52 protein-coding genes (2 of these 52 only partly in view) are annotated in these 57,671 nt (G+C 44.0%); 27 read left to right on the top strand and 25 right to left on the bottom strand.

Translation table 11 applies throughout. The features are described from left to right. Both CWD77_RS12400 and CWD77_RS12395 read left to right on the top strand, forming a co-directional pair. Window positions 1–408 carry the 3' portion of an aminotransferase class V-fold PLP-dependent enzyme gene (locus CWD77_RS12400; RefSeq protein WP_101073876.1) on the top strand. Its footprint begins 735 nt before the window's first position, so only the last 408 of its 1,143 coding nucleotides appear in the window; its start codon lies beyond the left edge, outside the window; it ends in the stop codon at window positions 406–408. 111 nt (window positions 409–519) lie between these two features. Beyond that, a complete protein-coding gene (locus tag CWD77_RS12395; RefSeq protein ID WP_101073875.1) occupies window positions 520–882 on the top strand; it encodes a four helix bundle protein in 363 nt (120 codons plus the stop codon). A gap of 336 nt (window positions 883–1,218) precedes the next feature. Here CWD77_RS12395 and CWD77_RS12390 read toward each other — a convergent pair whose 3' ends face one another. Next, window positions 1,219–1,638, bottom strand: coding sequence for a fasciclin domain-containing protein (locus CWD77_RS12390; protein ID WP_101073874.1), 420 nt, complete (start codon window positions 1,636–1,638; stop codon window positions 1,219–1,221). Window positions 1,639–1,929: 291 nt separating this feature from the next. Between CWD77_RS12390 and CWD77_RS12385 the strand changes: the two genes are divergently transcribed. After that, window positions 1,930–3,546, top strand: a complete 1,617-nt coding sequence (locus CWD77_RS12385; RefSeq protein WP_101073873.1) for a peptide chain release factor 3 — start codon at window positions 1,930–1,932, stop codon at window positions 3,544–3,546. A 198-nt stretch (window positions 3,547–3,744) separates the two neighbouring features. Here CWD77_RS12385 and CWD77_RS12380 read toward each other — a convergent pair whose 3' ends face one another. Then, entirely contained in the window at window positions 3,745–4,239 is a 495-nt protein-coding gene (locus tag CWD77_RS12380) for a TspO/MBR family protein (RefSeq protein ID WP_206018011.1), read from the bottom strand. Between the two features lie 130 nt (window positions 4,240–4,369). On the opposite strand from CWD77_RS12380, the gene CWD77_RS12375 reads away from it, so the two are divergent. After that, the gene (locus tag CWD77_RS12375; protein WP_165779149.1) at window positions 4,370–6,097 is read left to right on the top strand and encodes a T9SS type A sorting domain-containing protein; all 1,728 of its coding nucleotides are present in this window, start codon (window positions 4,370–4,372) and stop codon (window positions 6,095–6,097) included. 110 nt (window positions 6,098–6,207) lie between these two features. On the opposite strand, the gene CWD77_RS12370 is transcribed toward CWD77_RS12375, so the two are convergent. Continuing rightward, window positions 6,208–6,813, bottom strand: coding sequence for a TlpA family protein disulfide reductase (locus CWD77_RS12370; protein ID WP_101073871.1), 606 nt, complete (start codon window positions 6,811–6,813; stop codon window positions 6,208–6,210). Window positions 6,814–6,900: 87 nt separating this feature from the next. Further along, window positions 6,901–8,040, bottom strand: coding sequence for an Mrp/NBP35 family ATP-binding protein (locus CWD77_RS12365; RefSeq protein WP_101073870.1), 1,140 nt, complete (start codon window positions 8,038–8,040; stop codon window positions 6,901–6,903). A 198-nt stretch (window positions 8,041–8,238) separates the two neighbouring features. Between CWD77_RS12365 and gcvT the strand changes: the two genes are divergently transcribed. The 11 genes from gcvT (at window position 8,239) to CWD77_RS12310 (ending at window position 19,705) form a co-directional block, all read left to right on the top strand. Next, the gene (gcvT, locus tag CWD77_RS12360) at window positions 8,239–9,336 is read left to right on the top strand and encodes a glycine cleavage system aminomethyltransferase GcvT (RefSeq protein WP_101073869.1); all 1,098 of its coding nucleotides are present in this window, start codon (window positions 8,239–8,241) and stop codon (window positions 9,334–9,336) included. Window positions 9,337–9,341: 5 nt separating this feature from the next. After that, entirely contained in the window at window positions 9,342–10,070 is a 729-nt protein-coding gene (locus CWD77_RS12355; RefSeq protein WP_101073868.1) for a 2-phosphosulfolactate phosphatase, read from the top strand. Between the two features lies 1 nt (window position 10,071). Further along, entirely contained in the window at window positions 10,072–12,555 is a 2,484-nt protein-coding gene (locus CWD77_RS15860) for a DNA translocase FtsK 4TM domain-containing protein (RefSeq protein WP_101073867.1), read from the top strand. A 117-nt stretch (window positions 12,556–12,672) separates the two neighbouring features. After that, window positions 12,673–13,299, top strand: a complete 627-nt coding sequence (locus CWD77_RS12345) for a LolA family protein (RefSeq protein WP_101073866.1) — start codon at window positions 12,673–12,675, stop codon at window positions 13,297–13,299. Next, window positions 13,296–14,306 carry a lysylphosphatidylglycerol synthase transmembrane domain-containing protein gene (locus tag CWD77_RS12340; RefSeq protein ID WP_101073865.1) on the top strand — a complete coding sequence of 337 codons (1,011 nt, stop codon included), beginning with the start codon at window positions 13,296–13,298 and terminating at the stop codon, window positions 14,304–14,306. The genes CWD77_RS12345 and CWD77_RS12340 overlap by 4 nt, the downstream gene beginning before the upstream one ends. Before the next feature lie 85 nt (window positions 14,307–14,391). Continuing rightward, window positions 14,392–16,140, top strand: coding sequence for a TonB-dependent receptor (locus CWD77_RS12335; RefSeq protein WP_101073864.1), 1,749 nt, complete (start codon window positions 14,392–14,394; stop codon window positions 16,138–16,140). A gap of 2 nt (window positions 16,141–16,142) precedes the next feature. Continuing rightward, window positions 16,143–16,352 carry an HU family DNA-binding protein gene (locus CWD77_RS12330; protein ID WP_101073863.1) on the top strand — a complete coding sequence of 70 codons (210 nt, stop codon included), beginning with the start codon at window positions 16,143–16,145 and terminating at the stop codon, window positions 16,350–16,352. Beyond that, window positions 16,342–17,733: an SPOR domain-containing protein gene (locus CWD77_RS12325; protein ID WP_101073862.1), complete on the top strand. Its 1,392-nt coding sequence runs from the start codon at window positions 16,342–16,344 to the stop codon at window positions 17,731–17,733. The genes CWD77_RS12330 and CWD77_RS12325 overlap by 11 nt, the downstream gene beginning before the upstream one ends. 8 nt (window positions 17,734–17,741) lie before the next feature. After that, complete coding sequence (locus CWD77_RS12320) at window positions 17,742–18,461, top strand: MotA/TolQ/ExbB proton channel family protein (RefSeq protein WP_101073861.1); 720 nt, start codon at window positions 17,742–17,744, stop codon at window positions 18,459–18,461. Between the two features lie 3 nt (window positions 18,462–18,464). After that, entirely contained in the window at window positions 18,465–18,869 is a 405-nt protein-coding gene (locus tag CWD77_RS12315; RefSeq protein ID WP_101073860.1) for an ExbD/TolR family protein, read from the top strand. A gap of 5 nt (window positions 18,870–18,874) precedes the next feature. Beyond that, window positions 18,875–19,705 carry an energy transducer TonB family protein gene (locus tag CWD77_RS12310; protein WP_101073859.1) on the top strand — a complete coding sequence of 277 codons (831 nt, stop codon included), beginning with the start codon at window positions 18,875–18,877 and terminating at the stop codon, window positions 19,703–19,705. Window positions 19,706–19,710: 5 nt separating this feature from the next. Here CWD77_RS12310 and CWD77_RS12305 read toward each other — a convergent pair whose 3' ends face one another. From CWD77_RS12305 to CWD77_RS12285, 5 genes are all read right to left on the bottom strand, one after another. Next, entirely contained in the window at window positions 19,711–20,340 is a 630-nt protein-coding gene (locus CWD77_RS12305; RefSeq protein WP_276307524.1) for a class I SAM-dependent methyltransferase, read from the bottom strand. Between the two features lie 225 nt (window positions 20,341–20,565). Continuing rightward, on the bottom strand, window positions 20,566–21,015 hold the full coding sequence (locus tag CWD77_RS12300; RefSeq protein ID WP_101073857.1) for a copper chaperone PCu(A)C: 450 nt from the start codon (window positions 21,013–21,015) through the stop codon (window positions 20,566–20,568). Window positions 21,016–21,025: 10 nt separating this feature from the next. Continuing rightward, entirely contained in the window at window positions 21,026–21,613 is a 588-nt protein-coding gene (locus CWD77_RS12295) for an SCO family protein (RefSeq protein WP_165779148.1), read from the bottom strand. Between the two features lie 43 nt (window positions 21,614–21,656). After that, a complete protein-coding gene (locus CWD77_RS12290; RefSeq protein WP_101073855.1) occupies window positions 21,657–22,076 on the bottom strand; it encodes an endonuclease domain-containing protein in 420 nt (139 codons plus the stop codon). Window positions 22,077–22,247: 171 nt separating this feature from the next. Beyond that, on the bottom strand, window positions 22,248–23,522 hold the full coding sequence (locus CWD77_RS12285; protein ID WP_101073854.1) for a M14 family metallopeptidase: 1,275 nt from the start codon (window positions 23,520–23,522) through the stop codon (window positions 22,248–22,250). A gap of 174 nt (window positions 23,523–23,696) precedes the next feature. Here CWD77_RS12285 and CWD77_RS12280 point away from each other — a divergent pair, with 174 nt between their 5' ends. From CWD77_RS12280 to katG, 7 genes are all read left to right on the top strand, one after another. Further along, on the top strand, window positions 23,697–25,559 hold the full coding sequence (locus CWD77_RS12280) for an autotransporter assembly complex protein TamA (protein ID WP_133120233.1): 1,863 nt from the start codon (window positions 23,697–23,699) through the stop codon (window positions 25,557–25,559). Continuing rightward, window positions 25,559–30,037: a translocation/assembly module TamB domain-containing protein gene (locus CWD77_RS12275; RefSeq protein WP_101073852.1), complete on the top strand. Its 4,479-nt coding sequence runs from the start codon at window positions 25,559–25,561 to the stop codon at window positions 30,035–30,037. The genes CWD77_RS12280 and CWD77_RS12275 overlap by 1 nt, the downstream gene beginning before the upstream one ends. Window positions 30,038–30,225: 188 nt before the next feature. Continuing rightward, window positions 30,226–31,164 carry a matrixin family metalloprotease gene (locus CWD77_RS12270; protein ID WP_101073851.1) on the top strand — a complete coding sequence of 313 codons (939 nt, stop codon included), beginning with the start codon at window positions 30,226–30,228 and terminating at the stop codon, window positions 31,162–31,164. Window positions 31,165–31,270: 106 nt separating this feature from the next. Next, a complete protein-coding gene (locus CWD77_RS12265) occupies window positions 31,271–31,753 on the top strand; it encodes a DUF4199 domain-containing protein (RefSeq protein WP_101073850.1) in 483 nt (160 codons plus the stop codon). A 98-nt stretch (window positions 31,754–31,851) separates the two neighbouring features. After that, window positions 31,852–34,467: a M14 family metallopeptidase gene (locus CWD77_RS12260; RefSeq protein ID WP_101073849.1), complete on the top strand. Its 2,616-nt coding sequence runs from the start codon at window positions 31,852–31,854 to the stop codon at window positions 34,465–34,467. Between the two features lie 450 nt (window positions 34,468–34,917). Further along, window positions 34,918–35,274 carry a four helix bundle protein gene (locus CWD77_RS12255; RefSeq protein ID WP_101073916.1) on the top strand — a complete coding sequence of 119 codons (357 nt, stop codon included), beginning with the start codon at window positions 34,918–34,920 and terminating at the stop codon, window positions 35,272–35,274. Window positions 35,275–35,525: 251 nt separating this feature from the next. Further along, a complete protein-coding gene (gene katG / locus CWD77_RS12250; protein WP_101073848.1) occupies window positions 35,526–37,760 on the top strand; it encodes a catalase/peroxidase HPI in 2,235 nt (744 codons plus the stop codon). 362 nt (window positions 37,761–38,122) lie between these two features. On the opposite strand, the gene CWD77_RS12245 is transcribed toward katG, so the two are convergent. Continuing rightward, on the bottom strand, window positions 38,123–38,680 hold the full coding sequence (locus CWD77_RS12245; protein ID WP_101073847.1) for a lysozyme inhibitor LprI family protein: 558 nt from the start codon (window positions 38,678–38,680) through the stop codon (window positions 38,123–38,125). A gap of 167 nt (window positions 38,681–38,847) precedes the next feature. Here CWD77_RS12245 and CWD77_RS12240 point away from each other — a divergent pair, with 167 nt between their 5' ends. Both CWD77_RS12240 and trxA read left to right on the top strand, forming a co-directional pair. Next, window positions 38,848–39,855: an alcohol dehydrogenase gene (locus CWD77_RS12240; protein ID WP_101073846.1), complete on the top strand. Its 1,008-nt coding sequence runs from the start codon at window positions 38,848–38,850 to the stop codon at window positions 39,853–39,855. Between the two features lie 495 nt (window positions 39,856–40,350). After that, window positions 40,351–40,719, top strand: a complete 369-nt coding sequence (gene trxA, locus CWD77_RS12230) for a thioredoxin (RefSeq protein WP_101073844.1) — start codon at window positions 40,351–40,353, stop codon at window positions 40,717–40,719. Window positions 40,720–40,858: 139 nt separating this feature from the next. Here trxA and CWD77_RS12225 read toward each other — a convergent pair whose 3' ends face one another. The 11 genes from CWD77_RS12225 to CWD77_RS12160 all read right to left on the bottom strand — a co-directional run bounded on the left by CWD77_RS12225 (window position 40,859) and on the right by CWD77_RS12160 (window position 48,867). Beyond that, a complete protein-coding gene (locus CWD77_RS12225; RefSeq protein ID WP_101073843.1) occupies window positions 40,859–41,395 on the bottom strand; it encodes a GNAT family N-acetyltransferase in 537 nt (178 codons plus the stop codon). Between the two features lie 211 nt (window positions 41,396–41,606). After that, window positions 41,607–42,059: an acyl-CoA thioesterase gene (locus CWD77_RS12220; RefSeq protein ID WP_101073842.1), complete on the bottom strand. Its 453-nt coding sequence runs from the start codon at window positions 42,057–42,059 to the stop codon at window positions 41,607–41,609. A gap of 295 nt (window positions 42,060–42,354) precedes the next feature. Then, entirely contained in the window at window positions 42,355–42,633 is a 279-nt protein-coding gene (locus CWD77_RS12210) for a helix-turn-helix domain-containing protein (protein ID WP_101073841.1), read from the bottom strand. Between the two features lie 8 nt (window positions 42,634–42,641). Further along, window positions 42,642–42,986, bottom strand: a complete 345-nt coding sequence (locus tag CWD77_RS12205; protein WP_101073840.1) for a type II toxin-antitoxin system RelE/ParE family toxin — start codon at window positions 42,984–42,986, stop codon at window positions 42,642–42,644. Between the two features lie 523 nt (window positions 42,987–43,509). Next, window positions 43,510–44,034, bottom strand: coding sequence for a hypothetical protein (locus CWD77_RS12195; protein ID WP_101073838.1), 525 nt, complete (start codon window positions 44,032–44,034; stop codon window positions 43,510–43,512). Window positions 44,035–44,081: 47 nt separating this feature from the next. Then, on the bottom strand, window positions 44,082–44,372 hold the full coding sequence (locus CWD77_RS12190) for a DUF2089 family protein (protein ID WP_206018010.1): 291 nt from the start codon (window positions 44,370–44,372) through the stop codon (window positions 44,082–44,084). A gap of 306 nt (window positions 44,373–44,678) precedes the next feature. Beyond that, window positions 44,679–45,137 (bottom strand): GNAT family N-acetyltransferase, encoded by a 459-nt coding sequence (locus CWD77_RS12185; RefSeq protein ID WP_101073837.1) that lies wholly within the window; start codon window positions 45,135–45,137, stop codon window positions 44,679–44,681. Between the two features lie 18 nt (window positions 45,138–45,155). Further along, window positions 45,156–46,046 carry a patatin-like phospholipase family protein gene (locus CWD77_RS12180; protein ID WP_101073836.1) on the bottom strand — a complete coding sequence of 297 codons (891 nt, stop codon included), beginning with the start codon at window positions 46,044–46,046 and terminating at the stop codon, window positions 45,156–45,158. A gap of 52 nt (window positions 46,047–46,098) precedes the next feature. Beyond that, window positions 46,099–47,334 (bottom strand): P1 family peptidase, encoded by a 1,236-nt coding sequence (locus tag CWD77_RS12175; protein WP_101073835.1) that lies wholly within the window; start codon window positions 47,332–47,334, stop codon window positions 46,099–46,101. Window positions 47,335–47,579: 245 nt separating this feature from the next. Beyond that, window positions 47,580–48,479, bottom strand: coding sequence for an MBL fold metallo-hydrolase (locus CWD77_RS12165; protein WP_101073833.1), 900 nt, complete (start codon window positions 48,477–48,479; stop codon window positions 47,580–47,582). 10 nt (window positions 48,480–48,489) lie between these two features. Then, window positions 48,490–48,867 carry a co-chaperone GroES gene (locus CWD77_RS12160; RefSeq protein WP_101073832.1) on the bottom strand — a complete coding sequence of 126 codons (378 nt, stop codon included), beginning with the start codon at window positions 48,865–48,867 and terminating at the stop codon, window positions 48,490–48,492. 250 nt (window positions 48,868–49,117) lie between these two features. Between CWD77_RS12160 and ggt the strand changes: the two genes are divergently transcribed. From ggt to CWD77_RS12145, 3 genes are all read left to right on the top strand, one after another. After that, window positions 49,118–50,821, top strand: a complete 1,704-nt coding sequence (gene ggt, locus CWD77_RS12155; protein ID WP_101073914.1) for a gamma-glutamyltransferase — start codon at window positions 49,118–49,120, stop codon at window positions 50,819–50,821. Next, window positions 50,821–51,300 carry an SgcJ/EcaC family oxidoreductase gene (locus CWD77_RS12150; RefSeq protein WP_101073831.1) on the top strand — a complete coding sequence of 160 codons (480 nt, stop codon included), beginning with the start codon at window positions 50,821–50,823 and terminating at the stop codon, window positions 51,298–51,300. The genes ggt and CWD77_RS12150 overlap by 1 nt, the downstream gene beginning before the upstream one ends. 185 nt (window positions 51,301–51,485) lie before the next feature. Next, window positions 51,486–51,827, top strand: coding sequence for an STAS domain-containing protein (locus CWD77_RS12145; protein WP_101073830.1), 342 nt, complete (start codon window positions 51,486–51,488; stop codon window positions 51,825–51,827). A gap of 1 nt (window position 51,828) precedes the next feature. On the opposite strand, the gene CWD77_RS12140 is transcribed toward CWD77_RS12145, so the two are convergent. From CWD77_RS12140 to CWD77_RS12130, 4 genes are all read right to left on the bottom strand, one after another. Then, complete coding sequence (locus CWD77_RS12140; RefSeq protein ID WP_101073829.1) at window positions 51,829–53,004, bottom strand: PP2C family protein-serine/threonine phosphatase; 1,176 nt, start codon at window positions 53,002–53,004, stop codon at window positions 51,829–51,831. Window positions 53,005–53,158: 154 nt separating this feature from the next. Further along, window positions 53,159–56,821, bottom strand: a complete 3,663-nt coding sequence (locus CWD77_RS12135) for a GAF domain-containing protein (protein ID WP_101073828.1) — start codon at window positions 56,819–56,821, stop codon at window positions 53,159–53,161. A gap of 79 nt (window positions 56,822–56,900) precedes the next feature. Further along, window positions 56,901–57,005 (bottom strand): sensor histidine kinase, encoded by a 105-nt coding sequence (locus CWD77_RS15825; protein ID WP_108722898.1) that lies wholly within the window; start codon window positions 57,003–57,005, stop codon window positions 56,901–56,903. Window positions 57,006–57,317: 312 nt separating this feature from the next. Next, a protein-coding gene (locus CWD77_RS12130) for a hypothetical protein (protein ID WP_133120232.1) crosses the window boundary here: on the bottom strand, window positions 57,318–57,671 show its 3' portion. 63 nt of this gene lie beyond the right edge of the window; the window shows 354 of its 417 coding nt (coding positions 64–417); the start codon falls outside the window, past its right edge — the gene reads right to left on this strand; the stop codon is at window positions 57,318–57,320.

The following is a 57,671-nucleotide window of genomic DNA, read 5'->3' as shown; positions in this document are numbered from 1 at the left end:
AGCCGTGATTTTGCCGGACTCGTGGACTACGAAGAAGAGTACGAATCAGGCGCACGACGGTTTGATGTGGGGCAGCGAAGTAATTTCATCAACATGCCGATGATGGTAAAAGCACTGGAGCAGATTTTGGAGTGGAATCCGGCCGAGATTCAAAACTACTGCCGGGAAATTTCGCGTGACTCCATCCTAAAACTAAAAGAGCACGGTTTCCGGTTTGAAGAAGAGGCGTACCGGGCGTCTCACCTTTTTGGAATCTATCTGCCTGATTCTGCTTCCAAAGAAGAGATTCGAGAAAAACTGGCCAGGCAAAACATTCACGTCTCCGTCCGCGGTTCGGCGATAAGAGTTTCGCCCAATGTTTACAACACAAGAGAGGATTTGGAGAAGTTGGTTGAGGCTTTAGCCTGAGTCTCAGGCTACAGGTTGCAAGTCTCATGCTTCAAGCTGCAGGAGAAAATTTGTAAGGATTTCATAAATCCTGTTTCTAACAGTTACAATGTTAATAAAAAAACAGGAGATATGAGTTATAAGAAACTGTTGGTTTGGCAAGAGGCAAGAAAGCTATCCATTGATATTCATCAGATGTCTTTAAATTTGCCAAGATTTGAACTGTATGAATCCGGTAGTCAAATCAGACGTTCATCTAAATCTATTCGTTCGAATATCGTAGAAGGGTATGGGAGACGAAAATATCAAAATGACTACTTGCGATTTCTTACATATGCCCATGCATCTGTGGATGAAACCAGAGATCATTTGGAAACATTGTTTGAAACAGGATCGCTTAAGGATGAAAAGATCTTCAGTGATTTGTGCAAGAGAGTTGATATGATTGGAAAAATGCTCTACAAATTGATCAAAAGAATAGAGAGGGATATTTAAAATTCTAAAAAGGATCTTCTCGACTACATCCCGATAGACAGCAATCGGGAATGCGCTATTGGTGACAGATTTGGTGAAATGTGTGTTTCTTGGCTTGAATCGACATTTTTGGCCTGTGCGAACACACCCCTAAATCCCCTCTCAAGAGGGGACTTTTGGACTGTCACCTCTTCAATAGTGTTGCCCTCTTTTTTAGGCAAAAATAGGAGCTCGAAGTGACGTAAATATTAAATTCCCCGCTGAAGCCTGAAGCCTGAAGCCTGCAAATAAAAAAAGCCGTGCTCCCCATCCGGGAACACGACTCCTTCCGTAAAGTGTTATTTACGGTTGATTTTGTTAGTTCATGATTACGGTATCCGTGATATGAACAAGACCGTTAGTGGCCGGAATATCGCCTTCTGATATCTCAATATTCAGTGCGGGTTCAGCTTCTTCAGCCGGTACTTCACCTTGGAACAGGTGACCAATCACAACGTTCTGTGCTCTTTCAGGATCTTCTCTCAGTTCATCCAATTCGGAGCCCATCTCTTCAAACGCTGCATCCGTAGGTGCAACTACTGTGAATGGACCTTGTTGTGCAATCACATTATTCAACTCTGTTATTTCCAACAGCTCTGAAAGGATTGTGTGATCATCGCTCTCATTAATTACATCCACTACATTACCGCTTTGCGCAACGGAAAGATTAATGCCTGCAATTAAAATGAGTGAGAAAAGTGCTGTAAAAATTGCGGAAGTTTTCTTGAAAGTAGTCATAATAATTCATCGATTTTTGATTTCGAGTTCAATGGAGTATACAGGATTTACCCCGGAAGTGTTCCTTCAAAATCATTGAATAAATGCTTAGAAGGTCGATTTCGGCTTGTTTTTAACACAGTTTTAAATTTTAACCCCCTTCAGTTTGGCTCAGATGGGATTCTCAGAATCTGTTTAAACGTTGTATAAAATGTAAACGGTAGGATATTTGATCGAACTGTTGTCAAAAAAGTGATCAAAACGTGTGAATTCGTTATATTGCAAGTCTTTCTAAAAATTGAAGTATAGACCATGTCACAGGCTGCAACCAAGATCAAAGAAAATATCATCGAGCGGGAAGCCGCACGCAGGAGAACGTTTGCCATTATCTCTCACCCGGATGCCGGTAAAACCACTCTGACCGAGAAACTGCTTCTCTATGGAGGCGCTCTTCACGAGGCGGGGTCTATTCGTGCCCGGAAAGCAACCCGTCATGCCGCATCCGATTGGATGTCGATCGAGCAGGACAGAGGAATTTCGGTTACATCATCTGTGCTCCGGTTTGAAAAAGATGACATCAAATATAATTTGTTAGATACCCCGGGTCACAAAGACTTTTCTGAAGATACACTGCGTACCCTTGTTGCTGCCGACAGCGGACTGATGGTGATTGATGTGGCCAAGGGAGTTGAGGAGCAGACCGAAAAACTGTTTGAAGTCTGCAAAATGAGACGTGTGCCGGTGATCACCTTTGTGAATAAGTGCGACCGTCCCGGTATGGAACCGCTGGAAGTACTCAGTAATGTAGAAAATAAACTCGGCATTGAAGCGATTCCCGCCAGCTGGCCGGTTGGGTACGGGCAAAAATTTCAGGGAATTTATGATCTGATCGGAAAGGAGCTCCATCTGTACCGAAAGTCAGAACATGGAGCCAAGAAAGCAGAAATGGAAATCTTCTCACTGGATGAGGGATTGGATGAAACCAATCTGTCGGAGGCTGAAAAGGAGCAGCTACAGGAAGAAGTGATGCTGATTGAGGATATGTTTGCCGATATGGATCAGGATAAGTTTAAAGTAGGTGAGGCATCTCCGGTATTTTTTGGATCTGCCCTGAACAACTTCGGTCTTGATGTGTTCTTAAAGTATTTCTCCGATTTGGCACCGTCTCCGCAAATCTATTCCGATGCGGATGGAAATGAACGGGAGCTGGATGAACCGTTTAGCGGATTTATTTTCAAGTTGCAGGCCAATATGAACCCCGATCACCGGGATTGCGCAGCGTTTATCAGAATTACATCCGGAAAGTTTGAGCGCGGACTGAATGTGATTCATGAGGGCACCGGTAAAAAAGTAAAAATGTCTACTCCCCACACGTTAATGGGAGATGAGAGAAATATTCTGGAAGAGGCCTACCCCGGAGATATTGTATCATTGTTCAGCCCCGGATTTTTCAGAATCGGGTCTACGCTTTACGAAAAGGAACCGGTACGTTTTAACGTAATTCCTCTCTTTACTCCGGAGCACTTTATGAAGGTATCCACCAAGGATCCATTCAAACGGAAGCAGCTTCGCGAGGGACTGAAACAGCTATCGGAAGAGGGTGTGGTTCACGTCTTTGAAGTGCCGAACGGTGTTGGGAATGAGCTTTTGTTAGGAACCGTGGGTGTGCTTCAGTTTGAAGTGGTTCAGCACAGAATGCAGGGAGAGTACGGCGTGGAGCTTTATATGCAGCCGGTGAATTATCACGCCGCGCGTTGGTTGCCTCAGGAGGCAGATGATATCATTAAAAAACTGGAGAGCAGCTACTCTACGCATGTCACGAAGGATATGGAAGAGAATCCGATTGTTCTGTTTGAAAGTGCATACGCCTTGTCACAAGCCGAAGAGAAAGTAGGTGGCGAAAATCTGTTTAAGTACAAGCAGGATTGATACAGGGTACAGTCTTATCCCCCTTTGAAGGGGGCATGGGGGATGAATGACGGGTTCTGGCTACAGGTCGCAAGAGCCAAAAGCTTATTTGTTTAGAAAATTAACTTCTCGACTTCATCCCGAATAAAGGCATTCGGGATTTCGCTCGAAGTGACGTCAATAGTAAATTCCCCATTGAAGCCTGAAGCCTGAAGCCATTCAATTCAACACCCAAATCGCAACAGTGAGTGCGGTAGCGAAGCTAACCCATAAAATGTAGGGAACCATCAGCCATCCGGCGGCTCTATTTTTTTGAAAGAACAGGTAGGTGGTAATGAAAATAGCTCCCAAAAGTATGATGATTTCAATGAGTGCCCACCCGAGAGCCTGGAAGTTGAAAAATAGTTGAGACCACAACCCGTTCAGTGCAAGTTGAATAAGGAATACAATAATTGCCGGTTTTGCGTGTTTAATACCGTAATCTTTCCAGATTAACCAGGCTGCAATTCCCATCATCGTGTAGAGGGCAGACCATACCGGTCCGAAAAGCCACGCCGGTGGATTCCAGGTTGGTTTGTTTAGCGCATTATACCATTCCGGTGAAGCGATTCCCGGAGAAACCTGAGCCCCGGTCCAAGCTACCAGGTAGCAAAGGATCAACCAAAATAGCAGTCCCATAATTTGAACGGGCAGAGTGAGTTTTGCAGTTCTCATAAATTTATTGGGTTAAAAAGTTCTTTAAATTAAAGCTATACTCTTTAATTTGTTGAAAAATTGATTGCGTAAGATTGGTATGTTTTGCTTAAACTTAGGCTCCATTCACAATTATGAAAAGCTGTACTCTATGAATCTACGTTACATAAAAACCGATTTGGTTGGTAAACCATTCAAGTCTTTACTGCTGCTTGTAGCTCTCTCGTTATCTACTGTATTTTCAGTAAATGCTCAAGAGACTATTTCCAAGTCTGATCAATTTATTTTGCAACCGGCACCGGAAATGGGAGAGATTTGCAAACTGCCTCCAACTGATATTAATCGAAACTATTTCAAAAAAGCTGAAGATAATTTCAGAAAAGCGAACAACGAAGTAAGGTCCGCCAATTTTGAAATTACTTATGTAAACAGTTGTGATAACGGAACTGAATGGCCTGCCGAGGCACAAACCGCTTTTGAATACGCCATGGGAGTTTGGGAAACGTATCTTCAGTCAGAAATACCGATTCGCATTGAGGCCAGCTGGACTCCACGTGATGAAAATGTACTTGGGAGTGCCGGACCCACATTGGTAGCAAGACCTCAAAATGGCGAACCGGAAACGTTTTATTCCATCGCACAGGCAAGTGCGATGTCGGGCGTGGATCAGCTGGAAGGTAATAGTTTTGGTGAGGATCATGATATTGTGATCAACATGAACTGTAACTTTAGCGATTGGTACTTTGGAACGGATGCGAACACACCAACCGGAATGATCGATTTTGTTACCGTTGTGCTTCACGAGATAGGTCACGGCATTGGTTTTATCGGGACAATGGGAGTTGATGAAGATTCTCAAACAGGAAGTCATGGACTTGGAGATAATAACTGGCCATTTATCTATGATCGGTATACTCAGGATGGACAGGGGGTTGAATTGTTAAATACATCAACCTATCCAAATCCATCTGTTGAACTCTATCAAGCATTGACCGGTCAGCGTGATGGTGTATTTTTTAATGGTCAGGATGCTACCGGAGTATTTAGTGCACAACCGGTGCCGCTTTATTCACCGCCTGAATGGAATGGAGGATCGTCTTACTCACATTTGGATCAAGACACTTTTTCTCAGCAACAATATCTTGAAAGTGCACTGATGCGTCCGCGTATTGACAGGCAATTTGCGGTTCATTCTCCGGGACCTGTTTTTTGTGGTATGTTGAGTGACTGGGGCTGGCCTCTGGGCAGTAACTGTCTGGAACTGGTTGGAGCTGAATCTGAAATAGTTGTAGATAATGAATCTATTCAGGAAGGATTAGATTTTGGAGTTACGAATGTAGGAAACCGGGTTGAGCGAACTATCGAAATTGCGAATGCGGCTTCTGCAGAGGATCCATTATCGTACAGCATTACTGTAGATAACGACAATTATGTAGTATCTCCTGCAGGTCTCGCGAGGGGAAGTATAGAGCCGGGGCAAAATGTGGAAGTAATCATCCGTTACATTCCAAGAAATGATCGCATTCATGAAGGTTTTGCCCGGATTTCGCACAATGCCAACAATGCTTCCAGTCCGCTTACGGTAAGCCTAAAAGGTGAAGCTCTTCGCGAAAATGAAATTGCCAGACTTGAGGATAACTATCCGAATCCATTCAACCCAACAACAACCATTCCATATGTACTTCCGGAGGCATCTGAAGTACGGCTGGATGTCTATAATGTTAGCGGCCAATTGGTACAAACGCTGGTCAACGAACAACAACCTGAAGGGCGCTATGAGCTTCAGTTTGAAGCTGGCAGCCTGGCGAGCGGTATGTACTTCTACAGACTGATCGTAAATGATTTTGTAAACACAAAGCGTTTACTGCTGATCAAATAATTATCGTCTGCAAAATTCTGGTTTGAATATTCCCCTCCTTATGCAAGGAGGGGATAAAGGGGTGGTTGGATCAGATATCAAGCCGATTTAAAGAATTATCAGACTTTTTTTCAAATCTCAGCAAGATCCCGCAAAAACTGCTCAAACTCAGAAGTGTCATATTTTGCGAGACCTTGTTTCTCCATCATGAGTTTACCATCACCTGAAATCACGTAAGTAGTGGGAATGACGCTGCTTTCGTACGTTCCGGGTACTTTTGTCCGGTAGTGGTAAATGGGCATATCGAAACCCCTTTTCTCCATAAACTGTTTGGCTTTTTCAAAATCCTCATCCATGGAGACCAGCACGAATTTTACGTTATCCGACTCATCGAATTGCTGGTAAAGTTTGTTGATTGATGGCATCTCGGCAATGCAGGGCGGGCACCAGGTTGCCCAGATGTTCATAAAAACCACTTCACCGTCAAAATTGGCGAGCGAGATAACTTGCCCCTCTTCATCAGCCATATAAAAATCCCGGTTGGCCTCCGGGAATGTATCTGTTACCGAGGGTATCGATGGTTTGATCAGTCCGGTGGCTAGCAGTCCTTTCTGCAGTGTGCCAATAATCGATGTGTGAAGTCCGGTGAGGTAGAGAAATGCAATTACGCCAATGATAACACCCCACTCAATCAAGGACTTTTTCCTTTTTTTTGCTTTTTCTTTCTGGTCTGTCATTTGAGTCAATATTTTTTGACGGTATAACTAAAAAGCCGGCAGCATATTGCTCCGGCTTTTTGCAAACGGTTTTGAATGTGATTTAGGTCAGGGGCGAATCTTAATATCAACCTTGCTTCCCGATTCACCGCTTTGATTTTGTATTGAAATGGTTTGTTGCACACGATTGGCAATCTCCTTCAAGCCAATTGCGGCTGGGGATGCAGGGTCGGAAGCTACAACCGGAGTACCGGAATCACTAGTTTCACGGATCTGTTCTCTGAGCGGTACTTCACCTAAAAATGGAACTTCGAGCTTCTTAGCCAAGTTTCTGGCACCGTGCTTTCCAAAAATATAGTACTTCTTCTCGGGCATATCGTCAGGAACGAAGTAGGCCATATTTTCTACGATACCTAAAACGGGTACATTCACCTTGCTGAACATGGCAACGCCTTTTCGAGCGTCATCCAATGCCACGGTTTGTGGGGTGGATACAATCACGGCTCCGGTCAGAGGTACGGTTTGTACAATGGTTAACTGAATATCACCGGTTCCGGGTGGGAGGTCTAAAATCAGATAATCGAGCTCACCCCATTCAACTTCCTGCATAAACTGTTTAACAGCACTCGTTACCATCGGCCCGCGCCAGATCATTGCCTGATCCGTATCAACCAAAAAGCCCATGGAAACGAGATGTACACCGTGTTTCTCAATTGGAATCAGTTTTTTCTGGGTCGTGATATTCGGTCTCTCCTTCACATCAAACATGGTTGGAACGCTGGGCCCGTAAATATCGGTATCGAGCAGTCCTACCCGCGCTCCGGTTTGAGCCAATGCAACGGCAAGGTTCGCAGCTACCGTAGATTTACCCACTCCGCCTTTACCGGATGCAACGGCAATCACATTTTTTACGCCGGGTAATACAGGCTCCTGTTTGGGTTGTTGTTGCTGCTGAGCTTGTTGAGGGGCGTCATCTCCGTCCAGCTCTCGCTGTCGTGAAATATTAATACCAACTGTGATGTCGAGAATAGCCTCTTTATCAGCAAATTTATGAACCGCCTTGGTACACTCTTTTTTCAGATAATCGGCAAGGCTGTCGTCCTTTTTGGGCAGTTCCAGCGTAAAGGCGACATACTTATCCTGAATAATCAGATCCTGAATCAGATCCAGCGAGATCAGATCTTTCTCGTATTCGGGATGAATGACCTGCGACAGGGCACTTTTAATTTGTTCTTTGTGAATAGACATAAATGTTTTGCGTGCTTGAAATTGTTACCTTTCAAAAATAATCAGAATAACAGCGAAATTAAACGGTTAACTTACTCGCTGCTACAGTTCGGTTAATATACTATGGATTCATTAATTGATTGTGAATTCTAAGATTCAGTACATACCGGGCAACGATTTTAATGGAACTGAAAAACGAGAAAAAGCTTAAACAGATTTATGTCTAAACGAACACCATTCTATCAGGAACACGAAAAACTGGGTGCTAAGATTATCGATTTTGGCGGGTTTGATATGCCGGTGCAGTACGAGGGAATCAAGCAGGAGCATATGGCCGTGCGTGAAAATGCCGGTCTGTTTGATGTATCTCATATGGGTGAATTTTTTGTTCGAGGACCCGAAGCTCTGAACCTGATTCAAAAAGTGACAATCAATGATGCCTCAAAGCTTGTGCCCGGAAAAGCGCAGTATACGGCAATGTGCTACGAGGATGGAGGAATTGTGGACGATCTGCTGGTTTATAAGCTTTCGGATGATGAGTATATGCTAGTGGTAAATGCATCAAACATTGAGAAAGACTGGGATTGGATTACCGGCCAGAACAGTATGAATGCAGAAATTGAGAATCGATCAGATGATTATGCACTGCTTGCACTGCAAGGACCAAAGGCGACAGAGATTCTTCAAAAACTAACGGAAACCGATGTCTCCGCGATCAAGTTCTACACTTTCGAAACCGGAGCCGTTGCAGACCAGCCGGGAGTGATCATTTCTGCAACCGGTTATACAGGAGAAAAGGGTTTTGAACTCTATATCGATACAAAAAAGGCCGATGCCGGAAAAATCTGGTCAGAAATCATGAAAGCCGGAAAAGAGTTCGGGTTGGAACCCGCCGGGTTGGGCGCGCGCGATACATTACGCCTTGAGATGGGTTTTGCACTATATGGAAATGATATCACCAAAGATACAAATCCGCTTGAAGCCGGCCTGGGCTGGTTAACCAAACTGGATAAAGGAGATTTTGTTGGTAAAGAAGCCTTGATCGAAATAAAGGAGAAAGGCAAAAATCGGAAACTGACCGGGTTTGTTATTGACGAGGGCAGAAATGTGCCTCGATCCGGATATAAAATTCTCGATTCGGATGGAAATGAAATCGGTTTTGTAACAAGCGGAACACAATCCATCTCTTTGAATAAAGGTATAGGGATGGGGTATATTGATATCGATCATGCCAAAGAGGGTGAACAGGTCAATATTCAAATTCGCAAAAAAGAAGTAAGTGCAACAGTATCAAAACCCCCATTTTACAAGAAATAATAAGAATGAGCAGCATTAATAATATAGACGTCTTTTTTTCAGCTCAATCCTTTCAGGAAAATGAACTGCGTAATAAATCAGTAGTTGTCATAGATGTGCTTCGGGCTACTTCAACCATTGTAACAGCTTTGATGAATGGCGCAAAAGGCGTGATTCCCGTTGAAGATATGGGGGAAGCCAGCCGCATTTCGCAAAGTGTGGATTCAGATAACTATCTGTTATGCGGAGAAAAAGATGGCACTAAAATAGACGGCTACGATCTGGGCAACTCCCCGCTGGAGTATTCACGGGATACCGTAGAAGGGAAAACACTGATTTTTAATACCACAAACGGGACCAAGGCCATTAAAAAATCCCTGGGATCGGCAACGATTTATATTGCATCGTTTTTGAACCTGAGTTCTATTGTGAACGCCCTGAGCGTAGAAAAAAATGAAATCGTGCTTCTGTGCGCCGGCTGGAAAGGACGTCTTGCACTCGAAGATATGTTGCTTGCCGGAAATATTATCCACAATTTAAGCGGTGGTTCACTGTCGGACATGGCAAACGACGGAGCCAAGGTGGCATTTGGCCTTTATGAAAAATATGGTAATGATATATCATCGGTTATTTTTCAATCGAACCACGCTCAGCGATTAAAGCAAATTGTAGGTACAGACGATTTGGAGTATTGTGCTCAAACAGACATCTGTAACCTGTTACCTGTTTTGCACGAAGGAATCATCTCAATCTGATATGGCGAAAAAGAAACAGAATAATTTTTTCAGCAATTTGAACTATTCCCGCAAGATGGAAGTGGCGGGAATTCTCATTATGGCGGTTGCAGGATTGCTGCTTCTGAGTATTGCATCGTACAACCCGACAGATTATGCCGTGGTGAAATCGTTGAATTCGAGCTCCATTTTTCAAATCGATCAAGGTCCGGCTCTGCGAATCAGTAACTGGCTCGGTATGCTCGGTGCTTATATCTCCTATACCTTAGTTCATACGCTGTTTGGGTATACAAGTATCATCATTCCAATTATCATTGCTTCGCTGGGCTGGTTTGTATTTCGGCAGAATGATTTGGGTGAGCTTGGCTGGCCGGCCGCTTACGGTCTATGGGTAATGGTTTTAGCATCAACCATTTTCGGATGGTTTTATAACAGATTCGAGGCGTACTCGATGTCGTGGAGCGGAAACTCCGGAATTTATGTGGCCGGAATCCTTGAAAATATTCTGGGTCTTGGGTCCATTATTCTTCTTCTTGTGCTGATGTTTGTTTCTCTGCTTATTCTGGCTGATCGTGATCTTCAAAAAACGTTTGAAGTGATACAGAGCTGGAAATCGGACTGGAAAAGTAAAAGGGAGCAGAAACGTAAAGAGAAAAATCGTAAAAAAGAGGAGAAGAAACGCGAGAAGGAAGAGAGAGCGGTGATTCAACAGCGTCAGAAAGCAGATGCTGCAATGAAAAAAGAGGAAAAGCAGAAACAGTCTGAGAAAAACGGAGAGCCTGCCTCTATTGATGACATCGTGGAGCGATCACAAAAAGAGGACGAAGAGCGAGAAGCCCGTCGTAAAAAAGAGAGTGCCGAACTGGAGAAAAAACCACCACGCGCAATTCTTGAAAAGAAGCCTGAGGAAACCGTCGATGAAGAGGATGATGATGTGGAAATCTCGGTATATGTGGGTGAAGGTGATGAAGAGGCGAGCGATAAAGAGCTGGACCGGCTGAATAAATCAAAAGCGAAAGAAGTACCGGTCATCAAATACAAGTTTCCCGGAATTGATCTATTAACCTCACCACCAAATGAAGGTAATGAGGTGGATCTGGAAGAGATTAAAGAGAACAAGCGTATCATTCTGGATAAGCTGAAGCGGCATAAGATTGAAATTTTAGGTATTAATGCGATTGTGGGTCCAACCGTTACGCTCTATGAGCTTGAACCTGCACCGGATGTTAAAATCAGCAAGATTGAAAGTTATGCGAATGACCTGAAAATGGCGACTGCGGCACATGGACTGCGAATTATTGCACCTATTCCGGGACGTTCTGCAGTGGGTATCGAAGTTCCGAACAGTTCGCGTGAAACGGTATTCATTAAATCGGTGATAAATACGAAGAAATTTGTGGAAACCGATTATGAGCTTCCCGTGGCTTTCGGTAAAACGATTGAGAATGAAGTGTTCATGATCGACCTGACCCGAATGCCTCACCTGCTCATTGCCGGTGCTACGGGATCCGGTAAATCGGTTGGGATCAATACGATCATTACTTGTCTGCTCTATAAGTGTCATCCGGATGATCTGAAGTTTGTAATGATCGACCCGAAGAAAATTGAACTTTCACTCTATCGCAACATTCAAAACCACTATCTGGCTGTTTTGCCCGGTTCTGATGAGCCTATTGTTACAGATACAACCCGGGCGATGGAAACACTGGAAAGTGTTACCAAAGAGATGGATGAGCGGTACGATCTGTTGAAAATGGCAATGGTACGCGATATTAAATCGTACAATGAGAAATATGACACCGGTGAACTGGACGATGAGCTGGGGCACCGTCATCTGCCATATATTGTGGTTGTGATTGATGAACTGGCCGATCTTATGATGACGGCAGGAAAACAGATAGAGGAGCCGATTGCGCGACTTGCGCAGCTTGCACGGGCAATCGGTATTCATTTGGTAGTGGCTACACAGCGGCCTTCTGTAAACGTGATTACCGGTACCATTAAAGCCAACTTTCCGGCGCGGATTGCATACCAGGTAGCTTCGAAAGTTGACTCCCGTACCATTCTGGATACAGGTGGCGCCGATCAGCTAATCGGGCGTGGAGATATGCTCTTCTCGAACGGAGGCGGCATGACCCGTATTCAGAACGCGTATGTGGATACGGATGAAGTAGAGCGGATTACCTCATTTATCGGTTCCCAGAAAGGATTTAAGAAGCCATTTCAGTTGCCGGTTATTGAAGAGGAAAATGAAGGAATTCCAGATCCCTTGGACGATATCGACGACTATTTTAAAGAGGCGGCCAAGATTGTGGTTCTCCATCAACAGGGGTCTGTATCTTTACTTCAGCGAAAGTTGAAGATTGGCTATAATCGTGCCGGACGTATCATCGATCAGCTCTATAATGCAGGAGTTGTTGGGCCGTATCAAGGCAGTACAGCCCGGGATGTTAAGATCGAAGATGAAGAGGATCTTGAAGAAATTTTTGAAGAACTGGGAGTTTGATCTCCCCCTAAGATAATCTATTGAGTACTTTTGCGTTGATCGGGAACTGTAGAGCTATTGAGCAGTTAACAGGGTAGAGTTCTCGCTTAGACGCAACCCTTTTTTGATGAGGCTATTATGAAACAACAAATAATCATTTTATCGGCTTTTGTACTGAGTCTGTTTTTAACCGCAGATCTTTTTGGGCAAACCCCGGAGTTTGACAGGCTCAAAGAAAACTTTGAAGAGAACCGGATATTTGAAGCAGGTTTCACCCATCTGTATAAAGATGCTTTTACAGACGAGGAGCAGTTTTCGGAAGGGAAAATCTGGATTGGGAAAGAAAAGTACCGGATTGAGGGCGATACTCAAACAATGGTTGTAGATGGTGAAGTGTCTACGGTGTACGATCAATCCAGAAACCGGGTCATCATCAGTGATTATATTGAAGAAGAAGACGATTTTGCTCCATCCAGAATGCTTCAGGGCGTTGATGATTCATTTGACGTGGAAGAGAACACCATGCAGAATGGAGAAACAGAAATCACATTAACATCAGAGGATGCATTCACAGTTTTTAAAACGGTTACCATTTATCTGAATGCTGATGGAAGTCCCGTTCAAATTGTTGCTATCGATCAGGTAGATAATGAACTGTCAACACAATTTGAAGACGGCTTTTTTACAACTGCAGAAAACAATCTTTTCAGAGTAGAAGTACCGGCAGAAGCGGAACTTATTGACCTGCGCTACGATAGCGAATGAAAAAAAGACGATTCATTAACATACTCATCTCTGTAGTTGTAGCTGCACTGTTTATACAGCTTGCTGTTCGGAATGTTGACATGTCTGAGCTTTGGCAGCAGATGAAAATGGCAACCTTCTATTGGTTGCCTTTTTTCGTTCTGGCGCTTTTGGCGAGTCACATAATGAGGGCGGAGCGCTGGAGACTGCTTCTTGAAAATGAAAATGAGCGTATTCCGCGTTCCACACTTTTTGCCGGCGTTATGCTCGGTTATGTGCTCAATAATGTGGTTCCACGGCTGGGTGAAATTTCAAGACCTGTTTATGTTGCCAGAAAGCAGGGAATGAGTTCAAGTAATTTAATTGGTACGATTGTAGTTGAAAGGCTTTTTGATCTGGCCACCATGATGCTTCTGGTTCTGTTTGTTTCATTTTATTTGATCCGCGATGCAGGACTCTTAGAGCAGCTTTTTGGTACAGATGCCTGGCCATGGTACGCCTATTTAGCGATACCCCTCTTTTTCGTTCTGGCTGTTGCAGGGATTTGGTTGATCTATAAAATTTTAAATTACAGTGACGAAAAAGAGCCCTTTAACAGTGCGCTGCTCAATAAGATATTGGATAAAGCCCGTTCGTTTACAGAGGGAATGATTTCCATCCGTCATGTAAAAAACTGGCCGATGTTTTTGCTGTTAACAGCCGGCATATGGATCGGTTATGTTTTTATGACCTATTTGCCATTTTATATGATGAGTTTTCAGTCGGTTTACGGCTTAACAATGAGTGATGCGGTTGTGCTGACGATGGTTTCGTCGATTGGTGTAAGTATTCCAACACCTGCCGGAATAGGATCATATCATCTTTTGATTCAGCAGAGCATGTGGTTATTATACAATATTCCATTGGTTTCGGCTTTAACATACGCCACCATTGCTCACGCCGTTACAGTACTTTTAGTATTTATTATCGGGCCGATATCGCTTTGGTGGGATAAATACGCAACACTAAAAGCGGGAAACCCGAATTAAAATGCAGTTATTTAAAATTAACTGCGATTTTTTACATAAAAAGAAGTTAGTTTCTACCTGTTAAATGATGAATAGTTCTGAATTTATGAATCGACTTTTATTCTCTGCAGTTCTCATCGGCTTTACCCTTTGTATGGGTATAAATGTATCCGCTCAAGATGCACAACAACAGTCTGAAGCACAGCAAACATTATTACCGGAAATTGACCCTCAGGATATTGAAATACGAAGCCAGTTTCAGGCAAGGTTTCCCGGGTTGAGACGACAGCCTATTCTGGGTTTCAATCCGCGACCGAGAGTGTTTCAGATTGATCCAAACCGAACTCCTTTCTTCGAAGATGAAGAGACAGTAGTGGCTAATCTCCCGATCGGCGTTTTAGATCGTCCCGAGCCTCCCCGATACACTCCGCTTGGGTATTCAGATCCTCAGAATGGTTTTGCAAGAATTGGGGTTGGAAGTTATCTGTCACCGGAAGCAGATATTTATGCCGTTGGCAGGATAAACGATAAAAATCGGATATCCGCCAGCCTAAATCATCTCTCAACAGATGGACATCTTGAAGATTTTACGGATTCATTCCGGAATACCGAACTTGGATTACGAAGCGTACATCTGGTATCTGAAAAAACAACCGTTCAGACAAAACTGGGAGTCAAGTCGAAGTTTAATCACTACCCGGGGATGATATTGCAGGATGGAACACCCGGAGATGATAATACGCGCATTGAAGCGTATGGGGCATATGGTGGCTTTGATGTGAATGTTGCTCAAACATCACTCAGCGGTGTACGGGTTGCCCTGGATGGATTCTCTAACCAGTTTGATTTAACCTCCGATCGACCACAGCTTGAAGGGGATGCTATTGAGTGGGGGATAAACGGTCTTGCAGAATATTCAAGGCTTGGGAGTAACATAGAAGAAGTACACCGGCTCAGGTTAGCCACATCAGCCGGAGGATTCGATCCTCTGAGTTTGGAGTCAGGCAGTTGGTCGGTAACCAAGGCAACCGCACACTACGAACGTCTTTTTAATTACAATACCGAGGTTAAAGCCGGGGCCGGTTTTTCCGGTGTAACCGATGCTGTAAATGATTTCTCACTCTATCCGGTAGCTAACTTAACGGTAACGCATAATTTGTTTGCAGGACTCGATCTGAAAGGTCATTTATCAGCAACACCTAAACACAGAAATGTGGGTGATATATACTCAGAAAATCGGTTTATTGATTTCAACAGCCCGATGGAGCATCAGTATGAGTGGCTTGGATTGGCAGAAATTCATATCGAACCTGTTTCCGGTACAACTTTCAGCGGGGGTGTATCTTATCAAAACATTAAGAATTACCTTTATTATTCACGAAATGACAATGTTTTAAATGAAGGAGCTGTTGTCCCTCCAATATTGACCGAAAGGTATTACGGGTTGAATTTTGAGAACGCGAATATTTTTAAAATATATGGTTCATTTTCTCAGGATTTAAAGCCTGACGTGATTTGGATTCAGGCAGATGGAGCATGGCAAAGACCAAGACTCTCAAATGACGAAAAAATTCCTTTTATTGAGTCGTTAAACATAAAAGGAACAGTTGCCATTAGGCCATTTAAACAGTTAGTTGTTGAAGGTTGGAGCGAGTATGTTGGCAGCCGTGATGATTCAGACGGAAATTCACTTTCATCATTTTTTATGATGGGAGCCCGTTTTGAAGTTTCATTAGGTGAACGGCTGGGAGTCTACGGCAAACTTGTTAATTTGTTGGACGAAGAGTACGAATTGTGGCAAGGTTACCCTGAAAGAGGATTTCAGGGGTATATTGGAATCACATATCTATTTTAAAGATGAAATCTACTTTTATAAAAGCTTTTAAAGAAGTTTTGCGGGAACAGATCTTGAATAAAAACAAGGTCGAAATTGATGAGTTTGGGACCTTTGAGGTGGTACATCGCAAACAGCACCAAAAAACATACGAAAATGGCAGGGTAGTGATGGTTCCACCGGCAGATGTGGTTGAATTCAAATCTAAGGTGAGGAGATCGAATGAAAATTAACAGAGCGAAACTGATTGAACTGTTAGTTGAAAAGACGGGGATGGGGACTGACGAAATAGAAAGTCAGCTTAAACAATTAATTGACCGGATTCTGGATGCTGCAGAGCGCGGAAAAGCGCTGGAAGTAAAAGAGTTTGGCATGTTTTACTTTGATGAGAATGGCGATTTAAAATTCGATCCATCGGATGAATTAAGTACAGAAATTAACTTTAAGTATGCCGGAATGGAACCGGTAGAGCTTAAACCCGCTCGTGACCAGGAAAGTAAGGAGCAGGCGGATGAACTATCCGGTATGGCTGAAGAGACTGAAGATGAACCTTCAACCTCAACCGGGTCCGATATGGACGAAATATTCGGTTTTGATTCCGGAAGTGATAGCGACGAAGACGATCTGCCGATTGAGGATGATGCCGAAGGACCTGACGGAGGCGCTTTGATCTCACCCCCGGATAAAGTTGACCGGGACATTGATCCGTTTTCAGGATTGCTGGGAGATGCATCCTCTAAAATGAAAGGTTCTGAAGAGAAAAAAGAGGAAGAAGTTCCGGAAGAGGATCCGTTTTCTTTTCTTATGGACGATGACGACGATGAGGATATTGAGGACCGGAAAGAGATTGAGCCGGAAACAGGAGAAGAATTTGAAAGTGAGACTGCATTTGTTCTCGATGATGATGACGATGACTCAGAAAAAGTTGAAGCCGATGATGAGTCTGAAGATGATTTAAGCAAAATCTTTGAAGAACCTGCTGCTGAAGTAGAGGAAGAAGCGGAACCGGTTCAGCCTAAAGAGAAAAAACCGAAATCAGCGAAAAAGAAACCCGTTAAGACTTCAGACAAGCAGCGCGACCCAATCATGATGGTGATCAGTATTGGGTTAATCATCATACTGATCGTAGCCGGGTTTTTCATCATACCTTCACTGTTTGACGACTCGGATTCAACGTCATCTCAAAATCAACCCGCTCAAGAAACGGAGCAGCCTTCGCAGACGGATCCTGCACTTGAAGAAGAGCAGCAGGCTGTACTTACTCCTGTGGAACCTGAAGAAGAAACAGCAGTAACAGAAGAAGAGCCGTCGGCTACAACTGAATCTGAACAGTCAATCTATGGTTTGAACGGTGATTTGGTTGAAGAGGCTAACGACGGATACTCCATTGTGCTCCACTCATTGCAGAGTGAAGAACGAGCTCGCCAGCAAGCAGCGAATTTAGTTTCAGACGGCTACCGTGTATTGGTTAGTCCAAGACTTGTTCGCGGTGAAACCGTTTGGCGGGTAAGTGTAGGCCAGTTCCCAACATTGACGGATGCTCAGGAAGAGGCGGCAGAACTTCCATCGCCCTACAGTTCAAATAACTTTATTCAACGAATACAGACCAACTAAATAAATACATGAATATCATCTCGTTTTTAATGCTTCAGGCTGATACAACAGAGGCAGATTCACTTGCTCAAATGCTACAGGACGAAGCTTCAATGTCATTTTTCGAAATTTTATCTCAGGGTGGCATTTTAATGATTCCGCTCTTTATCCTTTCTGTATTAGCAATCTATGTGATTGCAGAACGGTGGCGAACACTTGAAAATTCACAGATGGATGTGAATAGCATGCTCAATAATATTGAGTCGCTGTTGAAGTCGGGCAGCCAACAGCGTGCCATTCAATATTGTGAAGAGTTTGACAAACCGCTTGCAAGGATTTTAAAATCCGGTATCCGCCGGTTGGGTCGCCCGATTCGGGATATTGAACAAGCAATTCACAATGCGGGTAAAAAAGAGATTTATCAACTTGAAAAGCGAATGAACTGGCTGGCAACCATTGCCAGTGTTGCGCCGCTGATTGGTTTTACCGGAACGGTAACCGGTATGATCCGTGCATTTATGGATATCCAGTCTCTGCAGGGGAATGTAAATCCAAGTGTACTTGCAGGAGGAATCTGGGAGGCGTTGATTACAACGGCAGCCGGATTGATTGTAGGTATTATTGCACTCGGTTTCTACAACTATCTTGTAGGTAAAGTAGATAGAATGGTTTTTGAACTCGAAAATGCTTCTGCCGATTTTGTTGATCTGCTGCAGGCACCATCTCCGAAGAAACGTCAGGAGGGGTAATTCATGGATTTTCGTAAAGACAGTGTGAAATTGAAGCCGTTGTCTATGTTCTCACAGTCGGGACTGACGGACATCATTTTGCTGCTGCTGATCTTTTTCCTTTTAACCTCATCGTTTGTTACCAATTTCGGAATCCGGGTGAACGTACCCCAGGCTGAATCGAGTGTAACCAACAATGCACAGCAAATTTCTGTTGCAATTACTGCTGAAGGAGACTTTTTTGTGGATGGTGAACAGACCACTCGTGGAAACTTATCCACTTTTATTCGGCAGGTGTATCAGAATAAGCCAAGTGCTTCGTTAGTAGTACGTGCCGACCGTGATGCGAAGGTTGATGACGCCGTACATGTCATGAATATTGGTCAGGCATTGAATATGAATATTGTAATGGCCACGGAGCGCGATTAACATTTATGTTAGATTGGTTCAAATCTTACTTTGATAGAGAAGACCGTTTTGGTCTTGCTGTAACCGGTGCGATCCACCTGGTTCTTCTTATCATTGCTATTCTTTACAACATCAATATGGACCACGACAATCGTCCGGCCTATATGGAAGTTACGCTTGGCGAGTTCAGAAGCGGTACCGTTGCAGAGCAGGCCGAAGTGCAGGAAGAGGACGTGGCAACGCGCCCAAACCCGGCGGAGACGGAACCGGAAGATCCTGATCCCGAAATTACCGAACCGGTGGAAACGCCACAGCAGCCCGAAGAGGAAATTGCCAAACCTGTAGAACTGCCCGAACAGCAGGAAGAGATTCAGAGTGAAGAAGTGATTGAAACTCCTGAAACTGAAGTAATTAATCCCGAGAATGTTGAGGTTACCGAAGAGGTTGAGGAGGAAAAAGTTCCGCCGGAAGCAGAGGAGGCTGAGGAAGTTCAGGAAGGCGTGGAAACCAGCGGAGTTGAGGAAGGAACAACCGGAGAAATTAATGTAGATGAGGGAACCGGCAGTGATCCGGATCGATCCGCCCCTTATGAACTACAGTGGGAAGGTTTCGACCGCGAACCCAGATCAGAGCCTATGCCAATGAATCGCACAAATCAAGAGGCTACAGTTAGAGTTAGGATTTTTGTAAACCCACAAGGTAATGTTGAAAGAATCATACCGCTCATAAGAATGAATCCTGAGCTCGAACGTGAAGTTATGCAGACCCTTCGAAGCTGGAGATTTGCTCCTCTTCCTTCATCGGTTCCTCAGGAAGTTCAGGAAGGAGTAATTACATTTCGGTTTGTTTTGGAATGATGATTTTAATCTGATTTCTTGCACCTCAAGTAAAAGAATTTCCACCATCTGAAGCTCCATTCCTCTTGTTCTTGAACTTTAAAGCCGAACTCTTTCAATAAGGACTTCATCTCTTCCAAAGACCGGCTGTTGATATTTTCAGGAGAGAGCAGATCAATGAGAAAGCTGGAGATCAAAAAGTATCCTTTGTGATTCCAGTCGAGCATGTAGAGCTCACCGCCCGGTTTTAGAAAATTGTGGAAGTGACTGAGAACAGCTTTCTGATCCACATAGTAGTGGAATGAGTTCAGGCAGATGATTTTATCGAAAGTCTGATGCTCGAAGTCGAGCTCTTCACAGTAGCAGTTTGTAAACCGGACATTTGAATAGCTACCAAGTTTACCCTTTGCTTTTTCCAGCATCTTTGACGCCGGGTCATTCAGAACCAACTCTTCGATCGTATTGAAGTTATCCAGAAGCTTTTTTGCGAGAATTCCTGTTCCTGCACTGGCGTCCAGAATCCGATCTCCGGGCTCCGGCTTGAAGTGACTGAGGAAATGCTCGTGAGTTTGATTCAGATAAGAGGAGTACAGTTTGTCGTACTTTGGAGACAGTTTGTTGTAGTACTCCGCTGTTTTTTTGGCTTTCTTATTGATAACGGCAGGGGGTGAATGTATTGACTTGCTTTATAAACCTGAGTTTGATGATAAAAGATGCTCCCCTCCTTTTTAAGGAGGGGTCGGGGGTGGTTAGGCCGGTAATTTTTCTTTCAAAAAAGTATGAGGAATGATTTTAGTCTGTTTGAACCACCCCTAAATCCCCTCCTTGGAAAAGGAGGGGACTTTAAAGCAGCTTAATCAATGCATTATTAATTGTACAAGTTACAACCTTACCGGAACCTCAATCGTTTGCGATTCTGAATTGGAGAAGTTGAGGGTCAGCTCAAAAGTGTCACCATCAGCCAGCGTGCGGGTTACCTGAATCAGCATAATGTGTAGACCACCCTGTTGAAAACGTATTGTGGATTGGGACGGAATTTCTACCTGGGGTACTTCCCGCATCCCCATCATACCTTCTTCTCTTTCGTAGGATTCGTGAATTTCAACTAGCTGTGCAACATCCGATTCCACAGATACCAGGGTGTCGCTTTCCAGTTCAAAATTGGAGATTAAAAAATAGGCTGCACTCATGCGTCCTTCACTGGCCGGCCGGGCCCACGCGCCTTCAATCTGAACTCCGTCGCCAGTAATCTCCGGTTCATTTTTTTCTGTTTCTCCGATACAGCTGATTGCGAATAGTAACGCGAAAGATAATAGGTATAAATATTTCATAATTAAGCTGTTATAGTAGTTTTTGTAGGTCTTCAATAATAATATTTACGGGTGTCATACTGCCGCCGTAATCAAAAATGAGTTGCGAATTATCGTCTATGAGAAGAATTTTATCTGAATGGTTCAAAAAATACATGCGCCCGCCATCGTCCAGTTCCCGGGAATAAGATTCCTGAGTTCGAACACTGACCCTTCGCATAAATTGATCGATAGTGTCGGTGTCGCCGGTCAGGAAATGAAAAGGGTCTTTATCCATATCAAATGCCTGAGCATACGACTTTAAAACTTCGGGGGAGTCGCGTTCCGGATCAAAAGTAACCAATACAAACTGGGTATCGCCGGGATTTTCCATCTCTTCATAAACTTTGCCCACATTGGCTGTGATAAATGAACAGATATCAGGACAGTTTGTATAGATAAAACCCATCACAACCGGTGAACCTTCAAAATCATCAGGGAAAATAACTTCTTCTCCATTTTGATCGGTTAACTCATAGCTTACATCACTGTAATCATCAAGTGCAGGGCTGCTACAGGCTGATAGAAAAAGAGACAGTAGAGCAATGCCGTATAGTTTGTGGTTAAATGTTATTTTCATGCAGGTTTGGGATTGAATGTGTTTTGTAAAGGTAAAAACGTGGTTACTGGTTGAATTTAAATTCCCCCTTCGAAGGGGGTGCAGGGGGATGGCTATCGATCCAATGTTCAATGACCCTGGATACATTTTCCAAATCGTTGAATATTTCTTCATTCCAAAATCTAATTATGGTAAACCCATAATTTTCCAATTCTTTTTGTCGTACCTCATCTTTATACCATTGATGCTCCTGTTCATGACTTTCCCCGTCTACTTCAATTATTAATCGCAACTCTTTGCACATAAAATCAGCAATGTAGTTTAATACAGGTCTTTGTCTCAGGAATTGATACCCCTTCATTTGCCTTGCTCGTAACAATTTTGTCCATAGTCGAATCTCAGCGGGGGTGGAATCATTACGTAGTTTTCTTGCGACCTCTTTAAGATCTTTATTGTAACCCAGATGGTTGAAATACTTTTCCATAATTCGCTATGCTAAGGGCCATCCCCCTTAATCCCCCTTTGAAGGGGGATGAATAATCACTTTAAAACACTTCAAACTAATACAAACACGTATTGAATTTAAATTCAACCGTTAAACACACTCTAACAATTTACTTCAGACTTATGAATTACTAATGAAATAACAAGTGGTTTATTTCATCTCCTTTTCGAACTCTGCGATCATCATTTCCATGAAGATGATGGCAGACTTCTTTCCTAATTCTTCAAGTTTTTCCTCGGGTAATTCATCCCAAACTTCGTAGGTTACCGCATCAACACCAAATGTTTTGTAGGTCCAGTTTTTGGCGATTGGCGAATCTGTTGGGAAAGGCTCCACGTTGACTTCTGTTTCGGGCAACTGTGATTTAATTCGGTCTAACCAGCGATAGGTGAACAGGTGTGGGAAAGTATCAATCTCTTCCAGAATTGGATAAAAAACGGTTTCTCCGGTTGAGTGAAAGTCAATGCCGTAAAATACTTTGCGATCGTCACGTTTTAGAAGAGGTAAAGCGGATCTGCGGACGGCATCAGTTTCCGGTTGGTTGAAATACTGCCAATCCCTGTTCAGGTCAACACCGGCAGCGTTGGTTCGCCAATGCCCGCTATCCGCACCGTCGGGATTCATCAACGGATAGGTCCAGACATCAAAGTATTGCCGAAATTGCTTTGCCAAGTCAGAATCGGATGCAAGTTCTTCAATAAATGTAAGCCCGGTTAAATAGCCCGGAATTTCCGGTGGATGCTGTCTGCCGTAGATCAAAATCACACCTTTTACCGGTTCTTCAGAGTGTTCTGAAAGTTTAAGCTGATAGACCGGTCGGCCCTGATGCGTGGTACCGACAACCGAACGTTGAACAAACGATTTCAGTGCAAGCTGATCCGACCACTGGCGAAATTCGCTTGTAGTTTGTGGTGCATGTGCTGAAACCCAAACCGGATCAGGTCCAATATTTAATGTTATCATTCCGTTACGAGTGTCAGGGTCTCGCTGATAGGTTGTAGAATCTGCCTTTTGCCAGGTTTCCCCGTTATCTGAACTGATATCAGGACGATATCTGTGGCGGCCATCTGTATACGAAAGCTCTAAGGTTACTTTTGTCGAATCATCAGCCCACACCCGGAAACCGTACCAAGGGCTGTTGTTGATCGGGCTGATTTCCGGATTGATCTGAAGCTGATAATGATATGGTGCAACTCGAACAACATCATTTACTCTCGAACCTGTGAACTCATTTGTAATCCAAACACCATCTTCCATAAACCCGATGGTGCGTTTATTTTGACGGTCTATTTCCCGGTCTGTAGTTTCTGTAACACCCTCGGGATCGTAAGAGTAGCCGGTAAATTCTTCGGATGATTTACAGGCAGACAGATATAGAACGGCAATGAGTGTGATGAAAATAAATGAACTTCGGGGCGTGAGCATTAATTTTGTAGATTTTATTGTGAAGTACTGTCTCTGAAATTTTCTATGTTTAGCAAACTACATATACTACAGTCATCAGTTTTATAAAAGTTATAAAAAACTCCATTGTTGAATTCTATTCAAGATAACGCTGCTTGCAAGCTATTTCTTTTTTTATCGGGTGCTCTTTTGTTCATGCTGAACACAGAAATGGTTTTGGCGCAAGACAGTGAAAGAGAACCGGTAGTATGGGACGTCACTTTTGAGGGCAATGAGAACTACAGCAACATGGTTCTCAGTGAGATTATTGCTACATCCAAACCCAGCTTATTACAAAAGACATTTGGGCGAACAGACGATTTTATTCTAAATGAGATGGACGTCAGACGTGATCGCATTCGAATTGTAAGATATTATGAGAGGCGGGGCTACCAAAATGTTGAGGTGGATTACGAGATTGTAGATCGCCGTAAAGAGTGGAAGAAAGAAGTGGTGTTTAAAATCAGAGAGGGGGAGCCGATTCGAATCCGATCGTCTGAAATTGTGATTGAGGCGGAACAGGAGATAATAGATGAAATCCGGAGTTCTCGTGAATTTGAAAGAACCGCCGAACAGCACGATTTTCAGGAAGGGAGCCGGTTCCAGACATTGAGAAAAGCGGATGCGGAAGGACGTTTTTTAAATTTGCTTGAAGAGTTTGGATTTGCATGGCCGGAGGTTGAAGTTTTGTCGGAGGTCGATTCACTGTCTAATCGGGCAGATGTTACCATTAGAGCCATCCCTAATTCAAGAGCTTATTTTTCGGATATTAAAATAGAGGGTGATATTTCGGTACCGGAGAGAATATTAATACGAGAAACGGAGATTAAAGAGGGGGAAAGATACAGCCGGAGCAAACTACAGTCTGCTCAACGTCAGGTTTTTAATCATCACCTCTTTCGATTTGCCACGATAACCGTACCCGATCAACCACAGGATTCAACCCTTAATGTAGTGCTGAGAGTTCGTGAGAACCCCAAACGGTCTGTGCAGGCCATGATAGGTTTTGGACGGGAAGAGTTGTTGCGCGGGCAATTAAGCTGGCAAAACCGCAACATCAGCGGAACGGGACACCGGTTTGGGGTAAGCGGCAGGGGTTCATTTATTGAGCAGAGATTGAGTACCGACTACCTAATCCCGTATGTGTTTAATTCCAGAAGCAGCTATGTGGTAACAGCTTTTGGGCAGCATAGATTAGAACCGTCATTCGAGCTGTTTCAGTCAGGATTTAATAACAGTTTAATTTATCAGCTGGATCGGGTCAAAACGGCTTCTGCCTCCTATGAATTTTCAATTAACGAAGAGATATCGAGGAATGCGGACGCAGCACTGCCCGATACGGTTTTAAACTATAACGTATCGTCGCTCTCGCTGTCGGGCTATTATAGCCAGGGATTGAGCCGGGAGCCAAGAGGATGGGTTATTCAGCCGTTTATTGAGTTCTCCGGTACGTTTGGGGAGTCGTCATTTACATTTCAAAAAGCACTCCTTGATGTTCGAAGGTATACGAATCTTACAAACTCACTCACCATCGCAACCCGCGTAAACAGTGGCGTGATATTCTATGATCAGGATAAATCGCTACCTTCAAATATCCGATTGTTTACGGGGGGAACGAACTCGGTGAGAGGCTGGAACCGGCAGGAGCTGGGCCCCAGCAGGGCACGCTTTGATGAGTCGGGTGATTTTGACGGATACGTTCCGGTTGGCGGCCGTACGATGTTAACGTTCAACCTAGAGCTGAGACAACAACTGACAGGATTTATTAACAACCTGGGGCTTGCAGCTTTTTTAGATGGCGGTCAGGTTTGGGATAATGTGAATAGTGTAGAAGAGCGCCCCATTCAGTTTGGTGCGGGCGGCGGTATTCGCTACCAGTCGCCAATTGGTCCTGTTCGGGTTGATGTGGGATATAAACTGAATCCAACGGATGAAGACCTGAACATATATGAAGGACAGGATTATGGAAACGCATGGAGCCGAATCGGAATTCATTTTAGCATTGGTCAGGCATTTTAATGAGCGAATCTGAGAAAAAACATACCGAAAAAAAACACGGTTGGATTAAATGGGTAATCATTCTCGTGGTTTTCGTACTCATTTTGAGTGGGCTGCGTCTTTCCCTTAAAAGTGATCTGCTTCTGAATTATTTACGGGATCAGGTTGAGCAACAGGCCGGCGCGCAACTCAACGGTTCTTTAAAAGTAGAGTCGATGAACGGTGATCTGCTGCATGGTTTTACACTTATTGGAGTCGAGTTAAGGGGTGATTCAGAACAGCAGATTGCAACGATTGACTCTGCTTCCGTTTCATACAGTATCATGGATTTAATCTGGTCACCTCATACCGTAGAGAGCCTATCGGTAGATGGAGTGCAGGCATTTATCAATCAGGAGCAGGATTCTGTTTGGAATGTAATGAATTTGATTCCCGCGCAACAGGAACCTGAGGAGAGTGAATCTACATTAAAATGGGAGGTTCAAGACATTTCAGTACAGCGTATGAACGTGGATGTAACCTCAGATTATGTTTTGCCTGATGGATTTGTAAATATACGGGACCTCAATTTTGGTGGCTCCGCCGGTGTGTCGGAGAGCGGTTACTTTGGGTCAGTGCGTTCGTTGGAGTTCTCTTTGGAGGAAGACCGCCTGCCGGAAGATATTCGTTTTGTGATGTCGGCCGGAGCAGAAAAAGATGGAAAAATTACGCTCGAATCGCTTGTGATCAATACAGGGCGATCCATGCTCAACGCGAGCTCTGAATTTGAATTGCCGGATGAAATAACAGGATCGGCTCAACTATCACCGCTGGATTGGCGCGATATTGCAGCCTATGTCGAAAACCTGCCACTTGAACAAAACCTGCAGATCGAAGTTGGTGCCGAAGGTACGTTTGATGATCTGAATGTGAACCTGACCGCATCGGCCCCCGGGTTAGAGGAGTTAACGATTCAATCCGGCGTTTCGCTTGGATCGGAGTTTAGCCTGAATCGGCTCGAGCTCTATCTGCAAAACCTGGATACACCTCAGTTGACGGGTTTAGAGGGAACACCCCTACTGGGAGAGCTAACTTTTACCGGGAACGGACTGCTGAAAGCAGATGAAATTGAAGAAGCGACCTGGGCCGGTGAAGTGAGGTTTTCAGATTTTAGTTATGATATCTATAGCGTCGACGGTTTTGAAGCCGGCTATGAAATAAACCGGGATCAGGGAGAACTCACTGCAACAATCAGAAAGCAGGATGAACGCGTGGATTTGACATTCTCTACCCGGAAAATGTGGGATGAAGATCCGGTTTGGAGCGGAAATATCGAAACTCAAAATATGAATCTCGCCACCTGGCTGAATGATCCTGCACTGGATAGCCAATTGAATATACGGAGCGATTTTTCCGGAATGGGAATAGAACCGGAAAATTTCCAGGCAATTGCTGAAATAAACATTGAGGATAGCCAATATGGCGATCAGCCTTTCTCTGAGTTGATGTTTCGGGGAAATATTAATTCGCAATCGTTAAACGGAAATCTATCGGCCCGCCTGGATCGTAGCAACGTTACGGCCCGTTTTCAGGCAAACGACTGGCGGGAAAATCCAAGCTACCGGTTTGATGCCGTAATGCGTGAATTTAACCTTTCGGAGCTTTCAGGATTGGAACAGTTTCCTACCTATTTGAACGGAACATTACAAGGGGAGGGCAGTGGATTTGATCCGGAAACACTGCAGCTGCAGGCCGAGGCGGCATTGGACTCCAGTGTGGTGAACAAGGAACCGGTCGACACTCTAAAAGCAAACTTTACTATAGAAGATCAATTTTTAACGGTTGAAAATGCTCAGTTAGTTAGCCCGATAGCCGATGGGGAGTTCTCTTTGCGTCAGCATATTACAGACCTGACAAACTTAGAAAATCGACTAAATTTCAGTGCAGAGTTGAAGGATTTGCAGCCACTTGCTCCGCTTTTTGAGTTAGACAGACTTGAGTCGGGCGGTGTTCTGAGCGGAACCCTCAACAGAAGCGGATCAGGATTTCTGGAGTTTAACGGTGAGGCCGAATTACAGAACATTGTGGTAGATTCGCTGTTTTCGGCAAACTCTATTAATGGATTGGCTTCCGTTCGTTTACTGGATGACATTGAAGCAGACCTGGATGTTCAGATAAACTCACCGGTGGTCAATGAAATCGGAGTGCAGGATATAAATTTCTCAACTCAGCTGGTTCAGCAAGAAAACAGTACGAGCGGCCAATTTGATCTCGAAATCATCAACGAAGAGATATGCACACTGTATCAGGAAGGGGAGTTCAGTGTCGATTCAAACCGGTTGAACCTCAGAACGACACTTTTCGATTTTACGACAGAAATCCGCACGCTATCGCTGGACAACTCTTTTGATTTTGAATACAATTTTGAAACTGAGGCTGCCCGGATGGACACAATGACCGTCCGCGACGCCGAAGATCAGTCATTCTTATCCCTTTGGGTCACGCAGCTGTCAGCGGATGTGCAGGAGGTTGGTTTGGAAGCAGGTGATCTGAATCTTGGAGCAATACAGAGCCTGGTATTGCAGGAACCGGTACTGGAGGGCTATCTGTCCGGCGAAACATCAATATACAACAGCAGCAGCGATTTAGTTGTTTCTACAAACGGTTCAGTGCAAAATATTGAGTTTGAAGATGGAGAAATGGACCGCTTCAATTTTTACCTGAATATCGAAGATGAATGGTTACAGCTTACCTTCGGTGGCAATCATGACGATCAAAAGCTATTTGAGTCGCTGCTTCAGGTGCCATTTTTACCGGGTGACCCTGCCACATTTGATGACCAGTTTTTTGACCGGGAAGTAAACGGTTATTTTGAGGTTTCCGAGTCGGATTTATCCTATTGGCTCTCATTTATCCCTGAATTGGATTCGGAAGATACGCAGGGAAAAATCAGTCTGAGGGCAGATTTGGACGGAATTGCAGGAAATCCTGAGTTAACCGGTAATCTGCATATTGAAAATGGTTTGTTTTCGGGAATTAATATCGACAGAGCTGATTTCGACCTCAATTACATACACGATGAAGAGAATGTAGAATTGGGTGGAGTTGTTGAAACGGCCGGTAATCCGGTTTTGGATATGGATGCAAAACTGCCATTTATTGTGGATCTCCGTAACGCAGAGGTGTTACTGCCCGACGATGATGATGAGGTTAGCGTAAACTTCAGCACAGAAGACTTCAATCTGGCAATATTTAACGATTTTCTCGATCGCGAAATGTTCCGTCAACTGAGAGGCAGGCTAAATGGAGAAGTGTCATTGAATGGCAGGTTAGCCGATCTGCAAACATCAGGGCGAATGGAGCTGATGGATGGAAATCTGAGAGTGGTACCGGCCGGCATTACTCTATCCGAGATGACTTCAGTCATTAATTTTACAGGATCCCAGGTTGAGCTGCAAGAGTTTAGAATGCAGAGCGGTCCCGGACGAATTCGGGCCAGCGGTTCTGTTGAAATGAATAACCTTACTCCCGGGGGGCTTCAGTTAAACATTCGCGGAAATCAATTCAGAGCTGCCAACACTTCAGAATACAAAGCACTGATTGACCTGGATGCAGATCTCTCCGGAACTGTTGATGAACCCAAATTAACCGGAAACCTCACATTCCTGAATGGATTTGTAAACCTGCAAGATTTCGGTGAGCAATCTGTTGAAGATGTTCAGCTTGAAGATGAAGAGGAGCCCGAGCCGATCGAATTTTATGAATTGCTTGAAATGGAGATGAATGTAAATTTTGCACGGGAGTTTTTCATCCGCAACCGGCAGTATCTTGATATGGAGATTGAGTTGGGCGGTGAAGTGGACCTCGTTAAAGAGCGCAATAATGATCTGCAGATGTTTGGATCGCTGGAAGGAGTAAGGGGTTATGCTCGTCCGCTGGGTAAACAGTTCCAGCTCGATGAGGCCTTTGTTACCTTTTATGGGCCGGTTGATGATCCGGAGTTGAATATCCGCACGCTGTTTGAGCCGCCTCAGTCTCGGTCTGAAGTGCAAATATATTACATTATTGAGGGTACTGTACAAGAACCGGAATTCAGATTCGACAGTGATCCGCCACTTGAACTGCAGGACATTATCAGTTATACCCTATTTGGGAAACCGTTCTACGAACTTGAGTCGTGGGAGCAGGTTGTGGCTGGCAGCGGAAGCAGCCCGTCTGCAGCTGATATTGCACTGGATGTATTGCTCGACCGCGTTGAACTGCTGGCCTCTCAAAGTTTGGGAATTGATGTGGTGCAGATTGATAATACCCGGTCGGGATCGGACAGCGCTACCTCAATTAAAACAGGTTGGTATCTGAACCGGCGCACGTTTTTTGCCGTAGTGAACGAAATCAGCAGCAGTCGGCCTAATACGCTCTTTATGCTGGAGTATTTATTGAAAGAAAACCTTGAACTGATTATCACTCAGGGAGATGATTCTCGTGAGGGAATTGACTTACGTTGGCACTACGATTATTGATTTTCTGTCAAACCCGGTATAATAATATTGAGGCCGAAACAGTTTTTAAATATGAATAGATGTGCTATAAAATTTGAAAAAGTAAAAATTGTTACCCAGACTCATCCGTTGAATCAATCAAATAACCTATTAATTTATTGACTACAACGATCAATGGGATTTAAAGCTCTCCAATACTGCAATAAATCATGACTCTGAATAACCTGCTCAAATATTTATTGGTCCTGATCATTATTCTGCTCGCAGGCTGGTACTTCATGACCTACGAAAAGGTCGATCGAACGGTGGAGAGTGACCTTGGTGCATGTAATGAGCCGCTCTCTTACAGAATTGGGGAAATAGATTCCCGGTTTGGAATTTCAGAAGAAGAGGTAAAGGAAGCCATGCAAATGGCAGTTTCGCTATGGTCAGACGCGATTGACCGACCGGTGGCATTCTACACAGAAGATGGAAATATTGATGTTCGTTTTGTGTATGATGAACGGCAGGAGATGATAGTCGGTGAAATGAGATTTCGGGAGCAGATTGAATCGGAGCAAATTCGAACCGATCAAATACAACGTGAGTATGAGACACGGCGTGAACGATTTGAACAAAAATCTTCTGAATATGAAAGACTGGCTTCAACAACCCGTAATGAGTTAAACGAATTAAACCGGTGGGTAAGGGAGAAAAATCAAAACGGGGGAATGACGGCTGCAGAAGAACAGCTGTTTTTAGAGCGAAAAGAAGAGGTGGAGAGTATGCAGCAACGGGTTTTGGCCGAGCGGAATGAACTGGACCAGTTGGCGGATGAGATTAATAGTTATGTAGATCGTCTGAATAACCGAATTGAGGAGAGTAATGAATTGGTGGATCGCTATAATGAGGAGTATTCGGGTGAGAGTCGCTTCACTAAAGCTACCTATCGGAATACGGAGAGTGGCGGTATGATAACCGTAAATCAGTATCTGAGTAAGAGAGACCTCTACCTGGTCCTTGCGCATGAGCTGGGACATGCACTGGGACTTGTTCATGGAAACGATCCTGCATCAGTAATGTACAGCCAGATGGGAAATCAGGAAATCTACCCAATTATTCAGCTGAGCCGAGAGGATAAACGGGCTATTGCTGATAAGTGCAGATAGAAATATTTGCTGAAGTGTAAGAAAAGGTCCCGTTTTTTGTTATAATCGTTTGAAGCACAGTGATATGGAATAAAAGGGATCGGCGTAAACTAAATGGGAGAATGGGATGGAAAAGTATAAAACAGAACTGAAGTGGGGACTGATATTTACAGTCATTTTGATTCTCTGGATGGTTTTTGAGAAGCTGATGGGGTGGCATGGTGAGAATATTGAAAGCCATGCAGTTATGACCAATGTGTTTGCTATTGTAGCAATAGTGATTTACGTGGTGGCTTTTCTTGATAAAAGGAAAAATGACTATAACGGAGTGATGACATGGACACAGGGATTTATGACCGGTTTCTATATTACGATTGTGGTAGCCGTTTTAAGTCCGGTGGCTCAATATATTATTCATACCCTGATCTCACCGGATTTTTTTGAGAACATGATTGATCATTCCGTACAGATGGGCAAGATGTCTCGCAGTGAAGCAACAGGTTATTTCAACCTGAAAAGTTATATGATACAGGGTGTTCTCGGGGCTTTTATGATGGGGGTTGTTACTTCTGCTATCGTTGCTGTATTTACGATGAAGAAATCGAAGTAAAAAGTTATTACTGAACCGTGCATTTGTTGAGAGGTTTATGAAAGTGGCTTTTTAATTTAGTATTCTATGCTCGAATACATTTAAAAAACCACCTCTATATGAATGCAATAAAGCTACTCCTTACTTCTCTACTGTTTCTGCTCATTACATCACCGGCGGCTTCTCAATTACTGAATGACCGATTTCAATTCGATCCGGAGCTGCCTTACAATTCTGATGTTACATCACCGGCAGACTTTTTAGGATATCAGCCGGGCGAAGAGTACAGCCACCATTATCAGCTGGGTGCCTATCTTAAAAATCTGGCTTCGGAAAGCGATCGGGTTTCGGTAATAACCTACGGTCAAACCTATGAGGGTCGTGATCTATGGTTGGTTATCATCACCAATGAAGAGAATCATGCCAACCTGGAGCAGATCCGGGAAAACAACCTGAGCCTTGCCGATTTTGAAGGGTTGAGTAGCAATGAAGCAGCTGAATTGGCGGAAGATCATCCAGCTATTGTATGGCTCAGTTATGGAGTGCATGGAAATGAAGCGTCCAGCGCAGAAGCGGCTCTTCAGACAGCCTATCGATTGGCTGCGGCCGAAGACGATGAGTCGGCCCGGTTCAGAGATGAATCTGTCGTCATTATCGATCCGATCTTAAATGCAGATGGACGCGATCGATACGTAACGTGGTATAAATCGTCACAGGCGAATATGCTCAATACGGATGCCGCCGACCTGGAGCATGATGAGATCTGGCCGGGCGGACGAACCAATCACTACTGGTTCGACTTGAACCGCGATTGGGTGTGGCTGGTTCATCCCGAATCGAGAGGCCGAATTGCGGAGTATCAGAAATGGATGCCGCAGGTTCACCTCGATATTCACGAGCAGGGCTTTAACAACAACTACTTTACCATGCCGGGTACCACACCTCGAAACCTTCAGCTTCCGGATGATTACGAAGAGTGGAGCGATCGGTTTGGTCGCGGCACCATCGAAGAGTTCGACAAGCACAATATCAACTACGCCACTACGGAAGGTTTTGATTTTTTCTATCCCGGTTATGGCTCTTCTTACCCGAGCCTGATGGGCGGAATAGGGATGCTGGCCGAGCAGGGCGGACACAGTCGTGGTGGTCGGGCCGTTGAGACGGAAGAGGGATACATCTTAACATTGGAGCAGCGTATTTTCGACCACTATAAAAACAGTGTGGCTACGGTACGAACAGCCGTGGAAAACAGAGAAGAGTTGCTGAACTACTTCCGCGAATCGCTTAATCCGGCCAATTCAAAAGTTGAAACGAAAGCGTATATCCTGCCGGATAATCCAAACGATCACACCTATGATGTTATCGACATTATGCTGAAGCAGGGTGTGAAAGTGGAGCGTGCCGGAGAAAATTTTTCACTACGAAACGCTTTTGATTACTGGGATAATGAGCCACAGCGGCGCTCATTCAGTGAAGGGGATTTTATTATTCGCACCAATCAAACCAAACACATGTTTATCACTACGCTGTTTGAGCCGGAGATGGCCATTGAAGATTCGGTAATGTACGACATGTCTGTCTGGTCCATTCCAATGGCGTATAACCTGGATGCGGCTCGTGTAAATGACGATCCATCTGTTTCAACATCGGTTGTAGATGAAGCTCCTGCCCGTGAAAAAGGTGTGATCAATCCATCAGCCGAGTATGCTTTTGTGATTGACTGGAATCAGCCAACAGCACCAAAAGCATTGGGCGAACTCTGGAGAAGAGGATATAAGGTACGTTCTGCGGAGAAGATATTTACCAAAGATGGCGTGGAGTTTTCGAGAGGTTCACTGATTGTAATGCTTGGACGGAATTACGATAAACGAAGTGATGCTAGCCGCGATATGCAGGAGATTGCCGACTATGCTGGAGTTATTATTCGCGGTTTGGAAACCGGAAGAATGGACTCAGGAATGGATCTTGCTTCACGTAGCAGTACGGTTCTGGATCAGCCAAAAGTAGCTATGGTGATTGATCAGCCCTTTAACTCCTATACAGCAGGGCAGATCTGGTTTCAGTTTGATCAAAATGTAGAATATGGTATTTCACGAATCCGATCACACAGACTCGCATCGATCGACTTGGATGAGTACGATGTCATTATTCTACCTGGTCAGGGGGGAAGTGCACCTCACTACGGTGAATCACAGCAGCAGGCAGTAAAAGAGTGGGTTGAACGCGGCGGTACGCTAGTGGCTACCGAGGCATCTTCGCACAGTCTGACCCAGGATCGCATGGAGTGGATCAATGTGGAGTTGGTAAAAGAGGAGGAAGAAGATGAGGATGCTCCGGACGTGGCAGCTTACACGCCATATGAAGCTAGGGTGGATACTTTCGGCCTTCGCAGAATCCCCGGCGCTTCATTCAAGTCTCACGTAGACGTGACCAACCCTTTGGCATTTGGAGTGAAAGAGAAGCTGTACAGTCTCACTTATAATACCGATCAGATGGTGCCATCAAGCAGCTATCAGGTAGTTGGATACTATGAAAAAGATCCGGAAAACCTGTTGGTTTCAGGTTATGCATCCCAGGAAAATATCCAGAAAGCGGCCGGAAATGTGTTTGCCGGAGTGGCTTCCATGGGAAGAGGCAAAGTTGTTCTTTTGGCAGATAACACGCAGTACCGGATGTTTTGGAGGGGTCCGGAACGGCTGATGATCAACGCAGTGATGCTGATGCCTTCGATGTAATAAGACAGAAATTCGTCCATCGGTCATTCGTGATTCGTTGTTCGTTAATCAGATGAGAATGAACTGCGAATCACCGATGGACGAACTGCGATGGACGATTTATATCTATCGGATACATATTTGACCAATCTGATTACTGTTAAAATTGAGATCCCAGAAGTAAAAATACCAGGCTTGGCTATTATAACTTTTCACCGGCCATGAATGACCGACTCGTATATAAAGCCCCAAACTTTGGGGCTTTTTTCTATTTCATTTCAAAACCGACTCAAACACTTTTATGGGTTTTATATGCGAGCGCGGGATTTATCCCCGTGAAAATTTAAATCGCAGTTCGTCAATCAAAAAAAGGTAAACTGTGATTGACGACTTTTTTGGTTTAAAACTGTAAGGGATTGATGAAATTTTGTTCATACTAATATAAACATAATGAACAGGAGGGGAGAAATCATGAACAAACAACAGTTAGAAGATCGGTTGATAAATTTTGCAGTACAGATTATAACTTTATCAGATGATATTTCACCAACCAAGGCCGGAAATCATCTGGCAGGGCAATTGATTAGATCCGGAACTTCACCGGCACTGAATTATGGAGAATCCAGAAGTGCAGAATCAATGAAAGATTTTATACATAAACTTCAGGTTATTTTGAAGGAGTTAAGGGAGTCTTACATTAGTTTAAAGATTTTATCAAAGGCGCGACTTATTCGTGATGTAAAAGTTCAAAATCAGGTAATCAAAGAGTGTGATGAACTGATTCCCATATTTGTTAAGAGCATTCAAACTTCAAAAGGAAAGCTTTAAAGCTAATCCCTTTAAGAAGACAAAATTAAATTCGTCAATCGGTCGTTCGTGATTCGCAGTTCGTTAATCTGAGGTTACTGAACTGCGAATCACCGATGGACGAACTGCGATGGACGATTTACAAGCACATCTTTTCGGTCTTAATTTGATTACCCGCCAAAATAGAAGTGATTGTCATTATCTATATGAAATAGATATGAATGATTCGCTATTTTATTAAAGATAAATGTAAACCTCTAACTACTGTTTGGATGTCTAATAAGGAAAATCAAAATACTGCAAACAACGAAAGTAAATGCCCGTTTCACAATGGGTCTATGGAAGTAAAAGAGACAGCCGGTGCCGGAACCAAAATCAGGGATTGGTGGCCGAACCGTTTGGATCTTGACGTTCTGCGTCAGCACTCATCTCTCTCAAACCCAATGGGTGAAGATTTTGACTATGCGGAAGAGTTCAAATCTTTGGACTTGAATGAAGTTAAGAAAGATCTCCATGAACTGATGACCGACTCACAAGACTGGTGGCCGGCCGATTGGGGACACTATGGACCGCTCTTTATCCGTATGGCATGGCACAGTGCCGGAACCTATCGTGTAGCTGATGGCCGCGGTGGAGGAAGTACAGGAAATCAGAGATTTGCACCGGTAAACAGCTGGCCCGATAATGTAAGCCTCGATAAAGCTCGCCGACTGCTATGGCCTATCAAAGAGAAGTATGGCCGCAAGTTGTCTTGGGCTGACCTGATGATTCTGACCGGAAACGTTGCGCTTGAATCGATGGGTTTTGAAACGTTTGGTTTTGGTGGCGGACGCGAAGATATTTACGAGCCTGAAAAAGATATTAACTGGGGTCCGGAACACGAATGGCTTGGTGATGAGCGTCACGATGAAGACGGTAATCTGAAAGGCCGACTTGCTGCCGATCATATGGGACTGATCTATGTGAATCCGGAAGGGCCAAACGGAGAGCCTGATCCGAAGAAAGCGGCGAAATTCATTCGTCAGTCATTCAAGAGAATGGCGATGAACGACGAAGAGACCGTAGCACTGATTGCCGGCGGACACACATTTGGTAAAGTTCACGGTGCGGCTCCCGAAGAGCACAACGGACCCGATCCGGAGAAAGCTCCGATGGAAGAGATGGGGCTTGGCTGGAAGAGCAACTACGGAACTGGAAAAGGTGCCGATACCATTACCAGTGGACTGGAAGGCGCATGGACAAATGAGCCTCTAAAATGGGATATGGGTTTCTATGAAAACCTGTTTGAGTATAAGTGGGAACTGACCAAGAGCCCGGCCGGAAAATGGCAATGGACACCCAAAGACGGTAAGGGTGACGGAACCGTGCCCGATGCTCACATCGAAGGGAAGAAAAACGCCCCGATAATGCTTACAACCGATATAGCAATGATCGCGGATCCTGAGTACAGAAAGATCTCCGAAAAATTTTACAACGATCCGGAATACTTCGCTGATGTTTTTGCAAGAGCATGGTTTAAACTTGTTCACCGCGATATGGGACCAAAATCCAGATATCTTGGACCTGAAGTACCGGAAGAAGATCTGATCTGGCAGGATCCGATTCCTGAAGTGGATCACGAACTGATTGAAAATCAGGATATCGAAAATCTGAAAGAAAAGATTTTGAATACTGGCCTGTCAGTTTCTGAACTGGTTTCCACAGCATGGGCTTCTGCATCGACCTACCGTGATTCTGACAAGCGTGGCGGAGCAAATGGTGCTCGTGTTCGTTTGGAACCACAGAAAAATTGGGACGTGAACAATCCGCGTCAACTGGAAAAAGTACTCGGCAAACTCGAAGGAGTTCAGAAAGAGTTTAACGAAGCACAGTCAGGAAAGAAGAAAGTTTCATTGGCAGACTTGATCGTACTTGGCGGATGCGCAGCCATTGAAAAAGCCGCGAAAGATGCCGGTCACGATGTTGAGGTTCCGTTCACTCCGGGACGAACCGATGCTACTGCAGAGCAGACTGATGTGGAGTCATTCGAATGGATGAAGCCTGAAGCAGACGGTTTCCGTAACTACTTCAAGCCGCACGCCAGACGAAATGCAACAGCAGAAGAGATGCTTGTTGACAAGGCTCAGCTGATGAAACTGACTGCACCTGAAATGACCGTACTGGTAGGCGGAATGCGCGTGCTCGATACCAACTGGGACGGAACCCGACATGGTGTGTTTACCGACAAACCGGGTGCTCTGTCCAACGACTTCTTCAGAAATCTGCTCGACCTGAGTAACGAATGGAAGGCAACTTCTGAAGAGGGAGATCTTTTTGAAGGACGCCATCGCGACAGCGGAGAAGTGAAGTGGACGGCAACCCGTGCCGATCTGATCTTCGGTTCAAACTCTGAACTGCGAGCCGTGGCTGAAGTGTACGGAAGCTCAGACTCTGAGGAGAAATTCCTCAAAGACTTTGTGAAAGCGTGGGATAAAGTGATGAAACTGGATCGTTTTGATCTGAAGTAAGTTCATCAGAATTTAGCTCTATTCATCGCGAAGTAGATGAAAATTGAAAAGGCAGCTTCGATTCATTTCGGGGTTGCCTTTTTTGATTGAGCTTATATAAAAGGAGATTGTAACCAATATAAAATCTGCTTTCTTTTCTGCAGAAAATCTGCGAGACTCAGCGGTTTCATCTGCGTAACTCAGCGAGAAATATCAGAGTAGAATCCTATTTTTGCTTTCTGTGATCAAAAGGTGTCACTAATCGATAAACGGTAGACATGATTATTTCAAGCCGAAGCATCAGACGTGAAATGGATCTGCTGCAAAATGATAATGGTTTCGATTAAATTGCAACTCATTTGCCACTACAAAATATCCGTTTTCTACATGAAGCGGCTTAAATATCGATAAAGTTCAATAACTCGATGTTTTGTGATTTCTAAGTGATGGTTGGCATTGATTGTTGTTTGAATAGTTCCGCCCCCGGAATATTGCCAATCTGTGAGCATATAGTTCACGTCACGTTCCGAGTCCCGAAAACGGATCCAGTTTCTCTGTGATTGTCTTAAAATTTCTTTGTCTTCATCATCGAGTTTCCCCAGTAATTTTTGATAGTACTTGTTCAGTAGTTGGTCATACTCCCTTTCGGCGGCATACGAAGCATTATTCATACCCGCTGTACTCCAATTGATCTCCATCCTCATTTCTCTTCTCCTTTCAATGGCAAAAGTATCGGATTTAAATTCAATGAACTGTTCATCTAAATAAAATTTATCAAGAACCCTTAAAGAGTCTCCAAGCTGTTCCAATTCCTTTGAAATGGTGTTCTCGATTTTTAGGGAATCATCCTGTGTGATGGATCTGGGGTTATTATTTTGGGCAAAGCTTGCTGAATGGAGATTGGTAATGAGAGCTAAACTGATGAATATGAACAATTTCATTTTAGACTAAATTTATTTTTTGATATGACATTCGTCGGAAATTACGTCAATAGATTGTTTTTTGTACGTCCAATTAGTCACAATAAGGCAATCAAGGAATGCTATTAACTCAAATCAAGTTGAAGAAATAGAACAAAAATTCAACAGAAAACAAACAGGTTCAGACAATGAAAGCAGCCCAGATTAAAGAAGCCGGAAGTGATTTTGAAATTGTAGATCTGCCGGTTCCAAAACCGTCAGCCAGGGAAGTTTTGATTAAAGTTGAAGCGTGTGGGATTTGCCACAGCGATGCCATGGTGAAAGATGGTCTCTTCCCGGGCATTGAATATCCCCGTGTGCCGGGACACGAAGTTGTTGGGATTGTTGAGGAGACCGGTTCGGAAATCAGTAACTGGAATAAAGGCGACCGGGTGGGCGTTGGTTGGCACGGCGGACACTGCTTTCATTGCGATCCCTGCAGGCGAGGTGATTTTATAAATTGTGAAAACGGAAAGGTAGCGGGTATCAGTTACGATGGCGGATATGCTGAATACATGACGGCTCGTGAAGAAGCTCTCGCAAGAGTTCCCGAGGATCTCTCCTCCGAAGAGGCCGCGCCCCTATTATGCGCTGGAATTACCACGTTTAATGCTCTAAGAAATTCCGGAGCACGCCCCGGTGATCTGGTAGCTGTTCAGGGAATTGGTGGCCTGGGACATCTGGCCGTTCAGTATGCAGCTAAAATGGGTTTCAAAACCGTGGCCATTTCCACAAGCGATGACAAGAAAAAGCTTGCTGAAGATCTAGGAGCGCACAGATTTATCAACGCTAAAAAAGAGAACGCGGTTGAAGTTTTGCAGGAGATGGGTGGTGCAAAAGTGGTAATAGCTACCGCACCTAACACGGATATTATCGGCGAAATTGTAGGCGGACTTGGCCTGGAGGGAAACCTGATTGTACTTGCGGCTACAGGGGAGACCTTTGAAGTTTCGCCTTTCAGCTTAATTATGGGGCGCAAAAAAGTATCAGGCTGGCCAAGCGGTACGGCAAAGGATTCGGAAGATACGCTCAACTTTAGTGCAATGACGGGTTCCAAGCCGATGATTGAAACGTTTTCCCTAGATAAGGCGAATGAAGCGTATGCTCATATGATCAATAACAAAGCCCGTTTTAGAACGGTATTGACGATGGGATGATAGTAAATCTAAAATCTTTGTGATTCGCAATTATGTAGACTTAGCGATTGAGCTAAGTGGCGGCTTCGGAGTACAGCGGAAAAGCCGTCCTGGACAGGAATGGAGCGAATTAGGTTGGCTTTTTAGGCACTTTTTACTTGTTCATGAAGCACTCGATTAATTGACCGATTAGAAATCAAATACAATATCAGATCTTTGGTGTTTCTCTATTAAGAGGTTTTGGGTCAAGTCAAAATGGACATGGTATTCAGAGACATCACCCAGACCTTTAAGAAAAACGGATAAGTCTAAAGAAAGATCTCTCTTCAGAATTAGATCTTGGGTTTGGATAAGGAAGATCAACATACTCATCTATGTCATTAATAATCAATATCTATTGATTATACACATTGACTGTCGATCAATATCCGTATTTTGATTGTTAGATATCTTACAATTTATATCAAATTGATTCATTTAAAGTCACATGGAAATCATTAATTAAAAGAGAAAGACATGGCTGCTGAACATTTAACTAAAGAGAGTTTCCTGAAAAAGGTTTTTGATTACGAAAACAATCAAGAATGGAATTTTAAAGGTGAAAAACCTGCGATCATCGACTTTTACGCCGATTGGTGCGGCCCCTGCAAAATGGTAGCTCCTGTTATTGAAGAGTTATCCGAAAATTATGAGGGTTTAGTTGATATCTATAAAATTGATACCGAAGCAGAACAAGAACTGGCTGCAGTTTTCGGGATCCGAAGTATCCCATCTATACTTTTTATCCCAGTTGACGGTCAGCCGCAAATGGCTGCAGGTGCCTTACCAAAAGCTCAGTTCATTAAACTGATCGAAGAGAAATTCGAAGTTAAAGCACCCGCTTGACCAACCCCCGATATCATTGGTGAAATTGTTGGAGGACTCGGCTTGGAAGGTAATCTGATGCTTACAGTCTTCAACTCCAATTGAGGAAATTTCAAATTCTGACAGATAATAAAACATCTCTGTTTGTTGGTGCCGTTGACTACCAATAAACAGGATTGTTGAACTCTCTTACGCATGTAGGGCGTTCATCGATAGCAGGGATCGGCTCTCCTGTTAACGAGAGACCGAGCCATCCTTCAGGCATCGAAAGCTTCAGCGGAGCAGCAATCGTACTTTCTGACAGAGGCCGGAATCCTACCCTGGAATAGTAAGATGGATCGCCATATGTGGTAACGACATCCACGGACCGGCTTTTAAGATTGTTAAGACCGTACTTGATGAGCTTCTGCCCAACGCCTTTTCCCTGACGGTTTGTGCTGACTGCAACAGGTGCAAGCATGTAAACCCGAATATTATCCTTAAACTGAAGACGAGTAAAGAAAATCGACCCAATGATGGATCCATTTTCAAAGGTGCCGAAACAGATGATCTCCTGATTATCAATGTTTAAGCAAAGTTCTGAGACAAGATTGCCAATCAGCCGGCCTTCACTTTCACCCTCTGAATCGGAGAAAGCCGACCTAAAGAGATTTGTCACTTCTTTCCGGCTGTTTTTATTCAGAACCTTGTGATTCATTTTTTCCTATAAAGTGATTTGTCTTGCTTATCATCTTACGAAGATAATGGCTTGAATGGCATCAACAAACAGAGTTTTCTATCGAAAAACTGAATTAATGAATAGCATGTGATTTTTCTGCTGTTGAAGGACGAACTGTCCTGTAACTAGTTGATCGTGCGAAACGGCTTTTACCTTTCAAACTCACGTTACATTGCTATTTGGATATAGGTTACGTTTTATCAGGTAACCATTCATAATTCGAGGTTTTTGGGAATCGGTTCATAACTTTCTGCAACTCCGGGGTTGGCACACCTAACTTCCGGCAGTTCAAATCCAGCCAGGCACCGTCTACATTGATTTGTGCTGCTTTGATAGAGTTTTCACCGCCTTTGAAAATTTCATGTTGAAAGCTCCAGCGTGAGCCGTCCCGGCGCATCGTAGTCAATGCGCAGGTAACTCTGATGGTTTCAAGCAGATTAATTTCTCTCAAAAATTGTGTCTCTTCACGGAAAAGGACAGGCCCGAAACCCAAACGGCCGATCTCGGTTATGGAGAGGTCGAAATCAGAGAACATTCCAACACGTGTTTGAGCGGCATAATCATTGTACACAGAGTGACGCATGTGGCGGTTGGGATCCATATCTGCCCATTTCACCTCAAAAGTTTTGCTGTAGGTTTGCATAGCGTTGTTTAGGTTAAGACGTACATGAAAAGCCTATTTTGTTAAACACTCATTCCAATCCCATGCTTTTTACTTTTTCGGCCATTTCTTCAAACGTATTTGCGTGAAATTCTTTGTCACACGCTCCACCTAATTGTCTGCAGGTCATTGTCTTCATAATCAGTCCATTTATTAATTTGAATTTTAAGGGTTTTTGGCATGCTCTATAACGGTTTGGCGGTTGTGCGGCGAGGCTGGTAAAAACCATTGGCAATTAGTTGCTTACCGATCGCACGAACCGCTGGTTATGCATGCCTCACTCTACGAGTTCAACTCTGAGCTTTTTTCCAAATGCCTGGGCATACTTCTCCAAAGTTGATAGCCGTATATCTTCTGCATGATTCTCGATTCGTGAGATGGCTGTTTTTTTCGTGTTTAATTGTTTGGCGAGCTCATCCTGGGTCAGGCCTGCTTCCTCGCGGGCCTGTTTCAGAAGTACACCAATTTTGAAACTGCGAAATCCTTCATCGTAGCCTTCAGCAAACTCGGGATCTCGTTTTTTACGGTCGCTGATATAAGCTTGTAAATCACTCATGTTTTACCTCATTTTCGGAACAGATAATCAGCTTTGCGCTGCTCTGCCAGTTTAATTTCTTTCTTTGGTGTTTTTTGTGATTTTTTGGAAAATCCGTTCGTCAGTATTATAAATTCATCACCATCAACGAACCCAAGAATTCTGAAACTGTTCGATCCAATTCTTGCTCGAACCTCCCAAATATCATCTGTACTCTTTAGTTTCTTAAAGTATTGAACAGGAATCTGGTCCAGTCTTTCAATTAATTCAAGAACCCAGGTAACTTTCTGAGCATGTTTAGAGCTCAGCGAGTCCAAAAACTCTTTTACCGGAACGTTGCCTGATTGGGTTTTATAGAACTTGATTTCTTTCACAGAACAAATGTTAACAATTATGTTAACTTAGTCAAGTGCTATTTTATTGTGAGATGAGAAGGTATTATGACTTTTATGTTATGTTTTGATTTGAATTAGGAGATAATTTTTGAAACCCAAATTTGATCATTGTAGAAATAAGAGAAAGTAAAAGTGACACCAAAACCATCCAAAACCACCAACCATATAAGGCAAGATCTAAAAGATATTTTAAAGATTCCCAAATTAGTAGCAGACTTGATGAAAAGCTTTTGAATCCAATTTCCTGATAGATAATTTGCACTTGATCATCTCTCCAAGAAATAGCATAAAGCAGAATTAAAAATAGTCCCAAAAATGAGAGAAAGCTTTTGAGAAAATAACTAGGGAATTTATTCAAACTTAAATATTGGTTAAATGGCATCACGGTGCGGTGGCTAAGCGGCGAGGCAATCAATTTTCCAAAGCCTCAAATCACAAACTCGTCCGCTTGAGCCACTTTGTTAGGCAAACCTGGTTAGGTGGTGTAAGGTTAAGATATCCTTTATATATAAGCTAATGCCACCAGTGATATTATCTCAGCAATAATTACTGACAGTATAAAACCAATCCAAAGTCTCCAACCCTTTAAATTTGAATTTACTTTGTAAGCATTAAATAACAGTATCATAAACCAAATGAAAAAAAGAAGTACAACAAATCCCCCCACGATTAATAGATATAATTCACTTCCTTGTAAATTTAATACATCTTCGACTTCTTGAATATTTGGTTCAAAAATTTTACCTGGAATAATTGAAATAAGAAGTGGGATTCTTGCAACACCTGTTGCTCCGGCAATATCTATCAGTCGAATCGGCGATTGAAAAATTAAAGTAGATACATACAGACATAAAAACATACTAACCCATGCAATAGCCACATCTAACATCGGAATAAGGTAGGATTCAACTGATGGAACAAGATGCATATCTATGGCCCCATCAAATCTTACATTAAAGATATATCCGATTGGTATATGAATGATAATTATTAAGAACCCTATCCAAAAAACTTTGGCACCACCCAAAAAAAGAAAGGGATTATGGAGCCACGTAGTTTTGCTGTGCTTCTTTTTTATTTATGTTCATTTTCCATTTGATTTAGTTTTTCTATTAAATCATTCAGGTAATTTCGAACCGTTGGATAACTTAACTTCATCTCTTTAGCCATTTCTTTTAAGCTGCCACTATTCTTTACAAAAGAGTGAATAAAATCTAATTCGTCCTTCTCGAGCAGAAGAATTTTAGGCAGTTCATACAACCCAGTTACTGTTGTTTCACAATTCTTGCAGAAGAGAGATTTAATCACTAATCCACTATTACAACTGGGACATTTTACAGGCAGGACAGAGTCACGTTTTTCCATTTCCGAAATCAATAATATTTAACTTTTTTGATAATATTTTAAATAAAATTGAAAAAATTTTCAAATTTATTTACTTCGGATCGATTGACGTACTATAAATGAACAGTTTTAATCAACTAAATTAAGGTGGGATAAAAGGTTACCTAACAAATAATTACACGACAAGACTCAACCCGCCCTTCCTGTTGCAGAAAATCTGATTTTGCTGATAATAGCAATTAGTGGCTGTTATACGAGAGTTTATGCGACTTCTGAACCTTGATTAATGTCGTATAAGGGATGAAAAACGACACGTTAGGCTTCAACTTACTTGATCTCCTCAAACATCTTGTAGTGCGTCTCATCCATACCCAGTGAAGCATAGGTTTTCTGGGCGTTGATGTTCTCTCTCTCCACATAAAGGCGGAACCCGCAGACGTCCGGTTTTTCCTCAGCCAATGTTTTGATGGTCAAGTACATCGTCCGGTATACACCTTTTCTGCGAAACTCCGGAATGACGTACACGCTCTGAATCCACCAGAACAGGCCGTTGCGCCAGTCGCTCCATTCAAAGGTAATCATCAGCGAGCCTACCACTTTTCCCTCCGACTCGGCCACCATGTAAAAACCATACTCCGGTTTTTCAAACAGCCCGTGTACACCCGGCTCAATTTCCTCTCTTTTCAATGTTTTGTTCTCTGTCTCCATCGCCATGGCAATATTGAACTGAATGATGGATTCAGTATCTTTGGGTGTGGCTTTGCGTACTTTAATTTTTGTGTTCATGGTGAGGCTAAATAGTATTTAATCCTTTTGTTTAATAACGCTCTTGCAGGCTTCCATGCCAATTTCATATACCCGTTTTCCCTGATCAAAATCAAAAACACCACAGACATTTCGGGGGATTTCAATAAGGTGATTGGGTTTATATAACTCAATAATGAGTTCTGTAAGACGGTCTTGAGTAAAGCTGAAAGAGCTATCCATGAGTTCGATCAATGAAAAGGAATCTTCATCAGCGGGTAATTCTGATTTTGCTTTGGTTTTGTGATTCGTTTTCATTGAGTCTGGAAGAATTTTATCGAACCAATTTTGCATTTCTTCCAGCCTATCCGGCTCAGAGGGCTTATCGTATTTGGGGTCCATTTTACCGTTTAAATTTACAGCAATGATCTCAGCACCTTCTTTTTTCTCAACTAAATTAATGGGGAGCGGATTCAACACGCCGCCATCTACTAAGACCTGCCCGTTTTCAACCACTGGGACAAAAAACCCGGGCATGGAAACCGATGCCCGTAACGCTTTATAGAGATCTCCCTTTTTAAAGTGAACTTCACTATGGTCGCGCATATCGGTAGCTACAGCAGTAAATGGAATAGGGAAGTCTTCAATTTTTTCTTCGCCCGTCACTTCCACATGTTTGGCAAAAAGTTTTTCTCCTTTTACAAATCCCTGTTTAGCGAAGGTAAAATCAAGCAGATCAAATACATCTCGTTTAGAAAGCCCAAGAATCCATTTCTTATATTCCGGGAGATGCCCCGCTGCGTAAATGCCGCCCACCACAGCACCCATTGAACAACCGATCACTTCAACAATCTCGTACCCGGCTTTTTCCAATTCTTCAATAACTGCAATGTGTGCAATTCCCCGGGCACCGCCGCTTCCCAAAACCAGATGAACTTTTTTTTCAGGCATTTCAGAGCAAGATTTTTAAATTTTTACTTATCGCAATATCGTATTAAAACAGTTACTGATCAGCTCCGTATTTCTCCAGAATTTCCATCACCTCATCAATCGGGAGAGCTTCCTGTGTACGTCCGTTTTGTCCATCCATCGTTTCAGCCATAAAGAGGGAGTTTAAGATCGCTTCTTCGGTAGCTTCCACGGCGGCCAGAAATAGCGGACTCACTGCGTTATTATCCAGTTCGGTAATTTGTCGCGTTTGGCCTGAATCATCCAGGTTGTTCCGAACATCGGGATGGGTGGAAAACGCGATCACATAGTCACCGCTTCCGTTGGAGGCAAATCCGCCAACCCGGGCAATTCCCATAAACGCGCGCTTGGCGAGTCGCTCCAGGTTGCGGGAGGTGATCGGGGCATCTGTAGCGACAACAATCATTACGGAGCCGTCCACATCAAAATCGTAGCCGTCAGTATCACCCGTCAGACCGCTCAAGGCGGTCAGACGGGTATTTTGAGCACCCAAATCAGTCGGCTGACCACTTGGAGTGGTCTGACGACTTGATAGGTAGTGATTTCCCAACTCCTCACCAACCGGAGCACCATTCACGGTTAAAATTCCACCAAAGTTGGACTGTACCAGAACCCCAACCGTATATCCTCCGCGATTTTCGGGAAGCTGGCGGGATGAGGTTCCTATGCCGCCTTTAAAACCAAGTGCGCGGGTTCCGGTTCCTGCACCCACGTTGCCTTCAGCAACCGGGCCGGATTCGGCAGACTCAATCGCCTTATAAACATCTTCGGTATCTACAACCCGGGCCCGAATGTCATTCAGCCAGCCGTCGTTGGTTTCACCCACTACCGGATTGACCGACCCTACATTTTCATTTCCGGGCAGATTCAGGACATAGTCAGCCACCCCGTGCGCGGCGTTAAAAATGCTGAGGGTATTGGTGAGTGCGATGGGCGTTTCCATTTCACCCAGCTCCTGAACCTGAGTAAATCCAAGTGCTTTCCCAAAACCATTTCCCACATAAACGGCGGCTGGAACCCGTTCTCTGTAGAGGTTTCCCGAATGAGGAAGGATGGCCGTTACTCCGGTTCGGATATTGTCTTCTTCAATCAATGTTTGATGCCCCACCATCACACCTTCTACATCGGTGATGGCATTCAAGGGGCCGGTCGGTAAAATTCCGGGATGGATTCCCAGATCCCGAACACGTTGCCGCTCCTGAGATTGAACGGAATCAGCAAGAATTAAAGAAGTGATGAGAATGAGAGAGCAGAGCAGAAATTTTTTCATTGTCAGAGTCGAGATTAAGGCGTTGTGTATTCACCTCAATTTATCGAATCGGGCTCAATGATTCTACTTAACTCTATGCCTTTGAGTTATCGATTTGAGGGAAGCAGCTCTCACCGCGGCAGCACTCTTCAACATTAGTGCCACAATGAGCACACTGGCCATGACCGTGTACCCAAACCAACTGCTCCGGCTGGCCGCAATAGAGGCAGCGTTTTGTGTGCAGATTGGATTCTTTTTGAACGGCGCTATTTTGTGAGTTCTTCATATGCCGCCTCTATGTTAGCCTGTAACGAAAGTCTTGCACCTGCGCTTTGATGATTCGCAAACTCTTCAAATTGATTTACGGATGAAATCTCTTCAAGGCTTTGTCCGTCGTCAATACCGGCACGGGTATATTCTAAAAGCTTGGTTAGATAATCTCTCATGTAAAGAACGTCATCGGAATCTCCGGTAACACCAAAATCTCGATTACCGTGGCCGAAAATGAATGTTGTGTCACGATCGGCCTCTTTAGCAACGGTTTCTAATAGTGTGATCCAGTTTTCGATGAGTGCACCCCCATCTTTGTCGATGAACGGATACCAGCGGTTAAAGACCAGATCTCCCATATGAACGATATTCGCATTTTCGAACCAGATGACGGAGTCTCCGCCGGTATGGCCGGGGCCGTAGTGTTTGGCTGTAACGGTTTCGTTACCTGATTCGATGGTGATTTCATCGTCAAAAACTCGGTTGGCTGCAATTACGGAATCTCTGCTTTCAGGGCCGGCAGATACACGCTGCAGATCAGGCACATTTTGATGCGCGATTATTTCAAAATTATCAGATTGGAAGACACCGTTTCCGGATACGTGATCTCCATGATGATGAGTATTGAAGAGATACCTGGAGGGACCACCGGAGGCAATATTAAATATACCGGATAGAAAATCTTCGGCCGAGTTTTCGAACTGAGAATCGACTACAACAACTGACTCATCGGTAATATGCCAGCCCATCGTTCCGCCGCGACCGGTAAAATAACCGACATTATTCCGAATAGGGTAAAATGGACCGTTATTCTGCATCCATTTAAATAGAGCCGGTGTTAGAGCTGTTCCGGCGGTTAATAATCCTAATTGATGTATAAACGTTTTTCTATTCATGATATATGATTTATTCCAATTCGTGATCGTCACGGATTAGCAGCAAAATGGCCGCGTGCGGTATGATGAGAAATTTTTCATTCTCAAATTCAATTTCATGAGCCTGACTTTTCAGGAAAATCGCAAGATCACCTTCACGAGCCTGCATTCCCATATATTTTGTTGGGTTGGTTTCTGCTTTCCAGGGTTCATCTGCTTCTACCGATGGAATTGGATAACCCGGCCCGGTTTTGATGATATAACCGCTCTGGATCTCCTCTTTCTCCTTCACGGTTGCCGGTAATACGAGTCCACTTTTGGTATGGGTTTCCATTTCACGGGGTTTTACCAATACGCGGTCTCCAATGATGATAAATTTATCAACTGAATTCAGATAGTCCTGGATCATGTAAATGTATGGATTGGATATTCACTAAAAGATCTAAAGCATTTAAATCAGCACAAATTGTGTTCATTCACAGAAAGAATCAAATCAAATTATATGAACTAACGTTCAAATCTTGCTTTTGAAAGCTTTGATACACGCCTTAAAACTTGTGAATACCACAATGCGATGGTATAATAAAATGAAAACGAAGATATAACCTGAAATTGATATGAAAAAACTCAGTAAAAGTTTCTCAGCGATACTCATTTTAATGTTAACGATTGGAATTGGGGTGAACGACATGGCTTTAGCACAGGGCGACCGGGAGGCCGGCAATCACTTTGCTACCCGGTCAGAAGTTATAGCTAAAAATGGAATGGTTGCCGCCAGCCAGCCATTGGCGGCGCAAGTGGGACTGGATGTTCTTAAAAATGGTGGAAATGCTATCGACGCCGCTATCGCAACTAATGCGGCTATGGGCTTGATGGAACCGACAGGAAATGGAATTGGCGGAGATCTGTTTGCCATCATCTGGCACGAGGAGAGTGGACAGCTATATGCGCTGAATGCCAGCGGGCGGTCGCCACAGAGTCTCTCTTACGATCGACTGATGGAAATACTGGATGAAAAAGGAGAGGATGATATTCCCTCTTACGATCTGCTCTCCGTTTCCGTACCGGGCGCTGTAGACGGCTGGTTTGAACTGCATGAACGATTTGGTTCCGTTCCAATGAGCGATATTCTTTCCGGACCGATCAATTATGCTGAAGAGGGATTTCCGGTAAGTGAAGCCATTTCATCTGCATGGCGAGGAAGTGCCAATTTTTTGAAAAATCAGCCCGGAGCATTTGAAGAGACATTTACGATAGATGGCCGTGGACCGGAAAAAGGAGAAGTATTCAAAAATCCCGATTTGGGTAACACGTTCCGCCTGTTGGCTGAACAGGGCCGCGATGCATTTTATAAAGGAGAAATTGCAGAAAAAATTGACGCATGGATGAAAGAGAATGACGGATATCTCCGTTACGAAGATTTTGAAAACCACTCGTCTCAGTGGGTTGATCCGGTATCTACAAATTACAGGGGATATGATGTCTACCAGATTGGAGGGAATAACCAGGGCACGGCTGTGCTGCAGATGCTAAACATACTGGAGGGATATGACCTCGAATCAAAAGGATTTGGCTCTGAAGAGACGCTGCACTTGCTGGTTGAAGCGAAGAAACTGGCGTTTGAAGATCGTGCAAAACAGTATGCCGATCCCGACTACCATGATGTTCCTTACGATATTCTGCTATCAAAAGAGTATGCTGCCGAGCGTCGAGAACTAATAGGCGATAGAGCATCGCGAGACCTGAGTTCCGGCGTGGATGTAATGGAAGACGGGGATACCATTTATCTCACTACCGCTGACAAGGATGGTAATATGGTTTCCCTGATTCAAAGTAACTTCCGCGGCATGGGTACAGGCTTTGTGGTTCCCGGAACCGGATTCAGTTTTCAGAACCGTGGAGAGCTCTTCTCTCTCGATCCGGAACACCCCAACGTGTATGAGCCCGGCAAGCGGCCGTTTCATACCATCATTCCAGGATTTGTTATGAAAGACGGAAAACCGTGGTTCAGTTTCGGAAATATGGGAGGTGGCTATCAACCGATCGGACACGTTTCCATTTTGACCAATATCATCGATTTTGGAATGAATATTCAGGAAGCAGGCGATGCACCGAGATGGTCTCATACCGGCTCATCCCAGCCAACGGATAGCGCAGATGAGAAACTATCGGATCCCGGTCAATTAAGCCTGGAGTCGGCACTTGGGTTTGATGTGGTACGCGCTTTAAGATCACGGGGTCATCGCGTGCAGGTAGGGAACAGTTTCTTTGGCCGATACCAGGGAATTATGCAGGACCATGAGAAAGGAGTTTGGTTTGGAGCGTCTGAATCTCGTGTGGATGGTCAGGCAGTCGGTTATTGATGAAATCAGATCTGTCAAAGTATTCTGCCATTACTTCACCGGAGGAAATACCCGCCCGATTCGCTGAAGGTTGGAATGAGCGGGATGCTGATAAAATTGCTGCGATCTTCGATCAGGATGCCGACTTCATCAATGTGGTTGGCATCTGGTGGGAGAACCGGGATGATATCCGTAAAGCTCATGACTATGGACTCCGGGTAATCTTTAACGATTCAAAACTTAAAGTTGGCAGAGTGAAGATTAAACGACCGGCTGAAACGGTAGCGATCATTCATGCACGTATGCTGCTGAGCGGCCAGAGTAAAGTTGAGGATCAAAACCTTCAAAATCGGCAAACTCTATTTACGTTTGTAGCTCACAAAAACAGGAGTGGGTGGAGCTGTGTTTCTGCTCAGAATACAGACATCGTCCCGGGCAAGGAAACGAATGCAAACATTGATGGTTCGTTGAAATCTGTTGATTATCGAAATCAGCCCTGATGAAGAGCGAGTATTTGCAAGAAGAAAGTATCGTCAGGTCGTAAGAAGTTGTGGTTTGCGACACATCGAAAAAACTACGCGACATTGCTATAAATCATTTTAGCGAATAATGATTATTTAGTCAGAGTAAAAGAAGGGTCCGGTCTTATGAGATTGGATTTATCAAACTTAATTTCGAGGAGGCTATGAATTATTCATTATCAGAGCAGTATAACACTGTGGTTATTTCATTGAAAGGAAAAGCAATGGGCGGCCCGTCTGCTACAAAATATCTGGAGGATATTAAATCACTGATTGATCAGGGGAAAACCAATGTGGTTGCAGATTTGAGTAAAGTGAATTTTATGAACTCATCGGGGCTGGGAATTTTAATCACATCCTTGACCAGTCTCAGAAATGCGGGTGGAGACCTGAAAATTTGTGGGGCTTCAGACAGAATTGAAAGTCTTCTAATGGTTACAAAATTGATCACCGTATTTCAGCACTACAAAACCTTGGACGAGGCGGTAGCTGCGTATCAGGTGTGATTTACTGAGAATTGGTGTACCTGACCGAAAGTACGGTAATATCATCTGATTGGGTTGCCGCTCCGGCAAACTTCATGACTTCAAGAAAAAGTCCCTTAACCTGATTAATCAGGTTTTTAGACGGATCTTTCCGGAGGTATGTTTCCACTCTCTCTTCATCAAAGAAGCCACCCTCATCATTTTCAGCTTCAGTCACACCATCGGTAAATGTGACAAGTGTATCGCCGGGTTCAAGCTGGATGCTGTTTTTCTCATAAGGTGCATTTTCAAACTTGCCAAGCAGAAGCCCACCAACGTCGTCAAGCTCTGTAACGGTTCCATCCGGCTTCTGAATGTATGGCAGATTATGTCCGCCGTTGCAGTAGTGCAGTTCGCCGGTCTCTACATTTAGAACCCCATAAAAAACGGTCACAAACGTTGAAATATCACTTTCCGGAATCAACATATTGTTGACTTTGCCAATACACTCTGCCGGGTCAAATACTTCCGATCCAATCGCTTTCAGCATGGTTCGGCACACCGCCATATAGATAGCGGCGGGCATCCCTTTTCCGGCTACGTCTCCAATAAAAAACGCGAGATGATCTTCATCGTATTTGAAGAAGTCGTAAAAATCGCCACCAACATGCTTAGCGGCCATCATATTAGCAAAAATGTCGAAGCGGGAGTCGTCGGGAAACACCGGAAACTCCTGGTGAAGGATTTTCTGCTGAATCCTTGCGGCCATATCCAGATCGTAGTGGAGAGATTCCAGTTGTTCCTCCATCATACGAACATTCATCAATTGCTGGATCTCTCTCAGCGTTTTCTCAATCGTTGTTTCAAGGTCTTTGAAATCGATCGGTTTGGTTACAAAATCGTAGGCTCCACGATTCATGGCAGTACGAATATTTTCCATATCGCCATATGCAGAGACCATAATGGTTCTGATATCGGACCGGTTCAGTTCCTGAATCTGTGATAGCAGGGTCAGTCCATCCATTTTCGGCATGTTAATATCACTGAGCACAAGAGATAGATCCGGATGGCCTGAGAGAGTATCCAACGCTTCCTGTCCGTTTTCGGCAAAGAGAAATTGATACTCTCTGTTTTTTACTTTAGATCTGAATTTTTGCAGCATCAGCATCTGTAAATCCGGCTCATCATCAACGACTAATATTTTATAGGATGTACTCATCGCTCAGGGATTATTTGTTAGTATTCAATTTTGTTTAGGATCTCATGCTGCAACACTCTGCCATCAAAAGACTTGGTAAAAATGTCTAAGATTGTATAGTTGAAGAACTTCCGAATCATCAACGATCCAGTATGTTAGAAATTCATCCATGGTGTTATACAGGAATCATAATTCTGAATTGAGTGAACTCTCCGGATTTCGAATGAATATCCAAAGATCCACCGTGTGCCTTTACAATATCGTTGGTAATACTCAGTCCAAGCCCTGTACCCAAAGTCCCTTTCTTGGTCGTGAAAAAAGGCTGCAGTATTTTGTCTTTCATCTCCTCGGGAATCCCCGGCCCATTGTCTTTAATTTCTATAGTGATGGTTGAGTCTTTTTGATGGGTTTGGAGCGTGAGTTTCGGGAGGTAGTCATCCAGACCTCCAAGGTTTTCAAAACCTTGGGGGTCTTTGCTCGTAACCTTTTCTCTCATCGCATCAAACGCATTGTTGCTCAGATTGATAATCACCCGCGAGAAATCTTCCGCAATCAATGGCACTTTGCCAATGGACTCATCCAGCTCAAATACCAAATCCACATTGATGGGGTTCTTAGATGCCCTCATACCATGGAAAGAGAGATTCACAAATTCTTTGATCAAATCATTGATGTCGGTTGGTTCCATTTTACCTGAACCGCCCCGGCTATGCTGCAACATAGACTTCACAATTCCATCAGCCCGCGTTCCGTGTTCATGGATTTTCTTGAGATTCATTTCGATGTCGTCGAGAATTTCGAGAATGAGATCCATTTGAGGGCTCGACCCAGCCTCCCCTCTGGAGAGGGGATTGAGGCCTGCCTGCTCTGGAGATTCGGAAGGCAGGGGTGTGTTAGATGAATCCGAATCTGTCACAATATTTTGAGGATGGTTAGGAATTTTTGTTCTATCATCCCCCTGCTCGCTCCGCTCACTCCCCCCTTCTAAGGGGGACTTTTTGCCTTCCATCTCGCGTCTCATCTCTCTAATCTCATGTTCCATTTCTTCTACCAACTCCAAACTCAGTTCTGAGAAATTATTCACAAAGTTTAGCGGGTTTTTGATCTCATGGGCGATGCCGGCGGTGAGTTGTCCGAGGGAGGCTAACTTCTCCTGCTGAACGAGCTGCTCCTGGGCTGATCGCAAATCGGTCAATGCCGCCTGAAGTTTTTGATATGCTTCGGCGTTTTGCATGGCAATACCCACATTGGCGGCAATGGTGGTAAGCAGCCGCTGGTCACTTTCGGTAAATCGGTTTTCCTGTTCCTTACTCTGAACACTGATCACCCCAATGGATTTTTTACCGGCTATGATGGGAACTCCGAGATAGGATTCTACCATTTCCCCCTTTTTCTCCGCCTCAATTTTCTCGTAAGCTTCCTCCAGGTCGTGATTAACCAACAGCGGCTCTTTCTTAAGGATGATTTTTTCGGTGATCCCATTTCCAAATGGTCGGGATTCGGCTACATCCCCGTAGTAATAGGGAAAATGGAGCATATCGGTTTTAAGATCATGAATGGCCAGGTAGACAATGTCGGCCTTGAAGGTCTCCCGCATTTGCTCGCCCACCAGTTTGATAAGGGCGTCAAATTCAAGCTGAGAAACCATCGCTTTACTGATATTATTCACGGTCTGAAGTTCAGCAGCCCTCTGTTCAGTTTCATTCAGCAGACGAGTCGTCTCGTTGAAGAGCCGGGCATTTTCGAGGGCTACACTCATACTGTTGGTGAGTGTGGTAAGCAGCCGAACATCCGATTCTGTAAAGGCATGTTCTTTTTCTACGTTTTGAAGGCTGATGGAACCCACCACTTTATCACCCACAATCATCGGTACAAATATGGCCGATTTTGGAGGCAAACCCTTGCTTACTCCTTTTTCAGTATCCCCATAGTTTTTCGCTGTTTCTATATAATCTTCATTAATGAGCAGAGCTTCTTTTGTTTTGATGAGGTGCTTATTAGCCCAGATAAACGGTCGCGGTTCTATCTGAAGTTGTTCCCCGTTCTCAATGGCATACTCCCAGGTCTCCAGCTCTTTATCGTGATCAAAGGTGCGGATAAGCATGGTTTGTGTGTTGAGGACTTCACAAATCCGGTTCCCCACGAGTTTGTATATGGCATGCATATCCATTTCGCGTACCAGCCCTTCCTGTACGCTATTGATGACGGCCAGTTCGGCGTTCCGCTGCTCGGTTTCGGCTAATAGCCGGTTGGTTTCACTGAAAAGCCTGGCATTTTCGAGGGCCACACTCATACTGTTAGTAAGGGTACTTAACAACCGAACATCCGACTCATTGAAAGCGTGTTCCCGGTCATTGTTTTGAAGTGTGAGATAGCCTCTGACTTCATCACCTACAATCATGGGAACGTAGAGTAATGATTTTGCAAGCCGTGTACCGGGAACAGGCTTTATTTTTTCACCTTTTATTTCGGAAAGGATTTGAGCCACATTTTCGGCGATATTCAGGGTAGATTTTTCATTAATGATTTTCTCTCTGATTTTGTCATAAGGACGGATATTCGGATACATTCGAGCTCCGTCTTCAAACAGGTACTTCCAATCTTCCGTTTTATCATCGTGGTTGAAGGTGACTACGCCGGTAACTTGCGCATCAAAGAGATCGCGAATGCGGTCGCCCACCAGATCATAAATACCCTGCATATCCATTTCAGCTACCAAACCCTGCTGTACACTATTAATGACAGCCAGTTCGGCATTTCGCTGCTCGGTTTCATTAAAAAGACGTGCATTTTCGAGGGCCACACTCATGCTGTTGGCCAGTGTACTCAATAGTCTAATGTCGGATTCACTGAATGCATGTTCACGATCCAGGTTTTGAAGGCTAACATAACCGCGAACAGTGTCTCCAACCACAAGGGGAACAAATACCATCGACTGCGGAAACTGGGTGCCGGGAACCGCCGTAGGAGCCTCACCGGTGATAGTGGTAAAGGCCTCTTTGGCATTTTCTTCAATGGAGATCAGTTTTTGAGTATTGATCAGGCGCTGGCGAATCTTGTCGTAAGGACGGGGATCGGGCTGCACACGTTCTCCATTTTCAAATAGATATTGGAAATGTTCCTGTTTACTTTCATAATTAAAGGTTGCAATGATGACAACCTGTGCATCAAACAACACACGTACTTTTTCCCCAACCAGATCATAAATACCCTGCATGTCCATTTCGGCTACCAATCCCTGCTGTACGCTATTGATGACAGCCAGTTCGGCATTTCGCTGCTCGGTTTCGTCGAAGAGCCGCGCATTTTCGAGGGCTACGCTCATACTGTTTGAAAGCGTACTAAGAAGCTGAACATCTGACTCGCTGAAAGCGTGGTCCCGATCCAGATTTTGGAGACTGACACATCCCATTACGGTATCCCCAACGATTAATGGAACAAAAAGCAGGGTTTTGGGGAGTCGGGTTCCCGGAACGGCTACGTGTTTTTCGCCCGTGATTTCAAAAATTGCATCATCGGCATCTTCCATGATGTGCAAAATGGATTTGTTGTCAATAATCCATTTCCGAATATTATTTAGCGGACGTGATTCGGGATATAGCCGTTCGCCATCTTCAAACAAATACTGAAAGTGTTCAAGGCCGGTTTCGTGATCAAATGAATAGATACCGGTCACCTGGGCATCAAACAGATTTCGAAGGCGTTCACCCACTAAATCATAAATACCTTCCAAATTGATATTTGAGGCGAGTGCTTCCTGAACACTGTTAATAACCTCAAGTTCAGCTTCGCGCTGTTCCAGCCTGGCGAGCATATCGGATTCACTTTTTATTTTCATTTAATTACCCATTAGTGGCTGGTTATCTTAGTACTACAGCCATTATAGTACAATTTTCATTGCTATTTATCTCAATTATTCAACCATAGGTTTTTATAATATCGTTGGTAATACTCAGCCCAAGCCCGGTCCCCTGAGTCCCTTTCTTGGTCGAAAAGAACGGCTGCACGATTTTGTCTTTCATCTCGTCAGGTATACCGGCCCGTTGTTTTCGATTTCTATGGTTAGAGATTTTTCAGTTTGATAGGTTCGGACCGTCAGTTTTGGCTGATAATCTCCTGAACCCTGCTGCGTGATTTTCGCAGTCCCGATACTTCTGGGCACCCTGCACACCGTACCCTGCCCCGGCAGTTTTCAAATACCCCGGGGCGCTCCTCGCAGCTGTCAAGATCCAGGATCACAACCAACGGCCGTAAAGAGAGCCCGGACAATTCCCGGGCCTTTAATTAGATTTATCAACGAGACAATCCCCTGCAGGATGAATTCATGCCGGCAACTACATCCTGTCAATGATGATTCTCGGGGGCGATTCCCCTTTGGCAAACACTCCTGCACCACGAACAAAAACGGCATAAATATACTCGCCAACTTTGGCCCCAGGCGCTAACGGTCGCATGAGTGATTCTCCGTCTTCCAGCTCAAAAGAGCTACCGCCAAAGAGGCTCTCGTCAAACTGGAACGAGATATCAGATCCCTCCGCTGTCCAGCTGACCCGGTCATTTTTTTTCGCGAGAACAGTGCTCTTCGTTTCATCGTTTTTGTAAACAACACGCCACTCGTCGTCTACCATTTTCACAACCAGTTCATGGAGGATGGATTGATTATCCTCAGACTGTGACTGCGCAAAGAG

It is taken from the genome of Rhodohalobacter barkolensis (assembly GCF_002834295.1).
Lineage (GTDB): Bacteria > Bacteroidota > Rhodothermia > Balneolales > Balneolaceae > Rhodohalobacter > Rhodohalobacter barkolensis.
Note: the sequence above shows the minus strand (reverse complement) of the source record. Positions and strands in the feature narration are given on the sequence as shown.

Excerpts from the sequence above, each read along its gene's own strand:
- CWD77_RS12395 (WP_101073875.1), top strand. The coding sequence starts at position 520 with ATGAGTTATAAGAAACTGTTGGTTTGGCAAGAGGCAAGAAAGCTATCC.
- CWD77_RS12390 (WP_101073874.1), bottom strand. The coding sequence starts at position 1,638 with ATGACTACTTTCAAGAAAACTTCCGCAATTTTTACAGCACTTTTCTCA.
- CWD77_RS12385 (WP_101073873.1), top strand. The coding sequence starts at position 1,930 with ATGTCACAGGCTGCAACCAAGATCAAAGAAAATATCATCGAGCGGGAA.
- CWD77_RS12380 (WP_206018011.1), bottom strand. The coding sequence starts at position 4,239 with ATGAGAACTGCAAAACTCACTCTGCCCGTTCAAATTATGGGACTGCTA.
- CWD77_RS12375 (WP_165779149.1), top strand. The coding sequence starts at position 4,370 with ATGAATCTACGTTACATAAAAACCGATTTGGTTGGTAAACCATTCAAG.
- CWD77_RS12370 (WP_101073871.1), bottom strand. The coding sequence starts at position 6,813 with ATGACAGACCAGAAAGAAAAAGCAAAAAAAAGGAAAAAGTCCTTGATT.
- CWD77_RS12365 (WP_101073870.1), bottom strand. The coding sequence starts at position 8,040 with ATGTCTATTCACAAAGAACAAATTAAAAGTGCCCTGTCGCAGGTCATT.
- gcvT (WP_101073869.1), top strand. The coding sequence starts at position 8,239 with ATGTCTAAACGAACACCATTCTATCAGGAACACGAAAAACTGGGTGCT.
- CWD77_RS12355 (WP_101073868.1), top strand. The coding sequence starts at position 9,342 with ATGAGCAGCATTAATAATATAGACGTCTTTTTTTCAGCTCAATCCTTT.
- CWD77_RS15860 (WP_101073867.1), top strand. The coding sequence starts at position 10,072 with ATGGCGAAAAAGAAACAGAATAATTTTTTCAGCAATTTGAACTATTCC.
- CWD77_RS12345 (WP_101073866.1), top strand. The coding sequence starts at position 12,673 with ATGAAACAACAAATAATCATTTTATCGGCTTTTGTACTGAGTCTGTTT.
- CWD77_RS12340 (WP_101073865.1), top strand. The coding sequence starts at position 13,296 with ATGAAAAAAAGACGATTCATTAACATACTCATCTCTGTAGTTGTAGCT.
- CWD77_RS12335 (WP_101073864.1), top strand. The coding sequence starts at position 14,392 with ATGAATCGACTTTTATTCTCTGCAGTTCTCATCGGCTTTACCCTTTGT.
- CWD77_RS12330 (WP_101073863.1), top strand. The coding sequence starts at position 16,143 with ATGAAATCTACTTTTATAAAAGCTTTTAAAGAAGTTTTGCGGGAACAG.
- CWD77_RS12325 (WP_101073862.1), top strand. The coding sequence starts at position 16,342 with ATGAAAATTAACAGAGCGAAACTGATTGAACTGTTAGTTGAAAAGACG.
- CWD77_RS12320 (WP_101073861.1), top strand. The coding sequence starts at position 17,742 with ATGAATATCATCTCGTTTTTAATGCTTCAGGCTGATACAACAGAGGCA.
- CWD77_RS12315 (WP_101073860.1), top strand. The coding sequence starts at position 18,465 with ATGGATTTTCGTAAAGACAGTGTGAAATTGAAGCCGTTGTCTATGTTC.
- CWD77_RS12310 (WP_101073859.1), top strand. The coding sequence starts at position 18,875 with ATGTTAGATTGGTTCAAATCTTACTTTGATAGAGAAGACCGTTTTGGT.
- CWD77_RS12300 (WP_101073857.1), bottom strand. The coding sequence starts at position 21,015 with ATGAAATATTTATACCTATTATCTTTCGCGTTACTATTCGCAATCAGC.
- CWD77_RS12295 (WP_165779148.1), bottom strand. The coding sequence starts at position 21,613 with ATGAAAATAACATTTAACCACAAACTATACGGCATTGCTCTACTGTCT.
- CWD77_RS12290 (WP_101073855.1), bottom strand. The coding sequence starts at position 22,076 with ATGGAAAAGTATTTCAACCATCTGGGTTACAATAAAGATCTTAAAGAG.
- CWD77_RS12285 (WP_101073854.1), bottom strand. The coding sequence starts at position 23,522 with ATGCTCACGCCCCGAAGTTCATTTATTTTCATCACACTCATTGCCGTT.
- CWD77_RS12280 (WP_133120233.1), top strand. The coding sequence starts at position 23,697 with ATGCTGAACACAGAAATGGTTTTGGCGCAAGACAGTGAAAGAGAACCG.
- CWD77_RS12275 (WP_101073852.1), top strand. The coding sequence starts at position 25,559 with ATGAGCGAATCTGAGAAAAAACATACCGAAAAAAAACACGGTTGGATT.
- CWD77_RS12270 (WP_101073851.1), top strand. The coding sequence starts at position 30,226 with ATGACTCTGAATAACCTGCTCAAATATTTATTGGTCCTGATCATTATT.
- CWD77_RS12265 (WP_101073850.1), top strand. The coding sequence starts at position 31,271 with ATGGAAAAGTATAAAACAGAACTGAAGTGGGGACTGATATTTACAGTC.
- CWD77_RS12260 (WP_101073849.1), top strand. The coding sequence starts at position 31,852 with ATGAATGCAATAAAGCTACTCCTTACTTCTCTACTGTTTCTGCTCATT.
- CWD77_RS12255 (WP_101073916.1), top strand. The coding sequence starts at position 34,918 with ATGAACAAACAACAGTTAGAAGATCGGTTGATAAATTTTGCAGTACAG.
- katG (WP_101073848.1), top strand. The coding sequence starts at position 35,526 with ATGTCTAATAAGGAAAATCAAAATACTGCAAACAACGAAAGTAAATGC.
- CWD77_RS12245 (WP_101073847.1), bottom strand. The coding sequence starts at position 38,680 with ATGAAATTGTTCATATTCATCAGTTTAGCTCTCATTACCAATCTCCAT.
- CWD77_RS12240 (WP_101073846.1), top strand. The coding sequence starts at position 38,848 with ATGAAAGCAGCCCAGATTAAAGAAGCCGGAAGTGATTTTGAAATTGTA.
- trxA (WP_101073844.1), top strand. The coding sequence starts at position 40,351 with ATGGCTGCTGAACATTTAACTAAAGAGAGTTTCCTGAAAAAGGTTTTT.
- CWD77_RS12225 (WP_101073843.1), bottom strand. The coding sequence starts at position 41,395 with ATGAATCACAAGGTTCTGAATAAAAACAGCCGGAAAGAAGTGACAAAT.
- CWD77_RS12220 (WP_101073842.1), bottom strand. The coding sequence starts at position 42,059 with ATGCAAACCTACAGCAAAACTTTTGAGGTGAAATGGGCAGATATGGAT.
- CWD77_RS12210 (WP_101073841.1), bottom strand. The coding sequence starts at position 42,633 with ATGAGTGATTTACAAGCTTATATCAGCGACCGTAAAAAACGAGATCCC.
- CWD77_RS12190 (WP_206018010.1), bottom strand. The coding sequence starts at position 44,372 with ATGGAAAAACGTGACTCTGTCCTGCCTGTAAAATGTCCCAGTTGTAAT.
- CWD77_RS12185 (WP_101073837.1), bottom strand. The coding sequence starts at position 45,137 with ATGAACACAAAAATTAAAGTACGCAAAGCCACACCCAAAGATACTGAA.
- CWD77_RS12180 (WP_101073836.1), bottom strand. The coding sequence starts at position 46,046 with ATGCCTGAAAAAAAAGTTCATCTGGTTTTGGGAAGCGGCGGTGCCCGG.
- CWD77_RS12175 (WP_101073835.1), bottom strand. The coding sequence starts at position 47,334 with ATGAAAAAATTTCTGCTCTGCTCTCTCATTCTCATCACTTCTTTAATT.
- CWD77_RS12165 (WP_101073833.1), bottom strand. The coding sequence starts at position 48,479 with ATGAATAGAAAAACGTTTATACATCAATTAGGATTATTAACCGCCGGA.
- CWD77_RS12160 (WP_101073832.1), bottom strand. The coding sequence starts at position 48,867 with ATGATCCAGGACTATCTGAATTCAGTTGATAAATTTATCATCATTGGA.
- ggt (WP_101073914.1), top strand. The coding sequence starts at position 49,118 with ATGTTAACGATTGGAATTGGGGTGAACGACATGGCTTTAGCACAGGGC.
- CWD77_RS12150 (WP_101073831.1), top strand. The coding sequence starts at position 50,821 with ATGAAATCAGATCTGTCAAAGTATTCTGCCATTACTTCACCGGAGGAA.
- CWD77_RS12145 (WP_101073830.1), top strand. The coding sequence starts at position 51,486 with ATGAATTATTCATTATCAGAGCAGTATAACACTGTGGTTATTTCATTG.
- CWD77_RS12140 (WP_101073829.1), bottom strand. The coding sequence starts at position 53,004 with ATGAGTACATCCTATAAAATATTAGTCGTTGATGATGAGCCGGATTTA.
- CWD77_RS12135 (WP_101073828.1), bottom strand. The coding sequence starts at position 56,821 with ATGAAAATAAAAAGTGAATCCGATATGCTCGCCAGGCTGGAACAGCGC.
- CWD77_RS15825 (WP_108722898.1), bottom strand. The coding sequence starts at position 57,005 with ATGAAAGACAAAATCGTGCAGCCGTTCTTTTCGACCAAGAAAGGGACT.